This window comes from Candidatus Hydrogenedentota bacterium (assembly GCA_013359265.1).
Taxonomy (GTDB): domain Bacteria; phylum Hydrogenedentota; class Hydrogenedentia; order Hydrogenedentales; family SLHB01; genus JABWCD01.
The window spans coordinates 57672-115342 of sequence record JABWCD010000004.1 but is presented as its reverse complement, the minus strand read 5'-3'; the positions used below and the strand labels follow the sequence as shown (position 1 = coordinate 115342).

The following is a 57671-nucleotide window of genomic DNA, read 5'->3' as shown; positions in this document are numbered from 1 at the left end:
AGTAAGATGAACAAATTACCTCTATTACCCGAACAGGCATCCACCATCGCTCCGCGGATGGATGTGCTTTTCTATGGCTGGCTGGGGCTGTCGATATTCTTTTTCGTGGCCGTCGTCGCGACGATCGTTTACTTCAGCATCAAGTACCGCAAAGGGTCCAAGGCCAACCGCGTCATCACGGGCGAATCGAGCACGGCGCTGGAACTCACCTGGACCATCATTCCGCTGATCATGGCCATCGTCGTGTTCTTCTGGTCGGCCTTTCTCTACGTGGACTTCACGCAGATGCCCGAAGGCGCGATGGAGATTCTCGTCACGGGCAAGCAGTGGATGTGGAAAATTCAGCATCCGAACGGCAAGCGCGAGATTAACGCACTTCACGTTCCCACCGGCGTTCCGATCAAACTGACGATGACGTCCGAGGACACGATCCACAGCTTTTTCATTCCCGCGTTCCGCGTGAAGAAGGACGTGCTTCCGAACCGGTTTTCGCAGCTCTGGTTTAACGCAACAAAAGAGGGCGAGTATCACCTGTTCTGCACCGAATACTGCGGTACGGACCACTCGCGCATGATTGGAACGGTAACGGTCATGTCCCCCGAGCGTTACCAGGCGTGGCTCGCCGGCGCGGAGACAGGGGTCGCAGTCGCCAGTTCGGGGCAGAAGCTCTTCACGAAACTGGGCTGCGCAACCTGCCACACCGGCACAAGCCCGCGCGGACCGTCGCTTGCCGGGGTCTACGGGAAGGAAGTGAAGCTGCAGGACGGTTCGACGGTAATAGCGGACGACGAGTACATCCGCGAGTCGATTATGAACTCCTCGGCGAAACTCGTCCAAGGCTACCCACCGTTGATGCCGTTGTTTAAGAACCAAATCAAAGAGCAAGACTTGATGACGCTGGTGAACTACATCAAGTCGCTGAAAGACGAAAAGAGTGGTGCCAAGTCATGAGCAGCATAACGCTTACACCCGATATCGCGCCGAGCGTGCCGAAGACGCATTACGCGAACATACGCACGACGCTGATGTCGTGGTTGTTTACCGTCGACCATAAACGCATTGCAATCCTGTATCTGATTTCAATCACCGTGTTTTTCGCCGTAGGCGGCCTGTTCGCGAGTTTGATTCGAATCGAATTGCTCACGCCCAAGGGCGATTTCATGACCGGCGATACCTACAACAAGATGTTTACGCTGCACGGCGTAATCATGATCTTCTTTTTCTTGATTCCGTCCGTTCCGGCGACGCTCGGCAACTTCGCGCTGCCCATCATGATTGGCGCGAAGGACCTGGCGTTCCCGAAGATCAACTTGCTGAGTTGGTGGCTATATATACTCGGTGGCGTGCTGGCGGTGGTCGTGCTGCTGCGCGGCGGCCTCGAAACGGGCTGGACCTTCTATCCCCCATACTCGACGACCTATGCTACATCTCAAGTGACGATCGCAATCTTGGCCGCATTCTTGGCCGGCTTTTCCTCGATCTTTACCGGTCTAAACTTCATCGTCACGGTTCACAAGATGCGCGCCCCCGGCATGACGTGGTTTCGGTTGCCGTTGTTCGTTTGGGCGCACTATGCCACGAGCATTATTCAGATTCTGGGTACGCCCGTTGTCGCCATCACCCTCGTGCTCGTCGCGGTCGAACGCGTGTGGGGAATTGGAATCTTCAATCCGCAGATTGGCGGCGATCCGGTCCTCTTCCAACACCTGTTTTGGTTCTATTCGCACCCCGCCGTGTACGTCATGATTCTTCCGGGAATGGGCGTTGTCTCGGAAGTCATCCCGTGTTTCTCGCGCAAGCGCATCTTTGGATACGAGTTCATCGCGTTCTCGAGTCTTGCAATCGCGATCATCGGGTTCCTCGTGTGGGGCCACCACCTGTATGTGAGCACGCAGTCCACTTACGCGGGCATGGTTTTCTCGCTCCTGACGTTCCTTGTGGCGGTGCCGTCCGCGATCAAAGTGTTCAACTGGACCGCGACGATGTACAAGGGCGAGATCACGTTTGAAGCTCCGATGATTTATGCGCTGGGGTTCATCGGTCTATTTCTCGTCGGCGGCTTGACCGGCCTGGTTTTGGCGTCGATGGCAAACGATATCCACTTCCACGATACGTATTTCGTCGTCGCCCACTTCCACTACGTCATGGTGGGCGGCATGGTGATGGCCTACATGTGCGGCCTCCATTTTTGGTGGCCGAAAATGACCGGGCGCATGTACCCCGCGACGCTCGCGACGATTGCCGCGATTCTTGTGTTTGTCGGCTTCAACTTCACCTTTTTCCCGCAGTTCATTCTCGGTTACCTTGGTATGCCGCGCCGCTATCACTCATACGTTGACGAGTTCCAGGTCCTGAACATCATGTCCACTATGGGCGCGAGCGTGCTCGGCCTCGGCTACGGATTGCAGCCCTTCTACCTGCTCTGGTCACTTTTCAAAGGCGAACCCGCGGGGGACAACCCGTGGGGCGCGAAGGGCCTCGAGTGGCAGGTGCCGTCTCCGCCGCCGACCTTCAACTTCCCTGACGGACGTCCCGTCGTCGTCGAGGACCCGTATTCGTACACGATAGAGGAATCGCACAGTGTCGCACAGCAGTAACGAGTTCGTCGCCCACCATTTCGAGGACTACGAACAGCAGACCGAATCGGCCATGCTGGGGATGTGGCTATTCCTCGGGCAAGAAATCATGTTCTTCGGGGGACTGTTCGCCTCGTACATGGTTTATCGGATGAAGTATCCCGACGCCTGGGCGACCGGCAGCGAGCAGTTGGACCTGTGGCTCGGCGGCTTCAACACCGTCGTGCTCCTGCTCAGCAGCGTGACCATGGCCAGTTCGGTCTGGTGCGTACAGAAGGGGAAAAACCGCGAATTGGTTTGGGGACTTCTCGCAACCCTGTTCCTCGGCTGCGTATTCCTCTTCGTGAAGTACTTCGAATACAAGGCAAAATTCGAGCACCACCTTGTCCCGGGCGCCAGCTTCAATTTCACCGGCGAACGGGTCATCGGCAGCCCGACACAGGGTCAGCTCGAGTTGTTCTTCTGCCTGTACTTCATCATGACCGGCATGCACGCGCTCCACATGATAGTCGGCGCCGGCATCCTCGTCTGGCTGATCGTGCTGGCCATGCGCGGTTACTTTAATCCGAAGCGCTACATGAAGATCGAGTTGTTCGGTTTCTATTGGCACTTCGTCGATATCGTCTGGGTGTTCCTGTTCCCCTTGCTCTATTTGTTGCACCGGCACGCATAGGGCACGCATCTTCAGGAGAATTTGAAAGCAATGTCCACTGACGCACATTCCACCGGCAGCCACCACGAGCACTACGTTGTGCCACTCAAGAATTACGTGATAAATGCGTGCGCACTCGCCGTATTGATGGCGCTAACAGTCGCCGCATCGGAAATCAATCTCGGTCCCTTCAACGCCGCCGTCGCAATCGGAATCGCTATCACCAAAGCGGTCCTCATCGTACTGTTCTTCATGAACACGTGGTACAACACTCGATTGACATGGGTGTTCGTCGTCATGAGCTTCTTCTGGCTGTTTATCCTGATCGGGATGTTCCTTCCCGATTACTTCGCCCGCGACTTCGCTACCCAACCGAATGCGTGGGCCAGTGCACCCGCGGCACAATTGGAAGTTCTACCCGAGCGTCAGCTCCCCATGGACAAGCGTGTCATCGTCCCAGGCGAGGGCCACGGCGGCGGGCACTAAGTTCTTCCGCGCCATTGCCGCATGGCGTGAATGCTCGTTCTCCAAAATCCTTCGTTCTGCCCTGATCTTGCCGGCTGTGCTATACTGAACCACAGGTCTTGGCAGGAACTGCAGCGACATGGGCCCCATTCGAGAAGCCGAATTGTTGATGACGCGGCGCCACTTCTTTGGCCGGTGCAGTTGCGGCATTGGCGTGGCTGCGCTTTCCTCGCTGCTTAGCCCGCGCGCGCTCGCGGCTCTGGTGGACTCGAACGCCCACACCGGGCCCCACTTCGCGCCCAAAGCCAAGCGCATCATCTACTTGTTCATGTCCGGCGGGCCATCGCAACTCGATTTGTTCGACTGGAAACCCAAGCTCCAGTCCGTCCAAGGTACGGACCTGCCCGAAAGCGTTCGCATGGGGCAGCGTCTCACGACTATGACCTCGAACCAGGCCAAGTTCCCGATGGCCTCGTCAATCTTTAAGTTCGGCCAGCGCGGCCAATCCGGCGCGTGGGTAAGCGATCTCCTCCCCCACGTCGCAACGATTGCGGACGATTTGTGTTTCATCAAGTCGGTGAACACCGAGGCGATCAATCACGACCCTGCGATAACCTACATTCAAACCGGCAGTCAGCAGCCCGGACGGCCCAGTCTTGGCGCTTGGCTCAGCTACGGCCTCGGCAGTGAGAACAAGGACCTGCCCGGTTTCATCGTCATGACTTCCCGGTCGGACATGAACCGTCCCGCGCAAGCCCTCTTCGACCGTTTGTGGGGATCGGGGTTTCTGCCTTCCGAATATCAGGGCGTGAAATTCCGCTCGAGCGGCGACCCGGTGTTGTATCTCTCGAACCCGCCCGGCATCGATGCCGACACGCGCCGACGCATGCTCGATGGCATCGCGCATCTCAACGGCGTCCAGGCGGCAACGTACCAAGACCCGGAAATCGATGCACGTATCGCGCAGTACGAAATGGCGTTTCGCATGCAGACCTCCGTGCCCGAACTTACCGACGTATCCGGCGAGTCCGAATCTACGTTTGCACTGTACGGACCGCAGTCGCGCAGGCCGGGCACTTACGCCTACAACTGCCTCATGGCGCGGCGCCTCGCCGAGCGCGGCGTCCGATTCATTCAACTGTTCCACCGCGACTGGGACCAGCACGGCAACTTGCCCAAAGACCTTACCCTAAACTGCGGCGATGTCGATCAGCCCACCGCCGGCCTCATCACCGATCTCAAGCAGCGCGGCATGCTCGACGATACGCTCATCATCTGGGGCGGCGAGTTCGGCCGCACCGTGTATTGCCAAGGCGAACTCACGGAGAAGAACTATGGCCGCGACCACCACGGGCGCTGCTTCACCGTCTTTCTCGCCGGCGGTGGAATCAAACCGGGCGTCAGCTACGGTGAAACTGACGAGTTCGGCTACAACGTTGTGAAGGACCCCGTCCACATACACGACCTCAACGCCACGATCCTCCATTGCCTCGGCATGAACCACGAACGCCTCACGTTCAACTTCCAGGGCCGCGATTTCCGGCTTACGGACGTATTCGGGAACGTGGTGAAGGACGTGCTGGCATAAACTGCTATCGCATCCATTCCGCGCGAATCCCCGCGCTCGATGGATCAACCGCAGCGATCCGGAGCGCTTGAGCGGCCGGCGATTCCCCCAACGTATCTCCGTTCTTCGATGGGTCTCCATTCCATCGATCGATGATACTCGAGTTTGCATCGAAGCCGGATTCCTTCCACAGATTAAGCGGCATCTTCACAAACTCCGCGCCGCCGAGTTGCTTGATTTCAGCTATATGGGTCGCGGGTCGATACGAATACAGATTCGCGTCGATCTCGGAAAACACGGCATTGCTCCAGTGCGAAAACTTGTATGCAAGAGCGTCAGGGCGATCCATGCGAACAACGTTCCTGACGAACCGGTTCTCACCGAGCGGTGGCATCACTGAGTCAAACGGACTTGCAGCCTGGAAATACATCGCGATGGCGTTGCTCACGAACACGTTGTTTTCGAATACGTTCTTCTCGCCCGGATTGATAATCGCGCCGACGCCGGAATTGCGCACGACGTTCCCAAATACCGCGCAATTGCTCGTCCCTTCGTCCAGATAGATGCCAAACGTCGGCCATGGATAGGGTGTCACAATCGCGCCGCCCGACACGCCGCAGCCTAGCGTGTCCGAGATGACGTTGTGCCGAATGATATGGCCCTTCATTGGTGGCAGGTTCGCTACGCCTTGAATATGCGAGACGACCCGGTGCGATCGGATAGCGCCCCCGTCAATTGTCTCGAGTGCAGTACGCTCAATGCGGTTGTACTCGACAATGTTGCGGCCGTACGGGTTCGCTCCAAGTTGGATACCGTCGCGCGGAAGTTCGTGAAGCCAGTTGTGTGCGACGAGTACGCCGTCGGAATACGAATCGGCACTGACTTCGTATGCCGTCGCCCCGTAAAATGGGAACTCGATTCCGGCGGCGTATTTGTCAAACACTGCGCAGTGGTGCACGTCATTGTCCATGATTCGATTCTCGCGCACGCGGCCACCGATGTAGATGGCGCACCCGCCCGTATATTCGAACTCATTACCCTGAACCAGGAGGTCCGAACTCGTCCCCCCTTCGCCAACAACCGCCAGCGCGCGCGAACCAATGCCGGTAAATCGATTGCCTAAGAACTGGATATGGCTGCTGTTCTCACAGCGGACAGCATCGCCGCCCCCGGGGGGCGTCTCGGTAAACGCTATCCCCTCGACTGAAATCCACGACGCGCCCGAAAACTGCAACAAGGTGGATAAAGCAGGAATTACCACGCCGACGTCTTGTTCGATTGGTGAGGGAGGCCAGAAATATACCTTCCTTTTTTCAAGATCGACGCACCATTCCCCGGGCTGGTCAAGGACCTCGATCACATTCTCGATGACGTACCGGCAGTTGCCATTGAACCCGAGAAGGGGGTGCTCGCCGTCTGTGTATGCCGTGTGGATTACGCGTCCACCGAAATCGATTGAAGTGACTGGCAGCACCTGGCTGCCCCATCCACCGTTCGGACCGACAAAGTGCCGCACAAACGCTTGGGCCGGTTGTGAAAAGGGTCTGGCAATCAACTCCGCGCTATACGAAAACGCACCCGGACCGAATGGGCCTTTCATATACGCCCAGCCACCGTAGAGCGGGTTGGCGGGATCGAAGTTGGGAACGCGCGCGCGGACTTGGCGAACGCCGTTGAAGAACAGGTCCTTGGGATTCGCGCCGCTTCCGATCTCATCGAGGTCCGCTTCGAGTATGGCGTCCCTGAACGGCCTCCATCGCGTCAGTCGAGCGCCGCCACTGACAACAGGCTGCTCGCCCGGGTACGCTTTCCATATCACCGGCGCAGCGGTGACGCCACTGTCGCGCGAATCGAATTGAAGCGTCTCAGAGAAAAAGTACTTCCCTCCGCGCACGAGGATTTCGGCTGACAGGCCGCGCTCACGAAGGCTTCGCGCCTCGTCGCGTGCACGACCGAACGTCGCGAAGGGCCCGTCCTTGCCGCTGCTGTCGGGCGCGCCCAAACGTCCAGACCACGCATCGTTACCGATTGTCGCAACATAGACGGTGATAATGTTGCCGTCCGGCTGGTTCGAGGCCGCCTCCGCCGCAATGCAGGGAGACGGCACTAACGCAGCAATGACTAACCACAAGTGTCTCATGAGGCTACCCCTTGCTTAAGGTCGGACCCAACGCACCGTCGCCGCCGTCCGTCCAGGACTACCACGTAATTGACCAAACCGCTGCGCCAACGTGCGCCGGCTTAAGGTTGTACGACCGAAATCTCCGCGGAAACGCCCCCATTCTACTGCTAACCCGGCGCGTGAACATCCCCCGTGATTTGGGTAAGCGATCGTGGAATCTGTGCTATACTCGGATTAGAAGCTGGAGGTCTAGCCATGCGCACTTCACTTGCAGTCGGGCTTGCCGCAGTATTGCCGGTACTTTTGACCGGCTGCCTCGCCGATGTGATGGTATCGACGGCCATCCAGGGTGAACTTCAGGCGAAGCAGCTTCAGACCGCGACCCGGGCGCTGAACACCGCCAAGGAGACGCGCTCCGATATCGAGATCAACAGCGCACTCCAGACCTTTGCCGCCGAGCATGGGCGTAATCCGTCGTCCCTCGAGGAACTGGTGCCGGAGTATTTGCCTGCCGTGCCCACGCATCCCGATGGTTCTCCGTACGGCTACGACCCTGCAACGGGTAAGGTGCTGGATGCGCCGCTGGTGGCGGCGCCTGCCCCGCGCACGTCGAGCCTGACCAATGATCAGAAGATGGCGGAGATTACCGCCGCCATAAACAAGTACGGGATGGCGACAGGATATTATCCGCCAAGCCTGGATGCGCTCGTACCCTCCTATCTGCCCACAATGCCGCTCACGGCAAGTGGGTCGCGGTTTATCTACGACCCACAAACCGGGAAACTTTACGACCCGACTGGGACGATGGCTGACAAACCGGCGCCCGCAGGCGGCGGGGGCGCGCTCGCACAGACGCCGCCTCAGCAGCAGGCGGGATTCCAACAGCCGCGCCGGGCTCCGTCGGGTGTTGGAGGGGGAAGTCCGGTGCTTGGGGAAACGTTGACGGGCATAGGCATCAGCAACCAACTCGACAACATGAGCTCCGCGGGTACCTCCGCGGCGGGCAGCTCGGCGCGGGCCAACGCGCGCGGCATCGGCGCGGGCCACGACGCCAAGCAGCAACAGGCGATGGACGAGTTGGGTCTGTAAATCGCGCGCGATGCTGTGGTAAAGTCGCGCCAGGGTGCCGGTTAGGGGAGTTCTCGCGGTGGAATGCCATATCTGCGAAGTCCGCAGCAGCGTGGGTTTTTGCGTCGAGTGCCACGAACTTTTGTGCGAAACCTGCGGCGTGCCGTGCGACCAATGCCGAAAGATTTCGTGTCCGACGCACATCCACGAGACCAAGAGCGGTAAGGCGCTTTGCGCTGGGTGCTATGCGGAACGCCGTGCGAAGAAAGAAGCCGTTAAGGCCGAGATCGTCCAGCGCCACACGAAGGGACACCGCGAGGCGGTCGACACCAGTTTCCAAACCCTCGACGCTGCACCAGGCGAGGAGGGTGAGATTCGCGACGAGGCGCTGGTCGCGAGCGCCCGGCGCGCTATCCAACCGTGGAAGGTCAGTCTGTACATTGGGATCGCGGGCATCGCGCTGGGAATCCTGTTGTTGATAGCTCCCAACCTGCGGCACATCGCTTTCGGCGCGACGACCTATCCCACCGGTTTACTTCTGCTCATGTTCATTGCGTTTTCCGGTTTCTGGGCGTGGATCGGCCTGCGCAACGAAGAGTTCTTCATGGACCGTCCAAAATGCTTCTATGGCATCGGGGCGAGTGTTGTTTGTGCAATTCTCGCATTCGTCACCATATCGAGCGCGCCGACCGTTGAAAGGCTCCCGGCCGACATCAGCTTGCCGACGCGCACGGGTGACGAGAGTCCGGAACAGCTCCAACAGTGGCGCGATAACGCGCTGAACAAATACCAGCGATAGGCAACCGCCCGATGATAACCATCGCGGACATCTACGTGTGGTTTAGCGAGAATAAGTGGTGGCTGATCATGTTGGTGCCGATTATTGGGGTCATTTGGATCGTACGCGCGAGCCGATAGGAATTGTGCAGTACATGCGTAAAATCACAGCCGTTACCGTCCTCGCGGTGACCGTCCTGTTCCAAGACTGCGCGGGCCGCAGTCTGCATTCCGATCACGAGCGCAACATGACCGTCGGCGTCGTGCAAAAGGAAATCCGCGTGGGCATGCCGTCCACCGACGTGCTCGCGGCGTTGGGATCGCCTAACATGGTCCGCAAGGGTGGTGACACCCCGGGCGAAACGTGGGTGTACGACAAGATAGCCACCGAGGCGTCGTACAAGAACAGCAACTCGAATGTCGGAGGTAGCGTCAGCGGCGCGGGCGTTCCCGGCGACGTGCTGCTGCTCGGCAATGTCGGCGCGAACCGGAGCGGATCAAAAGGTTCCTCTGCCACAACCCAAAAGACCCTCACCGTCATCATCCGGTTCGACGCCAACGACAAAGTCGAATCGTTCTCCTACCACACGAGCACGTTCTGAGAATGCCGCTCTTCCGACAAGGGAATCGGGCAGGGCGAGGCTCCGTCCGAGCCACACTTCCCGCAGCCGCACTTTCTTTTCTCACAATACTGTCGCCCGGCTGCCTCTCCGATTCCCCGCCCCCGCCGCAGCCGTCTCAAATGGAGATGCGAAGTTTTCAGACGCGCGAGTATGACACCGCCGACGCCAAGCTGGTCCTGAAAGCGGTGCTGAACACCCTGCAAGATATGGGCTTCATCGTGAACACTGCGGACCCCGCGATCGGCTTGCTCACGGCCAGCAAATGGACCAACATCGAGCACACGAAGAAAGAGATTAAGGAAGCAAAAAAGAAAGAAGCCGCGCTATCAAAGAGCATCGTGCTCGACTGCACGACGAATATCAGCGAGTTCGGCAAGAAGCAATGCCGGGTCCGTGTGAACTTCCAACAGCGCGTACTCGACGCCACGGGCGCGACCATGCAGGCAAATCCCATCACCGACGCGAAGTTCTACCAGACCTTTTTCTCTCAGGTGGACAAGGGAATTTTTCTACAGCAGGAAGGCGTCTGACTCAGCGCGCAATCCGAACACCACGTAGTCACTTGACCCGTCGGCGCACGAACAAGATGCGCAACACGGCCAGCGGAGACATTATGAGCGAGGCCACAAGAGCACACATCGCGCAGGCAGCTATGAAGCCCGCCAGCATAAGAGTGACAAGTTCCCATTCGCCGGTTCGCATGCTGACGTATCCACCCACTGCGATCGGAATTGACACGATCGCCCAGGAAATCCATCGCAGCATACGCTCGCCGTGACTACCAATCACCATCTGCATGCCTTTGAATCTGCGCGCGATACTGACTACAGTGTCGATTCGCGTCGCCGACACCGATTCGCAGGGCCGTCGCGCTCGAATCCGGTGTCTGGGGCTACGTCAAGTCAAAGCGGTATTGCGTTACCGCCAAAGCGTTTCGCGCGAATCCGCGATTGCGGCCAGCGCCTTGGAGTGCGGCGAGGCATCGCCGCCATTCCTCGTCTCGACACAGCCGGCCCTGGATTCGTACGCGACTGCTATGTACCGATTCAAAACCTTCAAAGGGAGCATCGCTGATGTCCGTATCTCGATTCTTTGCCACGCTCATTTCGACCACATTGATCGCAAGCAGCAGTTTCGCGGAATCCCTGCCCATCGAGGATACTCCCTTCATTCAAGAATACCACGAAGCATTTCCGCTCGCCTCCGAAGGCGAGAACGACGTGCGCGCCATCGATGTTGACAAGCTTGGGGGCGTTTGGGCGGCAACGCGCGATGGCGTGCGCGTGCTCGAATCTGGAGTCTGGTCCACGCCACCGAGCGCGGGCAAGGGTCCGGCATTCAATGTGTTCTGCGACTCCAATGGCGCATCGTGGGTAGGCGCATGGGACGGTCTTTATGTGTTCGACAACGGTGGCGGATCTAAGATCGATTTCATCTCCGAACCCATCAGCGCAGTGTGCGAAACCCCAGACAGCATCCTTGCGGCGGGGCCAGAGAACCTTTGGCGTTTCTCCGGCGGGGCCTGGCACAAGGATGCGACCAAGTGGCCGCGCTCGGTTAGCGAAATCGCGTACCGCGCGGACAGCGGTCTCTGGATGGCAACAGGCTTAGGTCTATACAACAAATCGGATAAAGGTGATCACCTCTACTACAAGCAACCGGACGAACTGGTCTCTGGCGCGGTGCGCGGGGTCGCCCTCGGCAACGACGGGCGCGTCTGGGCCGGGTGCCTAGGCGGGCTCACAGTCCTGACCAATGGGGCCCGCACCGCAGGCTACACGCCCGCCGAAGGACTTCCCAATTACGATGTCCGTTGTGTTGCGATCGGGCCGGATGGACGCATTTGGGTGGGTACTGCGCTGGGCGTAGCTCGTTTGGATGAATCAACGAAACAGTGGTCCCTGCGCCATTCGCGGCGATGGCTGTTGGACGACGAGGTGCGCGACATCGCGTTTGACCGGGACGGCAACGCATGGATCGCAACGAAGGCCGGCGTCAGCGCCATCAAGCGGAAGACGATGACGCTCGAAGAGAAGGCGGCGCACTTTCTCGATATCCAACACAAGCGGCACGTGCGCGCGCCGTGGATCGTAGAACGCTGCAAACTGCGTACGCCGGGCGACGTGACCACCTTCGCGCCGGAAGACGACGACAACGACGGCTCCTACACGGCGTACTACATGATCCAGGAGTTGTACCGTTACGCCGTAACCAAAGACGCCGCAGCGAAGGAACACGCCAAGAAAGCATTCGAACTCATCGAGTTTCTGCAATCCGTCACGGGGACCAGCGGGTTCATCGCGCGCACCATCGTCCCATCCGATTGGGACAAGATGCACGACGGCAACGAAACGGTCTCGCCGGAGCGCCGCGCGGAGTCGCGCGTAAACGATCCCCGCTGGAAACCCGTCGAAAAACGCTGGCGTCCGTCCGCCGACGGCAAATGGCTATGGAAAGGTGACACCAGTTCGGACGAAATCATCGGCCATTTCAACGGGTTCTTCGCCTACTACACCCTGATGGACGAGGAAAGCGAGAAGGAGCTTGTCCGCAACCTCACGCGGCGTATCATGGACTACATCATCGAAGGCGGATACAACCTGAATGACATCGACGGCACGCATACGCGTTGGGGCGTGTGGTCGCCGGATAAACTGCTCGGCGATCCCGATTGGCGCGCGGAACGCGGCATCAACGCCACGGAACTGCTCATGTTCCTCAAGACCTCCTATTTCATCACCGGTGACAAGAAGTATCAGGAACACTACGAGAAATTAATCAAGGATGACGGGTACGCGGAACTCGCCCGCCACGCAAAGACATATCACCCCTCCGAGCGCACGCACATTGACGACGAACTGCTGTCGTTCGCTTATCCCGCGCTGCTGTCATGCGAAAACGACCCGGCGCTGCTTTCCATCTACCGCGAGAGTTTCGACTGGTGGTACAAGGGCCTATCAAGAGACGAGAGCCCATATTTCAACTTTGTCTATGGCGCATACGGCGGCAAAGAGTTCAATCCAGAGGATGCCGTCGAATACTTGCGCGACGCGCCGCTCGACCTCATAGACTGGCGTGTAGACAACTCGACGCGGGAAGACGTCACGCTCGTGCGCGCCCCCGAAATCGAACCGCTGCAAACAGACCGCATGCTGCCGCCCAGCGAGCGTGCCGTGATGCGGTGGGACAAGAATCCCTGGATGGCTGTGAACGGCTCGAACGGCGACAACGAACAAAGCGGCGCGGGCTGGCTGATGCCGTACTGGTTCGGGCGCTACCACGGATACATTGGCCAGCCAAAGAAGTAGCGTCTTCTGTATGGGCAATACGCAACTGAGAATTTTTTGGTATCGCCTTGGGCGCATGCTCCTCCGTTTGTTCGACGCATCCGTCGCGCTCGCCGCCGTAGGTATGGCCGCGTTCACCGTTGGACTCCTTTTCGCGCGCTTGCACTGGATGGTGGATAACGCGGCGAGTTTCGAGCTGGTCTATTTTCCGGCGAGCGTGGTGGTACTGCTCCTGGTTATCGTCCGCCGTAAGCGCGCTCTAATCGCAATGGCCGGTGTGCTTACCGTCTACCATGCCTTCCTCGTGTTGCCCTATTACGTATCGATGCCACAGGCCCGGGCAGGCGATTCCACGTTTCGCATCATGTCCGCAAACCTGCAGTGGGACAGCGGAAACCCGCGGCGCGTATACGAGGTCATCGAGCAGGAGAACCCGGACATACTCGCACTTCAGGAAGTGACCCCCTCGCGACTGCAAGAATTGGAGCGGCTTCGCAAAACTTATCCATATTGGGCGCACTGTGTGGGCGAGAATATGTTGGGAATTGCGCTTTTGAGCAGGACGTCCTTGACGAACGGGGACCGCCAGTGGGTCACGCATGGCGTCTATCCCACCCTCATCGCAGACTTGGAACTTCACAAAAGGAAGGTAAGTATCCTCCTCACGCATACGGTTCCACCCTTCAGTGCCGAATGGGCCGCTCTGCGTGACAAGCAACTGGCCGATATCGGCGCGCGGATTTTCGCGTTGAATGGAACATCAATCATCGTCGGCGATCTGAACGCAACGATGTGGACGCCGTCGTTCGGCGACCTGCTTCGTAAAGCCGCGCTGTCAAACGCGCGCAACGGATTTGGCGTATTGCCCACCTACTCGTCTGGAATGAAACGGCTCGTGCCGATCGACCACGTTCTGTTTCGGGGCGAACTTACCGTAACAGCGTGCCGCGTTGGCCCGGAGATGGGAAGCGATCACCGCGCACTTATCGTAGACTTGGCCTTGACAAGTCCATAATTACGACGCCGTTCCGCATGGCCTAATGTTCTTGCCCGTGACGCCAGTACGCAGATCGCCCAGATCTTGGCGCGCCTGTTCCATCAAGCCCCTTAACCGTTCGACGATGTCGGGGTGGTGTTTTGCGACGTCCTTCTGTTCACCGATATCGATGGAGAGATCATAGAGGTTCTCGCGCGCCGGCGCGTCGTCCTTTGGCGCCGGGCCTTGCACCGGAGCTACATCGAGGTGCAGCTTCCACGCTCCGCTTCGCACGCCGCATAAGTTTGCGCCGTGGTAGTAATAGAGTTGCTCGTGCGGCGTTGTAGCTCCCTGCTGTCCCGAAAGCAATGGCCAGATGTCCTTGCTGTCCACAATACGGTCCTTCGGAAGCTCCACGCCCGCAAGGTTGGCAAATGTCGCGTAGAGATCGAAGTTCGCCGCCATCTCGCGGCACACCGATCCCGCCGGTATTCTCTTCGGCCACCGCGCGATGCACGGCACGCGAACGCCGCCCTCGTACGTGGTCCCTTTACCATTGCGCAATGGCGTGGCATATCCCCCGTCTTCCCCGCGCGGCAACCAAGGGCCGTTGTCCGTCGTGAACACGACGAGCGTGTTGTCGTCCACGCCCGCCTCTTTCAGCGCATCGAGGATTCGGCCAACGCCCCAATCGATGCACTCTATTACATCGCCGTAGAGTCCGCCTGCCGACTTTCCGCGCCATCTTTCCGATGTGTGCAGCGGCACGTGCGGCATGTTGTGCGGCACGTACAAGAAGAACGGCTTGTCTTTGTTCGCATGAATGAATTCTACGGCCTCTTCTGTATAGCGTTCCGTCAGCGTCTCCTGGACCGCCGGCTCCTCGATGACGTTTTCATTGCGCATCAGCGGTGTCGGGACCATATCGTTGCTGTATGGAATACCGTAGTAGTAGTCGAACCCGTGGCGCGTGGGAAGGAACGGCGGCAAATGGCCCAGATGCCATTTCCCGATGCACGCCGTTGCATAGCCCGCTTGCTTCAGCAGTTCGGCGAGCGTGATTTCGTCCTTGTGAATCCCGCACTTGGAATCGGGAAACAGGACGATACCCGTGTTTTCGCCGTTCTCGCCGCGCGGGGTCAATGCGAGACCGACGCGCTGCGGGTAACAGCCGGTCAGCAACGCCGCGCGTGACGGCGTACAGACCGGCTGCGCGTAGAAGTCCGTGAACCGCATGCCTTCGGCCGCCATTTGGTCGATGCGCGGCGTCTTGATGCGCACGGCACCGTAGCAGCCGACGTCGGCATACCCCTGGTCGTCCGTGAAGATGACGACGAAGTTGGGGCGCCGCGGCGTATCGGTGGGGCGTTTCTCTTCGTCCTTATCGCGGCGGCGTCGTGCCGCCGCACCCAATAGGAGCGCGCTCGTTCCGATAAATGCGCGCCGCGTGGTCCGCCCGGAAGTTCCGTTCATGGCGCCCCCTCATGTCGAATTGACATCGCCGATTATGAAGGGGCGCGAATTGTATGGCAACCTTGGGTACGCCTACCGCAAGCCATCGGCCTTTGCTACCAGCGCGATGAATTCGCCGCGGTACCCGTCGCTATCCGTACCTTGCCCCTGCCGGCCAAGGCGCTCCACGTCACGGAACGAATACCCGTCAATATGCTGCGAATTGCGCAAGAGCATGCCAAACCCCGCAACCGCGGAAGCGAATTTGAACTCATTCGTGGCACGATCCAGCTTCGTTCCTCCATCAACCACGGCGATTTCGCGTTTCACGCTTTCCTCGCCATCCGGATGCTTGAACCGCCACTTCACCGTCATCAGTTCATTCGACGTGCGCCGCGACAGCGTCGGCCCACCCTCCGAAACGGTTTGATACTTCAGCGCGTCGATGCTGCCCTCTGGCGCCTTCTCACCCGCCGGCACGATTTCGTACAGTGCGATGACACTCTGGCCGGGGCCCATTTCGCCCGCGTCTTTCCTATCGTCGTTGAAGTCCCGCGCGGCCAGCGCGCGGTTCTCGTATCCAATCAGCCGGTATGCCACGACCTTCGCGGGATTGAACTCGACCTGAATCTTCACGTCCTTCGCCAACGTAACTAGGGCCCCGCTCATTTGGGAAACCAGCACGCGATGTGCTTCGTTGAACGAGTCGATGTACGCGTAGATGCCGTTTCCTTTGTCGGCAATAGCTTCGAGGTTACTGTCCTTCAGGTTGCCCGTGCCCATTCCCAGCACCGTCAAGAATACGCCGCTCTTCGCTTCGCGCTGAATCAATTCAACGAGATCGCCGCGATCCGTCGTGCCGACGTTAAAGTCGCCGTCGGTTGCAAGAATGACGCGGTTGAGTTCATCTGCGTCGAAATGACGCCGCGCTTCGTCATAGGCCATGCGCAAGCCGTCCGCGCCGTTGGTGGACCCTCCGGCTTCGAGTTCGTCGATTGCCGCGAGAATGCCGCCCTTGTCGTCACAGCGCGTCGACCGCAGGTGCCTGCGGGCTTCGTCCTTGTATGTCACGACGGCGACACTGTCGCGCGCGTCAAGATTGCGCACAAGCAGCTTCATAGCCTCCTTGAGCAGCGGCAACTTGTCCACGTCAGCCATCGAGCCGGAACAATCGAGAAGGAAGACGATGTTTGCGGGTTTGCGTTCGCGCATGTCGACATCGCGCGCATGGAGGGCCACCAGGGCAAGGCGATGGCGCGACTGCCACGGACACTCAGACACTTCGACATATGCGGCAATGGGGTCCTCGCCGGTGATCGGTGGCAACGCATACGTGAAGTAGTTGATCAACTCCTCGACGCGCACAGCATCGATTGGAGGCAGCGCGCCGCCGGTCAGGAACCGGCGCACGTTCGCGTATGACGCCCGGTCAACGTCGACGGCGAACGTGGACAACGGCCGCGTATCCGCGGGCTGAAAGCCGCTTTCCTCGATGCGCTCGTACGATTCCTGTGAAACTGGATACACCGTCTTCATGCGCGCGGGCGCAGGTGGTGGCGCGGGCGCTACCGGGCTGTTCATTTCTACTCGACTGGGATCGCGGCTGGCACTGTATGAGGGCGCGTTCACCGGGGATGGTTCGGACTTCGCGTACTTCGCGGTTGAACATCCATACATCAGCAAGGCAATTGATACCAGCGCCAGCCACTCGTGCTTCGACATGACCTAACCCTCGCGGTTGCGCAGTCGGCTCGACACACTGCTACACGCAAGAATACTTCTCGCCCCAACAAAGTTTCGCGAAGCTTCGCGGAATGGTGTCTCGCCGGGCCTCTACTGCGCGCTGACGAGGATGACGAGCTGGCCTTCGTCAAGGGGAAGGCGGCCGCCAATGACGAGATACTTGTTTGGCGCGATGGCGGAGGTGGTTTCGACCGCGGTCATGGTCTTACTATCGCCGTTGCGAAGGCTTATTTCGTCGACGGCGACGCGCACGCGCAGCCGGCCATGACTGTCTTTGTCGAGCGGCGTCATGCGAAGCGTGTAGCGGTCGGTAATCCGCATGGCCGTTTCGCTGCCAAAGGCCGCAGTGGCTGTTTCAGACTTGACCTTCTTGTATGTGTCGAAGTTCAGCGAGGCGACCGCATCGCGGATGCCGTCGAGGCCGGGTTCAAAGTAGCGTGCGTCGCCGTTGTTCGCGTGCTTCGGTTTCGGAGCGTTGCGCAGGCCCGGCGCGAACCCCTGGCGAAGCAGCGAATTCGTGTCCGACCGTTTCGGCTTGTTTTCCGCGGGCGGCGCGTTGTCCCGCGCGGCGCGGCCCTCGTTCGTGGCCTGGACGGCCAAGACGGAGACGGTGACTTTCTGTGTATCGGGCTGGCCGCCCGCGGCAGCGAGCGCGACAAGTATGACTATTGCGCCAACCTTGGTTACCACACTTCCACCTGACTCGGGGTCATCCACACGACGGCGTTGCCGTCATCCGACGTTTTCGATTCGACATGCACGTCGCGAATCTCGGTATTGACAGACTCAACCTCAATCCCGTCCGCGTTTATGGGCGGCGGCTGCACGACGTTTTTCGACTCCAAGATTACAAACAGTCCCATCGCCACCACAAGCGCGGCGGCGACGAGCGAAACCTTCGCCCAAAGCCAGTGCCCGCGCGCCGGCGTCTCGATGCCTTCGCGAATTCCATTCATGAACGACGCGAACTGCGCGTCGGAAATCTGCGGCGCCGCCGAGACGGCGCGCGCACCATCGCGAAGATACTGCAGATCGGCGAGATACGCGTTGGACTCCGGAGAGGCCGGCGCAGCCGCGCCTTCCGGGAGTTGCCCGTCGAAGTACTCGGCGAATTTCTTTTCGTTCGTGTTCATGTGCCTATCCTCTCGCGAAGCCCATTCGCTTTAAGCTCGCCTGCAATTTCCTGCGCGCGTGGTGCAGCCGGCTCATCACGGTGCCGATGTTGCAGTTCATCACGTGCGCCATTTCCTCGTACGACAGCCCGTCGAACTCACGCAGCACAAACGCCGTACGGTGCTTGAACGGCAGCGCCTCGAGCGCCTTCGTTATCGCGGCGCCCAATTCCTTCGCCTCGACCGAGGCGTCCGGACCGGGCACGACCGATGGCGCGTCGTGCGTTTCTATCGCGTCATTGAATGGGACGGCATCGAGCCGTCGCTTCTTCAAATAATCCTTGCACTGGTTCGCGGTGATTCGCATGAGCCAGGTCTTGAAGCTCGAGTCGCCCCGGAAGCGCGCCAGGGAACGGTGGGTCTTGATGAAGACCTCTTGGGAGATGTCCCACGCCTCCTCTCGGTTTCGGAGGAAGTGGTAGGCCAGCCCGTAGACGTCATTGCGGTACGTCCGAACCAATTCCTCGAACGCCGCGAAATCGCCCGTCTGCGCCTGCGCGACCAGGCGGGCGTCCACATCCGTAACGTCTTGTCCCTTAGCCGGTTCCATCGTGGGTTGGCCGGTCAAGTCCTCGTAGCATACAGCGAGGTCCAAGGCTGCGCTCATGGAGATAGACTCCTCTACTTACCCTTTTAGACGACGCCATTGCCTTTGTATTTAATCTGATGATAGTGCGGTGGAATGTTTAGCATAGATTTGGGTGGGGGGCAAGGAAAAAGGGATTGCGAATTTGCGAGACGAGGGGTAAACTATTGACTATCGAGCAGCGTACTGGGTGACCAGGATGTCGTTAACGTCGCTTCAAGAGAGGTTTATGGAACTCTTTGAAGAGATTGAATATTCAATTCGTCAACTGATTACAATCGCCAACCCAACCGCAAAAGTAAACTATAGATTACATATGAACTCGCCTGCCAAAAGTACCCGGTTCGTCGGAATTCCTGTACGGATCCTGGCGGGCGTTGCGTTAGTGTCGATGCCGCTGGGCTGCGCGACGACACGGTCCGCGCAGATGCCGGCCGCTGACTTCGTCAAGCCGATGGAAGTTACGGCGTACTGTCCGTGCAAGAAATGCTGCGGGTGGCACCGGAACTGGCGGGGTAAGGCGGTGACGACGGCGGGCTACCCCAAGAAGGTCGGGGTAACGGCGAGTGGGGTCAAGGCAAGGGCGGGGACAATTGCCGCCGACACATCCAAGTACCCCTTCGGTACCCAGATGTACGTGCCCGGGTACGGCTATGGGACCGTACAGGACCGGGGCGGGGCCATCAAGGGCGACCACATTGACGTGTTCTTCAAGAGCCACAAAGAGGCCTTGAACTGGGGCCGCGTTCAGCGGGAGGTGTACGTGTGGCTTGTGGGGACCGAGACGGCTATGCGGCGATAACACCATAAAAGAACATATGCGTTCTATGCGGTCGCCGCTGGCGCCGCCTGGCGCTTTAGGCGGGCCTCTCTCCATCCGAAGAATCGAATCAAGGGGGCTGCAACGATAAGCAATCCAAAGGGGATGTACCACGGCTCGTCCACGGCTCGGGGGACATAACTGAGGGCGAAGAGGAGCCAGATGTAGTAAGACCCGGTTGTGTGGAGCACACGCCATGTTTTTGGGCCGATTAGTGCCGCAGTTCGATCTAAGGACGTTAGGGCCATCAGAGCAATGAATCCGTACGCAATTCCCCCGCCAACCAATGTTCCGCCGCCGGGGTACTGATCAGTAACCCTTGGAAATGCGCTAAACAGAGTGACGATTGCCAGCAAGTGGGCGCCGTGGGCCACTGCGAAGGAAACCCCGATGTATCGCCGGTTGTGCAGCAGCCAGCCGGTCCATGGGCGGCCAGCGAGTAGGTGCAGGCTGGAAGCTGTAAACGCCAGTGTGAACAGGGTCACCGAAACGCGCGCCGTATCGCGGATAAGTAGGCCAACCGAGGGTTCATTGAACCCATTTGCTAGAATGACCCAGACACACATGCAGAGCAGGCAAATTGCGACAATCCCCGTCACCCTCCAGCCAGAAATATGCATTGCCCGGTCTCCCGTTCGGCGGCGTTACTTTAGCACGCATCATGCGCACGGGTACGCGGAACAATCGGGACGCTATTGTTTCGGGCTTTGCCCGGCGATCCATGAGAAGATTCGATCCCAATGATCGCTTGGAAAAGAAAACCCATTGGTGGTGAGATTGTGCCCTACATTCGGGTAGATGTGAACAGTAAAGCTCTTTTTTTCCGTGTCGACAAGTTCGCGTATGACATTCGACGAGCGCTTGGCATCCACGACAGGGTCCGCGGCGCCGTAGAGCATTAGCGCTGGAATCTCGAGACTTTTCAGCGCAGGTACAGGGTCATAATCCATGACGCGCGCGTACCATTGCGATCGACGATTGGCCGGGTCGAGCCTTTCAGGTCGCCCGGCAAGTTCATACCATGACGTCGTCCGCGCGGCGGCGATCGCCTGATCTAACTCATCCCATCCCTCGTCCGATTTCAGGACATTCCAGCGCTTGTGGTACAACGCGACTGCTTCGGATATAGCATCCGGCGACGCCCCCCTCCCTCGCAGTTCGACTTCAAGTTCAAATGCGCCCTGTTCTCGCGGGGACATCGGAGGACCGGAAACCGTTATGAGCAGCGCTGCGTGTTCCGAGAGAGTCGCCGCGAGCGGGCCGGTCCAGCCACCTTCGCTGAACCCGATGATACCTATTGCCTGTGAATCTATGTCGTCACGGCGCGCAAGCAATGCGATGCCGGCGGCTGCATCGCGCGCCAGATCGTAGTAGTCCGAGGCCATCCAGTCACCGGACGATTTTCCGGCCCCGCGTTTATCGTAGTGAAGTACGCTAATGCCGTGGGCCACAAAACGGCGGACGTACCGCTTGGCGGTAAACGCGCTTCGCGTTTCCGGCCCTGATCCATGGAGAAGTATAAACGCAGGGAATGGGCCTTCACCTTTGGGCAAGAGAAGCGTTCCGCTCAAACGGACATCGCCGTTTGACCACGACACGTCTTCCTGTCGACCAGCCCAAACGACTTGATAAATCGCGACTGAAAACAACGACGTGCCAAGTAAAGTAATTACCCACCTGCGTTTCGGTGGCCACCATGGCCATGCCAATCTCAGTTTCGCTCGCCCGTTCATGGGTACGTATTCAACTCCGATGTTGTCGCCCTGAACAGAGTTCGAACTTCTCACCATCTCGTTGGATAGCAGTCCGGCAAAAAAGGTTTAGACGAAGGCGGGCGACGCGGGCATGTCGTGTTATTTGAACGCGACGCTCCATTCGACCGGGACAGCTTCGGCACAGGTGAACTCGATGGCGAGGACACGGCCTTCCATTGCGGTCGTTGCCTCGCCGCAGGACACTTTCACGGTAGGCTCGTCGAATCCCTCCGGCACGAATACGCGAAGCTTGTAGACGGTGTTCGCGACGCCATTGAACGCAGCGTCGAGGCGTCGTTCGTCGTCGTGCCAATGTAGCGCAGTAAAGTCGGTAGCTCCTCCGGAGAAATGGCGGCTAGTCGCGAGAAGCATCGGGCGGCCTTCGTATTGCCGGAACGAGAGCAGGCGCACGCCACGCGGCGGCACGGCGACCTGCACCTGTTTCTCCGCGGTGCCGTAGTATTTGTCTTCCCAGAATCCGTAGACGGTGTAGTACGCGTTTGACGCGAGGCCGAGTTCGCGAAAGTCGAGCGTATTGACCTGTTCTTGATCGCTCCAGTTGAACACGCCGACGATCGTCCACTCGCCGAACGCGGCCTTCACCGGCAGGACCCAGATACGCGGATTTTCTTCGCGAAACAGATCGACCGGGCGCGCGGGCCGGTCGAGGACGGGCAACACCTTTTGCAGCGCGGCGATTTCGTTTGGCGCGAGCGCGCTGAAGCGGTCGCCGATTTTCACGATACCGCCGGTAAGCGCCGCGCCGGTGAGCCATGCGATCGATTCGTCGTGCGTCAGCGCGGGCTGCTCGGCAACCTCCCACCGATTGCGCGTTTCTTCGTGCGCAAAGAAGACGCAATCCTGGTCTGCACGCCACACCCACGGCGCGTAGTAATACTTGCGCGCGGCGTTGCTCAGCGACTCGACGGCGCCCCACGGCCATTTATCGGGCGTCTTTCGCCAAATGGGCGCGCAATCGTTGCCGAGGCGCATGCCCTGGGCGTACATACCGGTGATGGGGTGTGGCGCGAGGCCCATGAGGAACTTGTCATTGCCCATCCCCTCGCGAAGCGCCTGCATGCCTTTTCGATAGACCTCGACGCGCGTGAGCGTGGAGTCGTGATACGACTCCGCGAGCGGCAGGTAATACGCGAAGTCCGCTTCCATGATCGCGTCGAACCCCCAATCCTGCGTTACTTTCTTTGCGAGATCGCGCACCCACTCGTATGCGCCGGGCGCTGTGACATCGAGAATGCGGTCCTTCTCCCCCACTACCTGCTTGCCGAGTTCATTGGGCGCACGCAACCATTCCGGGTGCGCCTTCGCCAATGCGCTTTCAACATTCACGCGAAACGGCGCGACCCACAGGCTGGCGGTCATCTGTTTCGCGTGAATCGCGTCGGCAACCGGCTTCATACCGTTCGGAAAACGTTCGGGACTCGGGTCCCAATCGCCGAGCGCGACTTGCCATCCGTCGTCTATGGCCATCGTGTTCCAGCCGTACCGTGCGAGGTTTGTCGAGAGGAACTCGAGGTTTTCGATTACTTTCGCTTCGCTAATGTCGTTACGGTACTCCGTGCTCCATGAGTCCCACCCGTGCGGCAGGAACGACATTTGTTCGCGATTGATATTGTTCGCCGATGCAAGCGCCCACCCGTAGCGTTCGAGACCTTCGAGGACGTTTTCTTCCGATACGCCAAGGTAGAGCGGTTCGGAAACGAGTTGTTGCCCCGGCTGAACGGTGACGGGCGGATCGTAGACACATTCCGCGGCGAACTCGGAGAACCAGTGATCGCGTCCTTTTCCCGACGGCGGCGTAATCCGCAGTTTTCCGTAGCCGGTGGTGTATGCCAGAAAACCGGCCACGAGATTGCGGTCTGTTTTCGAGTTCAGCGCGGCAAGGTTCCACAGGCATTCGCCCGGGCCGGTACGCAGACCGGCGATGCCCGTGTCACCCGGAAACGTCTTGCCGCCTTCGAGCACGGTACACGTTGCGGTGCCGTCGCCGAGCGTGAAGCCGCCGCGCTTACCGTCACCGGCCGTCCATGGCGACAACATCCGGACTCGTACCGGCTCCTTCGTTTGGTTTGTATACGCGACCTGCGCGCAAAAGAACGGTTCGGCGGGATAGATGCGCAACGACCACACGCACTCGCCGCGTTCAATGGTCAAGCCTTGGCCTTTGCCAAGTGCGTCGCTGATGTCATTACGCTTGCTGACATTTCCGGAAACGGGCAATGGCGCCGGCGCTACTTCCCCGTCGAACCAAATCATCGGCCGCGCATTCTCGAAGATCGGATTCCGAGACGAATGCTGCACGTTCGCCTGACCGCTGTTAAGGAGTGTGACCTCGTAGGAACCCGCGCTGGTGCCGCGCGCATCCTTGTTTCGGAAGAAGAATTGCGCGTCGGACGTGACGGCGATGAACATCGCGGCGAGCACAAGGGTCGACCGCGACGCAATGCCACATCGAAGGAAGCACCGTATCGCGCACTTCAATGAAATGGATCTGCACGCCGGATGGGGACGTGAAGGACTGCCATGCAAAGGCGGGACTAAGCCGTGCGGCGGGACCCGATTGCGCATATACTCCCCCTCCCTCCGCGGCACACAACAAAACACCCCTTTTGTTTATCCACGCGATTGGGAGAAAGTTCCCAGCGAACCGGACCCGCCGAACTCCAACGTTACCCGATTGTTATGCGCTTGCCGGTGCGGCTGGATTTGTAGGCGGCGAGCGCGACCTCGAGCGCGGCGCGGCCTGCTGCTCCGTCCATGGTCAGTTTTTCCTGGCCCATCACGACGTCCATCCAGTAGTCGATTTCGACAGGCCAACCGCCAGTGGCCGGCTTGTCGTCAAGCAGTTCCCATTCGCGGACGCTGTCTGTGCCGGCCGACGCCTTACCGCTGCACAATTGGAGTCCGCGGACGTAATCGCAGATCAGCGAACCCTCCGTACCGTACAGCTCGATACCCGTAAAACCGGGCTTGCTCGTCCACCCCACTTCAATGTATCCGAGTGCGCCGCTCGCAAATTCGAGCAGCACGACGGCGTTGTCGTCTACCGGAATGCGCTTGACCAAGGTCGCGACTTTTGCGGAGACGGCGCGAATGGGACCGTAGAGCCACAGCGCAAGATCGATGGCGTGGATGCCCATGTCGAGCATCGCGCCGCCGGCGGAAATGTCCGGCTCGTAAAACCACTTGTCCTTCGCCCAACCAGGATATGGGCCGCCATGCGCGAAGCGGACGCGGAACATGAACGGTTTCCCGATCGCCTTGCGTTGCAGCATCTGCTTGCACGCGAGCGGGCCGCGATAAAGACGGTTGGTAAACCCGATCATGAGTTTCTTGCGTGCCTGCTTCGCGGCGGCGATCATGCGATCCGCTTCCTGCAACGACACGGCGATCGGTTTTTCGCAGAGGACGTGGCATCCGGCTCTTAGTGCCGCAATCGTATTTGCGGCGTGATACTTGTTCGGCGTGCAGACGCTGATAATATCGAGTTTTTCCTTCGCGAGCATTTCCTCTGTCGACGTGTAGCCGCGCACACCCGGAAACTTGTCGGCTAACTCCTTGTGACGTGCCGAAGACGGATCGGCAAACGCAACAAGTTCACAGTGTTTGTTCCGGATGTAGCCCGGCATGTGACAGGCCTGCGCAATCGCGCCCGCGCCAACGATCCCCGCGCGGAAGTGGACGGCACGCGGCATATTTGGGACTCCTTCCCCTCGATGAAACCTTGAGGATAGTACGCGTCGCGAATACGATCAAGGCCGTCACCGGCTTTTACTCGTGCTCGTACTCGTCGTCGCAATCGGCATCTCGAACATCGAACTACGAGTACGATGCCTCGCAGGAGCACGAACCTTCGGAATCCGTAGCGAACGTCCCGTATCGCGCAACGAATTTGCTCATGAATCTTCCGATTTCCTATAGTCTCGCCGGGTCGTGGGGACGAAAGGGTCAAGTCAATGCTCGTACACGCGGTGTACTTTTGGTTGAAAGACGGCTTAACACTGGAACAGACGGCGCGGTTTCGTGGCGGCCTTGAATCGTTGCGCGGGTGCGAGTCCGTGCGGGAAATGTTCGTCGGCGTCCCCGCGGCGACCGACCGGCCAGTGATCGACCGCAGCTATACTTTTGCCTTGGTCGTCATGTTCGACGATCTCGCCGGCCACGACGCGTACCAGGTCCACCCCATCCACAAAGCGTTCGTGGAAACGTTCAGCCCCCTCTGGACAAAGGTGCAGATCTACGACTCGAACTAACTTGCTTCTTTCGCCGCGCTCGCGCCTTGGTCTAGGCCGAGTTGATCCATCTTGTACTTAAGAATTCGGCGCGTGGTACCGAGGGCTTCGGCGGCGCGGGACTGGACGTAGCTGGCTTCTTCAAGGGCGCGGGTGATGAGGTGGCGTTCGACGCGGCGGGTGGCTTCCTCGAGGGTGAGGCCTTCAAATTCGCTGAGCGACGAGACCGCGGCCGGAGCAGACGCTTCCGACGGCTGCGACGGAGTCAAAATACCGGCGAGGTGTTCGGCGCGGATTTCTTCGACCGTCATATTCATGACGAGGATGCGCTCGACCATATTCTGCAATTCTCGGACATTGCCAGGCCACTCATAACGGGTCATGACGTTCATCGCGTCGGGCGCGAATCGCTTCACCTTTGCATTGACGCGCAGGCGCTGCTTCGCGATGAAGAAGTTTACGAGACTTGGAATGTCTTCTTTGCGGCGGCGCAAGGGGGGCGTCTCAATGTTTAGCACGTTGACGCGGTAATAAAGGTCTTCGCGGAAGATGCCCTGCGTGATGGCATCGCGCAGGTTGCGGTTTGTCGCGCAGACGAAGCGCACGTCGACCTCGATTACCTTCGTGCTACCGACGGGATAGAAGCGTCCGTCCTGCAAGACTCGCAATAGTTTCGACTGCGCCTCGAGAGGCATCTCCCCTATTTCATCGAGGAACAGCGTACCGCGGTCCGCGACCTGCATCTTGCCGATGCGCTTTTCGGTCGCGCCGGTGAAGGACCCCTTCTCGTGGCCGAACAATTCGCTTTCGACAAGCTGATGCGGAATAGCGCAGCACGCGACTGCGACAAAGGCCTTGTTCGCGCGCGCGCCACCGGTGTGAATGGCCCGGGCGATGAGGTCCTTGCCCGTGCCGCTCTCGCCGGTGATGAGGACAGTCGAATCGACCTGCATGGCCCGCTTCGCCATCGTGAGGGCCTGAGTGAGGGCAGGGCTGTTGCCAACAATCGACTCGAAGCCCTGAAGTTCCGCTTCGCGCAGCAGCGTGAGCTCGCAGTCCTTCTGGTGATCGGCGAGCGTCTGGTCGACTTTCAGTGCGAGTTCGTCAACGTCGAACGGTTTAATTACGTACTCGCGCGCGCCGCGCTTGATGGCATCGACCGCGGACGAGACCGATTTTACGGCGGTAACGACGATGACCGGGATGTCACGATCGATTCTTGCGATGGCGTCGAGCACTTCCATGCCGGACATCGAGGGCATGACCATGTCGAGCAACACGAGATCGACATGGGTTTCGTTCAGAATCTTGAGCGCGGCGGGTCCATCCTCTGCCTGGAGCACGCGATACCTGTCCGAGAGAATAAGCCGGTACGCTTCCCGGACACTGAGTTCGTCGTCAACGGCCAGGACTGTCTTCATTCATCACCCCCGCTGGTGCGCCGTCCGTTACATGCGCGCCGGATTTCGGCGACCCGCCTATTGGTACCAGAAACACAAAAGTCGAACCGGACTTCGACGACACGAGCCGGAGGTCGCCCTGGTGTTGGCGCATGATGCGGTGCGCCACGCTCAAGCCCAACCCCATCCCGGTTTCGCGCGTGCTGAAAAACGGTAGAAAGACCAGCGGAGCGTTTTCCGCGTCGATGCCGGGACCGGAATCCGACACGGTAACCTCGCAGGCGCCTCCCCGCGCGCGCGTGTCGACTTTTAGTTTACCACCTTCGGGCATCATTTCATACGCATTTTGAATGACATTGTGCAGGGCCTGCGCGAAATACAGCGGGTCCAGTTCGGCGATGGGATTTGACATATCGTAGTCGGTCGTCAGCGAGATGTTTGCCGCGCGGAGCTTGTCCTCGAAAGTACTCAGTACGTTGGTGACGATTTCGTTGACGCTCGACCGCTGGCGGGCGAGTCGAGGCGGGCGCGCGAAGTCGTAGAGCGTCTCGACCACGCGGTTAATGCGCGTAACTTCCTTCTGCACGACGTCGCTGAATTGCGTGCGGAAGTCGGGCGACTCGTACTTCCGCGGGAGCAGTTGCGCAAACGTGTTGATCGCGACGAGCGGGTTTTTCACTTCCTGCGCGACGCGCGCGGACAGGAATTCCCAATACGGACTGCCCAGCACGTCCTCGCCCGCCCGATCGGCGTCGCGCTGCGGGACCTTCGCAAAGATCAACGCCACACCGTGATCGCCCGCGGGCGCCGCGCTGATGCCAAGTGTCGAGCCGGTTGCGGGATCGCGCACTTCCTGCCGCACTAACGGACGGCCTTCGGTCATTGCGCGTAGCGCCACATCCGCAAATGCGGAGCCAAGGCGCTGCACGCTGTAGCCGACGATGTCGTGGCTTCGCATCGCCAGCAACTTCTCCGCGCTTTCGTTCATCATCGACACGGTCTTGTCGGGCGCAACGACCACCACACCGGACGTAAGCCGCGCGATGATCGTGTGAAGCTGGCCGTGCAGATGGCTGACCGTGCTGTAACGGCGCGCATTTTCCAGCGCGACGCCCGCGGTCCGCGCGAGCAGCGCGAGCAGCTCACAATCGTCGCGCGAAAATGCACCGCCGGACGGCGAGTCGCCAATCGCGAATGCACCGACGACGTTTCCGTCCGATAGGAGCGGCACTGCGAGCCGCGCACCGAGCAGCGACATGTCGCGGGCCGCATTCGGATCGGCGACGGTTGCGCGGTCGGTGAGCGCCGGTGACGCTTCCAGCGTTCGCATAAGACCCGCCGTGAACGAGAGGCGCAGCGAATCTGCGACGACAGGCGACAGTCCTTGCGACGCCGCGACGCGAACGGCCCCGTCATTCTCCAAGAGTACTGCGCATCGCGCCACACCAAAGATATCGGCCATGGCCTCGACAAACAATTCGGCGAGGCGCGCCGGATTGTCGAGCATCGCGTTTGCGCGGCTTATCCAACGCAGCGCGGTCTGGTGGCGGTCGACGGTCGCAGGCGCGCTCATTACCGCCGGCAGGAGCATTTGTGTGTGCGGCCGTGGGGCGGGGCTGGCGAGCACTTCATCGATGACGCGATTCAGGTCATCGCACGAGAACGGTTTGGTGACGCAGGCGCTCGCGCCGGCGACGACGTAGCTTGCGCGCGTTTCGGTGTCCCCACGGCCCAATACCGCGATAATCGGCACACCCGGGAGTTCGGCCTGCAACCGACCAAGCGCCTCGATACCCAACTTCGGCGTATCGTCCAAAAAGACCAAATCGGCGGGAACGGTGACCATTCGCCGCAACGCGTCATCCACGCTTCGCTCGATGAATACAACGGACGTTTCGCGCAAGGCCGCACCCAACGCCTCGCGGACCCCCAGTTCCTCGGCCACGACGACTACTGCTCGCATGCTACGCGCCTTTTTGTTCGGAGAGTCGGTGCGCGATGGGGAGCGTGATGACGAATGTCGTCTCTTGACCGGGAGCGCTCTCGACGTAAATGGTCCCGCCGTGCTCCTGCACGATCCCATGCACGACCGACAACCCCAGCCCGGTCCCTTCATCCTTTGTCGTGTAGAACGGCGTGAAGATTCGCTCGAGACTCTCGCTGCTCATCCCGCATCCCGTGTCGGTGACGCGGATTTTGACGCAGTCGATTTCCGGAGCCGAACCCTTGGCGCCACGCCGAACCTGCATGCGTTCGTAGTCCACCCGCACCCGAAGCATGCCGCGCCTTTTTTCGCGCATCGCATCCACGGCGTTCAGCACCAGGTTCAAAAAAACCTGGTGCAACTGCTGCTCGTCGCCGTAGATGTTGACGCGCGGTCCGGGGAAATCCGTCTCAACGGTGATGTTCCCCTTGCGCAACTGGTTCTCAACCAGCACCAGCACCTCTTCTATAATAGCACGGAGGTCTTGCGGTGCGAAAGTGGCAGGCTTGGGCCGCGCGAAATGGAGCAAACGCGTTACGATGGAGTCTATTCGCTCGACCTCGTGCGGCACGATGTCGGTGAAGGTAGCGCGGAAATCGGGGTCATCGTAGCGAAGCGGGAGCAGTTGCGAGAACGTTTTTATTGAAACTAGTGGATTCTTAATTTCATGCGCCATGCCTGCGGCTAACGTGCCTACCGATGATAGCCGGTGCGCCCGCTGAACGTTCTGTTCCAGGCGCTTGACCTGCGTCAGGTCGTAGATCACCACCATCGCGCCCGACAATTCGTCTTCGCCGGTCGTGAGGATTGAAGACGACATCACGACTGGTACACGCTCTTCATCGGGCCGGACGATCAAGGTTTCGTAATCCAGCACCGGCCGCCGGGTCGTCAGCGTCTGTTCGAGTATGTTGGCCACCTGCGGGTTGAGCTGTGAAATGTGGGCGCCCAGTTCGACGGGTCCCAGAATTTCGGACACGCCGTAGTTCACGGTCGTGATCTTCCCGTCGGTGTCGACCGCGATCACGCCGCCGCGCATGCTGCCGAGGATGCGCGCGCGATGCTGGTTGGCTTCATCGAGCTTGCGGTACAGGCGCGCGTTTTCGACGGCGGTCGCGAGCGGGCTGCTCAAGGCCGTGAACGCAGTGACGTCTTCGTTGGTATAGATGTCGCGTGAGTACTTTTGTCCGCAGTTGACGATGCCGACCAGTCCGCTGGTGCGAACCAGCGGGACGCACAGATACGCGTCGAGTTCGGCGAGCATTTCGGCAACCTGCGCCATTTGCTCGGAGGCCCGATCGTGGACGAGCTTCTCGAGCAGAAGCGCTTCGCCCGAGGCGCGAATGTGTTCGATTAACGCGCTGTACTCGTGCGTAACCGTTCCCTTCTCTTCGGGTTTGGTCGAGTGCTCGGTGACGAGCGAATTGGGGTCCTTCTCGTCGACGAGCATTACCCGCACGACGGAAGCGCCGATCGTGGATTGAATGTCGCGTGACACGCGGTCGAGTAATTCGTCGAGTTTTACGCATTCCGCGGCCGTTTTTCCGACGCGTGCGAGGAACTGGTTGAGGTCGTAGCGCCTCCGCATAACGACGCGGTTCAGGATGAGTTGGGCGCGTTCGCGTATCGGTTCGAGGATGAGCACGATTACCAGTGCCGCGATGACGGTGGGCAGGACGGTGCGCAGGTCTTCGCTGACCACGGGGAACACGCTGAGGGCCCACTGTACGAAGGTCACGGAACTGATGAACACCAGCGCCACCGTACCGCTCGATATGGCGAAGACGGCGGTACGCGACAGGATGGTGAGTATGTCGAGCAGATGGTACCGCACCATCGCGTACGCGAAGAAGCCCATCATCGCGACGATGAACACGGGGCCGTACGGTTCCATGTCGTACACGCCGACGAGCGGTCCGACGACATTCGTGAGAACGCCGGTCAACGTTGCGGTAAGAATGCCCAGAAAGACGTGCTGAATCTGGCGCCGTTCTATACCGGCGGAGCGGCGCAGTTTTCGATACAGGTTGAAGTGCATCGAAATGAACACAAGCGCGCACAACGCGGAGAACCCGCTGAGAAGCGGGCCGTAGCGCACTTTCGGCGCCGACCCGGGCGTTAGCGTAATTTCGCGCACGTACTGCGACTCCAGCGTCAGCGAGAGCAGCAATAGCAGCGTCCCCGATACAGCGAGAATACCCAGGAGAACGATCGACCCGTCGAACTTGCCGCGCGGGAAGAGGCTGATGAAGGTGTAATACGCGGCGGGCATGAAGCATGCGAACCAGAAGCACGCATTCACGTAGGTGTGCGCGGCTTCAACGCTGTCCGCGCGCACGACGAGGAGAATTGCGGTGGTCCACAATCCAAGGTCGGCGCACAACGCGATAAACGCCCAATGAACGGCGGTGCGGCGCGATCGGATCAATACGATCGCGGCAAGCAATACGCACGAGACTGCCGAGGCCGCGAGGAACCCCGACGTGATGGCCAGTTCCATTACGCGCACTTCCGCAGAACGACGCCGCTGTGCGTGCCTCCGAAACTCATGGCCGTAACGAGAGCGGAGCGGACATCATTCAGCCGCGATGTGTGCGGGACGTAGTCGAGATCGCATTCGGGGTCGGGTTCATCAAGGTTGATCGTGGGCGGCATGACACCGTGTTCCAGCGCGAGAATCGCCGCGGCGATTCCCAGCAATCCGCCGGCGGCGTAGGGTTGGCCCGTCATGGATTTGGGCGCGCTGATGGGGATGTGGTATGCATGCCTGCCGAGCGCGCGTTTGTATGCGGCGGATTCGCTGCGGTCGTACATGGGCAGCGACACGCCGTGGCAGATTGCCGCGTCCAACTCTTCGTTTCGCATGCCCGCGGCGCGCAGCGCATTCTCGATCGCGCGGGCAAGGGCCTTGCCTTCCTTATCGATGACGAGCGGGTTATTGCCTTCCGCGGCCGCGGCGTAGCCCGCGAGTTCGGCATAGATTCTCGCGCCGCGCGCGCGCGCGTTCGATTCGCGTTCGAGGATCACCGCGCCGGCGCCTTCGCTGAGCACAATGCCGTCGCTATGTTTGTCGAACGGCCGCATCGCCTTCGCCGGATCGTCGTTGCGCTTCGAGACGATGTTCAGCGAACAACTCACCGCCATGGTTAGCGGCGTCAACGGCGATTCGGACGCGCCGACGATGGCCGCGTCGGCGTGACCGTAGCGCAATTGCTCGACGCCCCACTGCAGAACGTCGAGACCTGTGGCGCAACCGCTCGCAATCGTGGTGGCGGGCCCGCGGAACTTGAAGGTCGAACTGACGTTTGCCGTCGCCGCGTGACCCGACGAGGCCGACGACGCAAACTTGTCGATCTTGTCCCACCCGTGTGATTCGAAGGTCTCGCGGTAACGAAGGTAGTGTTCGTCCGGCGCGCCGACGCTGGTTCCGAAACCAACGGCCACGCGCTCGGGCGCGTAGCGCGCGGTGTCGAACGCCGCGTCCGCGTGCGCGAGTTTTGCGCAGGCGACGGACTGGTGTACGTGGCTGTGCCAGCGCTTGACGTCGGCCTTGCTTAGAAAATCCTCGGGATTGAAGTCCCAGAGTTGTCCGCCGATGTGGCAAGGAAAGGGTGACGTATCGAATCGCGTAATGTGGCCGATACCGGACCTTCCGTTTCGCAGCGCGTCCCAAAACGCGGGCATGCCGATGCCGTTGCAGGCGAGAATCCCGGCCCCCGTAATGACAATGCGATCAACCGGCACAATTTAGTTCCCTACCGCGATACGTTCGGCGTCGGGCGCTTTGAGCGCCATGCGCTTGGCCGAAACGCATGCGACTTCATTGACCAAATCCACAAGCGTGGCGATGCCCATCGCGTCGCCCCGCGTAAAATCGCGCTGCACGCGGGCGGCAAACTCCTGTTCGCGTCCCGCGTCCCCCATGATACAGGCAAGACGGACATAATCATCCGGCAAAGAAGCGGGCACGCCGCGGTGCTCGATCTCGCGAACGAGATCGTGGTGTAATGAGGAAACCTCATAATCGCTCATTCCGAGGTTGGTGCGGGTCTGCCGGAAATTGCCGGGCAACGCGGGAAAGCGCCGTCCGGTCGCGAGAGCGTCTCTGTGATTCCGCAACGATTCAATCTCGAATCCGAGCAGCCGCGCATCCGAATACCAGCGCGTGCCGGGCAGCACCGCGGGCAGCGCAACCGGAGCCGCGTGCGGCGTTGTCCGTTCGATCAACCGCATTGTCTCCGCGCGGGTGTGGTAATCGTCCGCGGGCGTGGGGTACGTGAACCGCGCAATCGCGAGCATGCCGATCGACTTCACGCACCGCAGGACACGCTCGACGTCGGTGATCGTGAAATCGCGCCCGTAAAACGTGTCCAGAAGGCGCTGGCTGCCCGTATCGATCGGGAACGACATCGCAACGCAACCAGACGAATACAACGCCGGGAATGTTGCCGGCACCGCGTGCGCAATACTCGAAGCGCGCGTGTATATGGTGGACATGCCACGCCGCATCAACTCGTGCGCAACGGCGCTGACGTGCGACGCAGGCGCCGACTCGCCGGAGAAGTGGAAGGCACGTGCGCCAAACAACGTGCCGATGCGCCACATCTCGTTGCACACCGACGCCACCGAACGTACGCGCGGCGGCTCTGCCGCTTCTAGCGGCGCGGCGTGGCAGTAGCTTGCAGAAGGCCTGCATTCGTCAATGGTGAAGACGCGAATTTTTTGTTCGGCCTTCAGCGCGGGATAGACGTCGGGTTCGTACGCGGGCGCCGGCAAACCCGAAAGACTTGCCGCCACTTCTCGGCGCGAAACGCGGACCCGCGTCCCGTCTTTATATGCAAGATTCGGAATGTGCGCCCAACCCTGCGGCGTGTCAATTCGCTCGGCCAGCGCGGCGAGCGTGGACTCTGGTTCGTCGACGCAGAGGCAATCGAACGCGTTCGGTTCGGCGGAAAGAGTTTCGCCGAACAAATGCGCCATTTCTCCGAAGCCGACAAGCTTCAGCCGCGGCGCCAGCTCGCGCAGGGGAGCGACAATCGCCAACGTGCTCGTGAGGTCTTCCACGGTATTCATCATGAACGCAGCAAAGTGAAGACCGCGCTGCGCGCCGAGCTGGTTCGCTATTTCACGGGCGAACCGCATACGCCGGTCGCGGAACGCGCGGTCGGCGCCTCGCGCGTGCCAGAGCACGTGCAGGGTTTGAAGCGGATTCGCTGCAGCCTGGTCAAGACAGTGCCCGGCAATCCGCTCCATGTGGGCAGACGCCTTGCCCGCGACAAGCCGCGCGACGGTCTCCGCGGTGCCGAAGTCTAGAATGCGCGTTTCGTGGCCTTGGTCGAGCAGGCTTCCCGCAACGGATGCGAGCGGTCTATTCGGCGTAAGTATTGTTGGATCAAAGGGATACCCTGGAAAATAGAGGAGGACGCTGCGTGTCTTCATAATGGCTCCCTGCCGCCGGCAAAACCCCACCGCTGCCGCGTGCGTACGAGCGCCAGATACCACAATTGACCGTCGTCGAGGGTCATCCTTGGCCCTGGTACACCCAACATATCGTGGGGATTATATCAGGTCTACTATATGTACGCAATAGCAAATTAACGGCCACAAGATGTGGTAATCCGCGCATCGGGCGACCGTTGCTAAAGCTATAAGAGGCTGTCACTTAACGATTTACATTCTTCTGGATGCGTGTAAACGATTCTCGTCACAGCAGAGTCTAACCGCGAAAGAGGACTATCGTGTCTAAGCGGAGCGGATCGATTGCTTGCCGCGACTGGAACTACACCGTTTCGGAGGAGATTATAATTACGGTCATCTGTACGATGAGGCCTGTCCAGCGGAGTTAACCCATGTCGGACTCGAGCGAAAGAACCGAGGAGACTGCTTCGTCTGTCGTGGCAGTACAAGCGGAAGCGACGCTCCCCGCCCCCGTCGACGATGCGCCCGCAGTTCCCAGTGCGGAGCGGCCGCCGGAAGAGCCGGTTACAACGCGGGTGGTCATACGGCGCGCGCCAACCGCAGCGTGGGCGGTGGCGGCGGTGTTTCTTGGCGCGATAGCCGCCGCGACTTTTCTAATCTACACCGTAATGTATTCCGTCCCCGCGAAAGTGATCGAGACGGGTGGCGCCGCCGCGACAACGGCGATTGAAGAAATGGCGCGCGTACCGGATCGGTTGGCGGCGGCGTTCAAGCCCGAGGTTAATGTAAGCACAATTGTATCCAGCGGCATCGAGAATGTTAAACACGAATCGAAGCTGGTCGTGTTGACGACGGACGTGGACGTCGAGATCGACAAGTCGAGCGAGAAACGCGTGCTCTGGGAGTCGTTCAAACTGGGCGACACAACGGTGCGGCTGCGCGTACGCGACAACAGGGTCCAGTATGTCATCCCTCTCCAGGCCTTCGATCAGGACGATGTCACCTTCGATCCGGAGGACAAATCGTTGTGCGTGACGCTTCCGGCGCCACGCGTGGATCCGGATGTCGTCGAAGTGCAGAGCAACCCGGATTCGATAGACACGCAGACAGAAGTGGGCTGGGGCAGACTGCAGATGTTTTCCGGCGACTTCTTGTTGGAGGAAGCGAAGCGGGAGTTGCGCGACGCTGTGCTGCGGGAAGGCGCGAACCCGATATTGCAGGACAAGGCGAGAGCAGCGGCCGAGAGGACCGTTCGCGAATTGCTCAAAGGCTGGATGCCGAACCTGCGCGAGGACGTCGAACTGAACATCGCATTCATTGACGACGAGCCTGAAAAGAGCGCGTAAAGGGTAAATCACACATTGCCGCAGGAAAAGATCGTTGTCGTGGAAGAGCGAGGGCCGGGCTGCTTCGGTCAGGGTGTCGCAATGCTCGGCGTACTCATTTCCACTGTGTACCTGCTGAACTTTACAGTTGGGGTTTTCGAGTTGCCGGACGCGCTCCCTATAGTGGGCAATCTTGACGAAGCGGCGGCCGCAGCTCTCTTGTTCTCGAGTTTGCGGTATCTCGGCATCGATATCCTGCCCTTTGGCCGCCGGAAGCAGATCGAGACGCGCGAGGTGATCGACGTTACGCCGCCGAAGGAAACCAAATAACCCTACGCCTTCGAATTGCCTGTGCCCGATCCCCCCTGCTCGGATTCGAGACGCGCAACGTCCGCCTCGAGCGCCTCGATGACGTTCTTGAACATGAGCTTGTTGGACTCGTTCATGTTCGACAAGGTTTGATGCGCTTCGAGCAGCATGCGCGCGACGCTCAGTTCGGAATCCGACACCTCGCGCAGCGGTTCGAGATCGCCACGGATGGGCGTGTCCACATCGAGGATCGTGAACAAGGCATCGAAGCCAGTGACCTTCAGGTTGCGCATCATGCGGCCGCCTTCAGGCACGAGGATCGACGCCTTGCGGTTGAAGCGGTCCATCGATAGCCTGCCAACTTCGGCGAGCAAGCCGAGGTTGGTGCTGTCCATACCATCGCATTCAGTCAGGTCGACAACGATGTTTTCGTAGTCGTCTTGCCCGAGCAGGCGATCGATGAACAGTCGCGCGGACTTGCTCAATGGGAATGTCCAATCGTCTGTAAATCCAATTGATCCAACGAATTTGAGGACATAGACGTCCTCGAACCGCGCGTACAGAACCTGGCCGCTGGCCATTGCCCAGCTCCCTTCCGAAGTGTTGCCCCCGCTATCCCCTCATTCTGCTTGGAAATACGAACGAGTTCAAGGCGAAGTTGAAAGTGGCGCTGTGCGCAACCGACAATCCGTCGCGGCGTTGAGGCAGCCGAGAACCATTTTTAACGGGAGCGTTTGATCCATGCGGGAGTGGAAGCGATTGGCGTGTACGGCCGTCCTAATCGGCATTGCAGGCGTACATGCCCAAGCAGATGCGGACAATCACCGAATGTGGTCGTGGTATCTGGGTGATCTCGAACGCACGCATTATTCGAGCCTCGATCAGATTGACGCAGCGAACGTCGCACAACTCGAACAGGCCTGGGTGTACCGAAGCGGCGGCGAGGCACAGATTCAGTGCAATCCCATCGTCGTGGGCAGTTTGCTCTACGGGGTGTCGGCGGAACGCCACATATTTGCATTGGACGCGGCAACGGGAAAGGAGCGCTGGAAATTCGTGGCTCCGGACAAGCAGGCGGGGGCGTCCGTGTTGCGCGGCGTGCAGTATTGGGAATCGGGCCGCGACAAGCGAATCATGGCGGCCATCGGTCATCACGTGTATGCGTTGAACGCGCGCACGGGAAAGCACGTCACGAGTTTCGGCAAGGACGGCGCAATCAACTTGAAAGACTACTACCAGCGCGACGTGTCGAATCTGTCGCTTGGCGTGACGACGCCGGGCGCGATCTACAAAGACATCATGATCATGTCTGTGCGCGTGCACGAAGGGAATCCCGCCGCGCCGGGCGACATCATGGCGTTCAACGTGCGAACCGGCGAAAAAGCCTGGGAGTTCCACACCATTCCACGCCCGGGCGAATTTGGGTACGAGACGTGGCCGCCGGACGCGTGGCAGCGCGTCGGCGGCGCGAATTGCTGGGGAGGCATGAGCCTCGACGAAAAGCGCGGCGTGGTGTACGTCCCAACGGGTTCGGCGACGTATGACTTCTACGGCGCCGATCGCCACGGCGAGAACTTGTTTGCCAATTGCCTGCTCGCGCTGAAAGCGGACACGGGCGAGCGCATATGGCACTATCAGATTGTACGGCACGATCTGTGGGACCGCGACCTCCCTGCACCACCGAATCTCGTGACCCTTGTTCACGATGGCAGGAAGCGTGACGCCGTCGCGCAGATCACGAAGTCGGGCTACGTGTTCGTCTTCGACCGCGACACGGGCGAACCGCTGTTTCCGATCGAAGAAGTGGCCGCGCCACCGTCCGACCTTCCGGGCGAACAGGCGTGGCCAACGCAGCCTTTGCCGTTGAAGCCGCCACCGTTTGCGCGTCAGGGATTTCGCGAAAATGAAGTAACGAAGCGCACGCAGCCGGCGCACGACGATGTGCTGGAGCGGCTCAAACGGTTACGATGGAACGGCCCATTCACACCGCCGAGTCTGGAAGGTACTCTAATCGTTCCGAGCTTCGACGGCGGCGGCGAATGGGGCGGCGCGGCGATAAACCCGACAACGGGCGTCATGTACGTGAACGCCAACGAAATCCCGTGCATCGTGTCAATGTTTGACGCCTCGGAAGGGGCGTCGAAACTCGACTCGCACGGCAAGCGCATCTACTCACAAAACTGCGTGTTCTGCCACGGCGTCGATATGAAAGGCGATCCTATTCGCGTGTTTCCGCCGTTGAAGGACCTGCAAAAGAAATACTCGAAGGAGCAAATGGCGCTGCACATAAAGAGTGGGAAAGAGCGCATGCCCGCGTTCGCATTCCTCGGCGACGCGGACCTGAACGCGGTGATCAATTACATCTGCGGACTCGAGGACGCGGCGGCGACGCGCGAGGGCCCGGCGACTCCCCCACCCCCCGCGTCACAAGAGCGTGGGAAGACGTGGTTCAATCACAGCGGCTACACGCGCTTCGTCGATAGGGACGGATACCCGGCATGGCAGCCGCCGTGGGGCACTCTTACGGCAATCGATCTGAACAAGGGAGAACACCTCTGGCAGATTCCGCTGGGATATGAGCCTGCGCTCGCCGACGCCGGATTGACGAACACGGGAAGCGAGAATTACGGGGGCCCAATTGTCACGGGAAGCGGTCTCATCTTTATCGCGGCGAGCAAAGACGCGCACCTCCGCGCTATCGACGAGCGCACCGGCAAGACGCTGTGGATGGGCGAACTCCCCGCAGCCGGCTATGCGACTCCATCCACGTATATGATCAAAGGAAGGCAGTACGTCGTCATCGCTGCGGGCGGCGGCAAGCTGGGAACGCCGGCAAGCGACGCGTACGTCGCGTTCGCGTTGCCCAAATCAAAGAACCGGTAAGGAGCGAGTCATGTTGGGCGCACAGTTTCTGTTGGCGCTACTATCGGGGATCGGGAGCCTGGTGTTCAGCCCGCTGCAAACGATCTACGCGGTCATCTTCGAGCCGATCGCGTTGCTACAGTTCTTGCCCTTATTCTTGTCGTACCTGGGGATTTACCCGTAACCTACGACAAGGGATGACGCCAACGCAGCGATTTGAATCGCGCAAAATCCCGATCGGTAGTAATCCACTCTGCGCCGTTTTCGATGGCGAGCGCCGCGAAGTATGCGTCCGTCACCAGGTTTCCGCGGACGCGCGCTTCCCGGGCCATGCCAGCGAAGATTGACCAATGCCGGTCTCCAGGCGAGACGCGCGCCACGTTAGGCTGCCGCAGCAGATGATCACAGAAGCCAAGCACTTCATCGAACGTACTGAGTTTCGCGAAGATTCCGGGATGGGTCGCGATTCTAATAACGCTGCTTAACACCAGTTCCGATAGGCCAATAGCCGGTTCGTTCAGGAGTGAGGACTTCGGCCAGTCTCGAAACTCGCGATGTTGGTTTGCGTCCTTCCGGAACGCAAAGACCAAAACGTTCGCGTCGAGAAGGATCACCGCGTTCCATTCATACGATCGATGAGCGCGGAGGTGTCGTCCAAGTCAACGCCGGGCTGAACGCCTCCGGAACCCGACGTGGGGAAGTTCGCGTCGCGTTCTGCAGGTGTCCGGGCGTCGTGCAGTACTCGCCTTAGCCCGTCCTCAATCATGGACGTCAACGTGCGGTTGGACTTGGCGGCGCGCAGCTTGGCCTTCCGCAAGAGGTCGTCATTGATGTTGATGGTCGTTCTCATGCATTGAAGCATATCGCTTATGCATGGAGATGCCAACGGAATCTAAGCCAGCACTTCCTGAACCACGCGCCCGTGCACGTCCGTCAACCTGCGGTCAATTCCATTCTGGCGCACGGTGAGCCTTTCGTGATCGATGCCTAAGAGATGCAGGATAGTGGCGTGCAGGTCGTAGCAGTAAGTCTTACCGTCTTCCGCCTGATATCCCCAATCGTCGCTTTGGCCATAGGCGATACCAGGCTTAATGCCTGCGCCCCAAAGCCAGGTGACGAAACTGCCGCCGTTGTGGTCGCGGCCGAGGCTTCCCTGCGCGAACGGGGTGCGGCCAAATTCGGTCGACCAGATGACCAGCGTATCGTCGTCGAGCCCGCGCGCCTTCAAGTCGCGCAGCAATGCCGCGATGGGTTTATCCACGCCCGCCGCCATGGGCGGCAGCTCGGTTTGAATGTTGGCGTGGTTGTCCCAGTTACCCGTCGCGCCTTGCGGACCGCTCCACACCTGCACGAACCGCACGCCGCGTTCGATCAATCGCGTAGCGAGCAGGCAGCGCCTTCCGAAATCCTCTGTCACCTCCTCGTCGAGCCCATACGCCTTGCGCACCGATTCCGGCTCGCGCATCACGTCGAACGCGTCCGGCGCGGACACCTGCATCTTCGCAGCGAGTTCGTAGCTCGCGATGCGCGCCTCCAAACGCGAATCGCCGGGACGGGACTCCGCATGGGCGCGATTGACTCGATCGAGAAGTGCAAGGCCCGCGGCGTCCGCATCCGAATTAGGGAACGCGTGTTTCTCGTTCGGAAACAAATCAGGTACCGGCTGCGGCATCGCCGCGTTGATGACGGTCCCCTGGTGCACCGCCGGTAGGAACCCCGACGAGAAACAGCCGCGCTGGTTGTACGGCAGCCCTTTCGCATCGGGCAGCACAACGAAGGTAGGCAAATTATCGCGCAAGCTGCCGAGGGCGTACGAAATCCACGCCCCCATGCACGGAAACCCCGGCAAGAGAAATCCCGAGTTCATCATGTACGTGCCCGGACCGTGCACGTTGGTCTTCGTGGTCATCGCCATGAGGAAGGCCATCTCGTCCACAAGCTTTGCCTGTTCCGGAAACACGCTGCTGACCCAACGCCCGCTATGTCCGTACTGCTTAAACGCAAACGGACTTTTCATCATCGCGCCGGCGGGTGCAGTGAAGCCTTCCGGTTTTTCTTTCGGGCCGAGCATCTGCCCGTGAAGTTTTTCCAGCGCTGGTTTGTAATCGAACGTGTCCATTGGGCTTGCGCCCCCGGTCATGAACAGTTGAATGATGCGGTTCACGCGGGCCGGACGATGGCCCACGACAGACGCCGCGGCATCACGCGCAAACATCTGCGCGAGAGCAAGCCCCGCGAAGCCGCCGCCAATGTTGAACAGAAACTCGCGCCGCGAGGGAAAGAACTCTGGATTCCGAGTCTTGGATTTGGGGTTGAATTCGAGGTCCATTATTCCTTTCCTAATCCGTTCCGAATCCATTCAGTCTACAAAAAGAAATTCATCGCTATTGAGCAATACGCGGCAGAGCGCCGGAAGCCCGTACGAATCCGCGAACGCCGCGAACGCTTCTCGCTCGTCGTCGCTCGGTGCGCGCAGCCACACGCTTCGAACCGCCACATCAACCAGCGCGCTTCCGTCCGGCGCCGTCTGCGTCACGCTCTCTGCGAGCGCCGCACTGTGGTGCAGCACAAACTCGTTGTTATACATCGCTAACGCCTGCAACGCGGAAGCCGAGAACCCGCGCGTCGGCGACAGCAACCCCAGATCGGGAAAGTCGAGTGCTTCCATGAACGGATCGGGTATGCCGCGCCAAACAAACCGGTAAATGCTGCGTCGCCGCGCACCGTCGCCCTTCCAGTCGTAAGCACTATAGTCGAGCGCGGGCGTCAGTTGTGGGCCGGGCGCCTTCGCAAACTGCTGTACGCCGGGGCCACCCATCGTCAGGTCGAGACGGCCGGATACCGTCAGCACAAAGTCTCGGTACGCATCGGCGTCGAGGCGCTGGCGATTTTGACGCCACAACATTCGATTCTCGCCATCGACTCGCGCCGCCTCCGCGCGATACTGCGATGATTGCCTATAGGTCTCGCTCGTGACGATGAGCCGGTGGAGTTGCTTCAACGAGCCTTTCGCGTCGTCGCGAAACCATACCGCAAGCCAGTCAATTAATTCGGGGTGCGACGGCGTCCCGCCCATCTCGCCAAAATCGCTCGGTGTGTCGCAGAGACCACGTCCGAAATGATAGTGCCATACGCGATTCACTACGCTCCGCCAGGTGAGCACATTGTCGGGGTGCGCAATCCAGTCGGCCAATGCGGCGCGGCGTTCACCCTCGTTGTTTGGGTCGTTCAATGCAAATCGGGCAGGAAGATGCGCCAACGCGGAGAGCGCACCGGGTGGAATCTCGTCGCGCGGCTTATCGAATTCGCCGCGCTCCATAAGGTGGACCGTCTTAGGCGTGTCCAGCGACTCGGGTTTTGGTTTGGGTTCTCCCACGGGCATTGCCACACGTTTCGCCGCGGCATACACGCTTGTCTGTGGCGGCAATCTATCGAGCGCGTCCAATGCGAGAAACCGCGAGGCGGTTGACGCAATGGCGGTTCGTTGCGCTTCCGTGCGCTCCGATTCCGGCAGTGCGAGCGCGGACTCGACTGCTGCCGGTATCGCGACAGCGCGATCGGCGGGGTCGCCGGTCGCCGCCAGATTGAACGCGCCGATAATATGGCCCGAGCCGTGCAATTGATCGAGCGATATTGCGAGTCGAGCTCCTGCCTTCAACTTCAGCGGCTCCGCCAACTCGAACACCGCGTAGTGCGATACACCTTCGGCGGGGTGAATCCCCCACGCCGTGCCCGCAGCACCGTCATTCGCGTGCTCAATCCCCCACCCGTCCTGATTGAAATCCGCCGTCGCGCGGCGCAGCGCGATGTCCACCGGCTCAGGCCCGCCGCGTTCGAATAGGCGCACCTTAATCTCGGAAAGGTGGAAGTTCCCGTTCTCCGACTGACGTCCCGGCCCTTTGGCCGGCAGCGATTCGTGCGCAAATACGTTCAAGCGAATCGCAGAGATCGTCTGCAGAACAGTTGACGCGGTAATCGTGTATGTGTCCTTCTCGGGTAACTTGCCCATCGAAACGAGGACACCGTTTCCATCCAACATTAGCCGCGCTCCACCCTCCGAAAGGAACGTTTCGACGGTGAGCGGAGTCCAGGCCGCGCCGTCTCCGCGTTTCTCCAGCCACGCGCGCACAAGCGACTCGTTTTCCGCCGTGAGGAGCGCCGCAGCGTCGTTCGCATCGGCGGCGCGCACCAAATCGTCCCATCGTCTGCGTTCGCGCGCGACTACCGCGTCTTCGTCATAAGCCACATCTCCCTTCAGAATCCCTGAAAAGTTCGCCTGAAGGGCGTAGTAGTCTTCCTGCGAAATGGGATCGAACTTATGCGCATGGCATCGCGCGCAGTTCGCCGTCGTGCTGACGAATGCCGCCATCGTTTGCGTCACAAGATCATCGCGATCGAGATAGTCGAACGTCACCGGTGCGGTCGAATACGTGCTCAGGTCAAACGTACCAGCGCCGAGAAACCCCAGGGCCGGCGTCAATTGCGGTTCGTCCGGATAGAACACATCCGAGGCGAGTTGTTCACGCACGAATCGGTCCCACGAAGTGTCGTTATTGAACGCGGCGATGACGTAGTCGCGATACCGCCACGCGTTCTCGCGCGCGACGTCGTGCTCGTACCCGTGCGAGTCCGCAAAGTGGATCGTATCGAGCCAATGACGCGCCCACCGCTCGCCGTAACGCGGCGACGCCAGCAGTTCATCGACTAGGTTTTCGTACGCATTCGGTTCCGTGGCGGCGACGAATGCTTCCACCTTTTCCGGTGATGGCGGTAAACCGATCAGATCGTAGTATATCCGGCGGATCAACGTGCGTCGATCGGCCTCCGGCGACGGAGCCAGGCCGCTCGCAGTCAATTTCGAGCGGACAAACGCGTCGATCGGATTGGCGGATTTCTCCGGCATGTTCGGTCGGACAAGATGCCGTAACGACCAGTGGACCGAATCCGGTTCAACACGCCCTGCGAACTCGTCCGGCCAGCTCGGGCCGGCATCGATCCACGCACGCAACGTGGCAACCTCATCGGCAGACAACGCGGGAAGAGCGGAGGACGGCGGCGGCATGCGCATGTCCGGATCGTCGCCACTCACGTACCGAATCAGAGGGCTCGTCGTAGAGTCGTGGGGCCGAATCGCGGCCGCGCCGCTCACGCCCCCTTTGAATGCAATATCCCGCACATCGAGGCGATATCCACTCTTCTGCTTCTCGGGACCATGGCAGCCGTAACAGGAACGCTCGAGGATTGGCCGAACATCGACGACGTAGTCGGGCGCGGCTGACGCAGCCGCCGCGCAAAGCACCGCAGCACTCGCGACCCTGTATGCGGTCCCGCGGCTCATACGGCAACGACTTGCCTGGACCGCATCGCTGCCCGACCGGAAACAGCGCACTTACCCGGTATTTCGATACGCCTCCACATGTGCGTATTATACAGAACACCCGGCGAGCGGGGCCGCGTGCTAAGAATCAGTCAACTCGGATGGAGGAAAACCATGTGTCAAGCTTTGATGTTGATTTGTCTGCTCGCACCACCGCTCGTGGAAGCGCAGACGTTCGATGTCGTGGTTGTCGGCGCAACGCCGGGGGGTGTCTCCGCGGCGGTGGCGGCTGCCCGACTGGGCCACAGTGTGGCCCTGGCGGAATACCGCAATCACGTGGGCGGGATGAGCGCCAGCGGACTCGGTAAATCCGATATCACCAAAGCGGACGCCATTGGCGGGCAGTGGGACGAGTTTGTGGGACGCGTATACAAACACTATGTAGACACCTACGGCCCGGAATCCGATCAGGTGCTCAAATGTGAGAAGGGATACTACTACGAGCCGTCCGTGGCAGAAAGAATTTTTCTGGACATGCTCACGGAACAGCGTCGCATCACCGTATTGACTGGACACCGCCTCGATGAAGTCGTCCGGCATGATCGGACCGTCACCGCCGTGCGCGTGACGAATCGCAAAACCGGCAAGGTGCGCGAACTGCGCGGCAAAGTCTTCATTGACGCCACGTATGAGGGTGACCTCGCCGCGTATGCGGGTGCTCGCTATCGCCTCGGCCGTGAATCGCGCGCGGAATTTGACGAGCCGCATGCCGGCGTAATCTACATGGACCACAAAACGCGCTCGCTGTTGCCCGGCACAACGGGCGAGGGTGACGACCGGCTCGTCGCGTATACGTATCGGTTGTGCCTTACCACCGATCCGGCGAAGCGCGTGATGCCGTCGCAGCCGCCGGATTACGATCGCGCGCGATATCTGAATTATCTTCTCGATCTGAAACTCGGCCGGATCGATTCCGTCGTTCTGGCGTTCTCCATCGGAGAGATTCCAAACCGGAAATACGACGCGAACATGAAGCCGTGGCCGCTTGGGTTTCCCTTCGCGGAAGAAAACGCAGGGTATGTCGAAGCAAACTGGGAGAAGCGCGAAGAGATAGAGGCGCGTCTGCGCAACATCACCATGGGCCTCTTCTACTTTATGCAAAATGACCCAGAGGTGCCCGAGAAGGACCGGGAACTTGCGCGCACCTACGGCTTTTCTTCGGACGAGTTTAGCGATAACGAGAACTTTCCGTGGGCGTTGTACGTGCGCGAAGCGCGGCGAGTCGTCGGCGAATACACATTGAGCGAAAGGGACCTGACATTCGCGCCGGGTTCGATGCGCGCGCCGGTGCATGCGGACGCGATCAGCGCGGGCGAGTTCCCCATCGATTCGTTTCCCACCCGGAAGTACGAGCCGGGTCACGAGACAGCGCTCGAGGGATACATTCTGATGCTGCGCCAGTACACGCAAGCGTATCAGATTCCCTATCGCGTCATGATTCCAAAAGGCGTCGAAGGTCTAATCGTTCCGGTGCCGTGCAGCGCGACGCACGTTGCATTTTCATCAGTTCGCCTTGAGCCTACGTGGATGAGTCTCGGTCAGGCCGCCGGCGTCGCCGCGCACCTGGCTATCAAAAAGGACGTCACACTGCGTGCAGTTTCCATTGAGAGTTTGCAGCGCATGCTTGTCGAACAGGGACAAGTGCTGACCTACTTTGACGACCTTCCGAAAGACCATCTGGCCTTCAAGGCGTGTCAATTGTTGGGAACAAAAGGCGTGTTTTCCGACTACCGCGCACGCATCGATGAGCCGCTAACCGTGTCCGATGGCAACGCGGCAGTTAGCGCGCTATTTCCCGATTCTGAGCTTGAGGATGTAGCGGGTGACACGAAACAGCCGATAACACGCGCGCAGTGGGCTGAACGATGCATGGCAATCGGAAAGCAATATGGCCTTGCGTACAACGAGGGAAATAACGCAGGGCTGTCGGATAGCGATGGAATATCGCGCGGCGAGGCATTCGCGGACTTGTACGATCAGCTCGTGAGAAAACTGCCGTAGCGAACGCTACACTTCCCCGAGAATGCCGCCGCGCATGTGCGCGAGGGTGATGCCCTGCATCATGAGGTTAAGCTGTGCCGGGTTGTCGGACACTTCCATCGCGCAATCCAGCGTGATCAGTTTGGCCTTGATTAGCGCGAACAGGCTGTCATTGAACGATTGACTCCCGTCTTCACGGCCCTGCTGAATCGCCGTGGGGATTTTGTCCAGCCGGTTTTCTTTGATTAGCTTCTGCACACCCGGACTGACGAACAAGATCTCGCACGCGGGCACGCGTCCTCCACCCGTCGCACGCGGCAACAAGCGCTGGCACACAATCGCCTTCAGGTTCATCGAAAGCTGGGAGCGGACCTGGTCCTGCTGGTTCGTCGGAAACAAATCAACGATGCGGTCGACGGTTTGCATGGCGTTCGTCGTGTGCAGCGTCGTGAACACGAGGTGTCCGGTCTCCGTCGCGCTAATCGCCGCCTGAAACGTATCGAGGTCGCGCATTTCACCCACGAGAATCACATCGGGATCCTGCCGCATCACCGCGCGCAGCGCCGTCGAAAAGCTCGTCGTGTCGATGTGAATCTCGCGCTGGTTCACGACCGAAAGCTTGTCGCGGTGCGTGTATTCGATGGGGTCCTCGATGGTAACGACATGGCACTTTCGCCGTTCGTTGATGTAGTCGATAATCGCCGCGAGCGACGTGGACTTGCCGCTACCCGTCGTGCCCGTAAACAGCACGAGCCCACGGTGCAGGCGCGTCAGGCGCTCGATCGCAGGCGGCAGGTGCAGTTCCTCAAAACTGGGAATGACGCTCTTGATGCGCCGCATCACAATCGAGTTCGTGCCCCGCTGGTGAAATACGTTGACGCGGAACCGTCCGAGCTTGGGATGATCGAGGGCGAGGTCGACCTCGCCCTGCCGCTCGAGCACGTCTTTCTGCGTCGGCGTGAGGATTTGATCGAGGATCGTCTGCACTTCCACCGCGCTCAATTCGCGCTTCCGCGGGATTAGATCGCCATCGATCCGAAAATACGGCGGGCCATCTGACTTTATGTGAACGTCCGAGGCGTCCTTGTCGATGGCCCGCTGCAACAACTGTTCGACGAGGGTCACGTTTTACGAATCCTTTTTCGCATGAATGCCGGGATGCCCATGTCCTCTTCCGGCTCGCGCGGGATAAACGGTAGCACACTGTCGGGCAGGCGTTCCTCCTCGTGGTGCGTGATCGGTTCTTCGAAGGCGAACTGTTCCTGGTGCGCCACAACCGGCGCCGACTTGCGCGGCGGCTCCTCCATCCTGGGCAGCGGGGGCGGCGCCATCGATTCGTCCACTTCAAACGTCAGCGATACCGAGTTGTCGTACTGCTGCGGCCGCGGCTGCACGGCTTCGTACGGGAAGCCCGCCGCAATGACCGTCACCTGAATGTCCGGACGCGGCTCGTCTTCGATGATTGCGCCGAAGATAATGTTCGCATTCGGGTGCGCGGCTTTCTGCACCGTGGTAACGGCCTCGTGCACCTCCCGCATGCTCATGTCGCTACCGCCCTTGATGTTTACGATGACCCCGATCGCGCCGTCAATGCTCGATTTCTCGAGCAATGGGCAAACGATCGCTTCCTGCGCCGCGCGGACTGCGCGCTTATCGTCCTCCGCCGAACCGATGCCCATGAGCGCACGGCCGCTGTTCGACATGATCGTCCGCACGTCCGCGAAGTCCAGGTTAATCAGTCCGGTCGTCGTAATGAGTTCGGAAATCGCGCGCACGCCATTGTGTAGCACTTCGTCGGCCAATCGGAACGCGTTCAGAAACGAGATGTTCTCGTGGCACAGCAGCGACAGGCGGTCATTCGGAACGACGATGAGGGCGTCGACGTGCGGTTCGAGCGCGGTCAGGCCTTTCAACGCGTTGTCGTGGCGGTTCCTTCCTTCAAACTGGAAAGGTAGCGTGACGATCGCGACCGTCAGCGCGCCGGTCTCTTTCGCAACTTCCGCAACGATAGGCGACGCACCGGTACCCGTTCCTCCGCCCATGCCTGCCGTAAGGAAGATCATGTCCGCGCCGCGCAGCACGTCGTGAATCCGTTCGCGGTCTTCCAATGCGGCTTGCTGGCCCATCTCCGGCCTGGCGCCCGCGCCGAGTCCTACGTCGCCGATCTGCAGGCGCGTGCCCGCGGGCGAATGCTTCAACGCTTGCGCGTCAGTGTTGATGGTGATGAACTCCACTTCCTTCAGGCCGGCCTCAATCATGCGGCCAACGGCGTTACCGCCGCCCCCGCCGATGCCGCAGACCTTGATGACCGCCTGCTGGTCAAACGTCCGAAGTTCGTCCGTGATTCCGATTGGCATTGCTGCAACTCCCCACCGTGTTCCGCCGGAATCCCTCCGGCGTTGTGCCGCTGAAACTTCCCTATTTACATGCGAGGTCCTGGCCGAAGCGCAGGTCCAGATATTCGGTACAAGGCAATTCGGGGCCGCGTTGACGCCACAACACATCGAGGTTGCGCGCCTGCTGCCGCACGTCGTCGCGGCCCCAGCGTATCTCGAATGGCAACTCGTTGCAGTACATACGGATTTCGTTTACGCCTGCCGCGGCGATTTCCGATACAGTCACTTCGTTCGCCATAGCTGTCTCCGCGAACGCTTCCCAAACCTGAATCGCGACGCGCAACGGCGCCTGCACCAGTTGCACGCCGGGATCAACCGCGCCCATTTCCGCGACCTGCGAAATGAGCGGGCCCGTGTTCGGCTCCTGCGGCGGCAATCGGCGCAGGACCGTCATCTCACGGTCGATCTCGTATGCGCGGTTGTGCGCCAGCAGCGTCGCGACCGGATAGCGCTCTTCGATTGAAATGCGCACCAGGTCGGGAAGCGTCCGCGTGACCTCGCACGATTTGATGTACGGGTTCGCGTCAACGCGCTCCGCAATCGCGGAAGGACTGATGAACAGGATGTTGTCCTGGTTCGATACGCCCGCTGCCGCGACGATATCCGCCGCTCTCAACAGGTGTGCGCCGTCCACTTGAATCGTCGTCACGCGAAAGTATTCCGAATCGTTTACGTACTGGTACAGGCCAAGCGCCGCTGTGCTGAACAGCGCGAGCATAAACGCCGTAAAAAATGCCGCGCGCACGCTGCGCGCGTTCGTGCGCCGCGCCATCCGTTGTGCGGGATACCGTGCTTTTGCCGCGCGCGCCATCAGCGTTTCCTCACTTCATCCAACAGTGGCGCGGCTATCTTGTTGATATTGCCAGCACCGAGAATGAGGACCACGTCACCCTCCCGCAGCGACGACGCAAGCTGCATCGGGACAGACGCCACGTCGTTCACGAGTTCGACGTGCGTCGCGCCTTCGCGGCGCGCTTCGTCCACAATCAGGCCGGAATCGACGCCGGGCATCGGCGCCTCGCGCGACGCGTAAATCGGAGTAACGATTGCACGGTCGAACTTCGTAAGCACCGATGCAAACTCGCTGGAGAAAAACTTCGTGCGGCTGAACAGGTGAGGTTGAAACACCGCGATGACGCGCTTCGGCTCGACCCAGCGCACCGCTTCAAGCGTACTCGCGATTTCGGTCGGGTGGTGTGCGTAGTCCTCAACGACCGTAATGCCCTTGTACTCGCCGCACACCTGCAGGCGCCGTTGCACACCGTCGTACACCTTTAGCCCATCGGATATCTGGCCAAACTTCATACCAAGGCAAAGGCCAACGGTACACGCCGCGAGAGCGTTGCGCACATTGTGTTCTCCGACGGCGTTGACGGTGAGCGTGCCCAGCTTCCCTTTGCCGTTGATGCGCGTGTCGTCGCTGTATACGTCAATGCGTGTGCGCAATTCGGCAAGTTGCGAAGCCTTCGATTTGGATTTGTCCGGCACGACGAGCGTCGCGTTGCCGCCGCGCACGTTCGCGCCCTCGCCCGTGCCGTACGTCACGCACACGCTGTCGATCGCGCTGTGAAATGCGCGCGTGTTCGCATCGTCCCAGCAGACGATCGAAAACCCGTAAAACGGCACCATGTTGCAGAATCTCGTGAACGCGCGCTGGATTCTGTCCAGCGTGCCATAGTATTCAAGGTGTTCCGCATCCACGCTCGTCACGACGCTAATCGTCGGGTGCAGCCGCAGGAACGATCCGTCGTGTTCGTCCGCCTCCGCCACGAGATAGTCGCCCGTCCCCCACCGCGCGTTCGTGCCGCTGCGGTGCAGAATGCCGCCAACAATGCTCGTTGCGCCTATGTTGGCATGATCGAGAATCGCACTGATCATCGACGTGGTTGTCGTCTTGCCGTGCGTGCCACCGACGGCGATCGCGTGCGGCTTAAGGCGCATGAGATCGGCGAGAAGTTCGCTACGTTGGATTACGGGCGTGCCGCGCTCTCGAGCCGCGGCCACTTCAGGGTTGTCGCTTTTCACCGCCGCGGAGATGACGAGGATCGCTGCGTCGCCGATCTGCGACGCTTCATGGCCTTCCTTAAAAGTGAGGCCGTACTCCTGAAGCCGGTCGGTTATTTCGGAGGCCTGGAGGTCCGAGCCGGAAACGTCGTACCCGAGATTCAGGAGAATCTCGGCCAGCCCGCTCATGCCGATGCCGCCGACGCCGACGAAGTGCACTTTCCGCTTCAGACCTGTCACGACACGCCATCCCCTACAATATCTAGTAGACTTGACAAGTATACACAAACTCCAGCCACAAGAAAAGGGATATTTTCGGGCGTGAACACTACATTTTGTATGGTTAAGCATTTACGCTTGTGCTACTTACCCGGATCGCGGAACCCCGAGCCGGGTTGTCCTGTAAGGGACTCCGGCTATTACATTTGTATCGCTTATGTCAATTAATATCTTGGCCCTGGCAGTAACCAGCCCCACGATACGATTGTACGGCCGCCTCCGTAGTGCTATTCTCTTTCCTGGCTTGGAATCGGGGGATTTCGGGCGCGCAAAGGTCGTATAGGGGGAAATCGCGTGCAAGAGCGGCAATTGCCCATCATCATTCAGGGCGGCATGGGTGCCGCCGTTTCGGATTGGCGCTTAGCTAAAGCAGTATCGAGCTTCGGCCAACTTGGTGTCGTCTCCGGGACGGCGATAGATCTGGTGCTTGCACGCAGGTTACAGCGCGGCGATTACGGAGGACACTGCCGCAGGGCGCTCGAGGCTTTCCCGTTTGGTGAAACCGCCGAGCGGATACTCAACACGTACTACGTGGTCGGGGGCATATCGGAAAACCAGCCCTTCAAGTCCGTGCCAATGCACACCTACGAAGGATCGCGGCGCGCGCAGGAGCTAGCCGTCGCCGCAAATTTCGTCGAGGTCTACCTCGCGCGCGAAGGGCACGGCAACGCGGTCGGAATCAACTACCTCGAAAAAATCCAACTCCCCCATTTGCCGTCGCTCTATGGCGCCATGCTCGCCGGCGTGGATTACGTCATCATGGGCGCAGGCATCCCGCTGGAGATACCCGGCGCGCTCGATGCCCTGTCGGAGAACCGGCCGGCGTCGTACCCCTTGCGCGTCACGGGAGCGAAACACGGGGAAGTATTTCGCCTGCACTTCGATCCGAGCGCGCTGTTCGAGGTACCCCTCCCGCAGCTCAAACGTCCAAACTTCCTGCCCATCATCGCGTCGGACACGCTCGCCGTAATGTTGACGCGCAAGGCGAATGGGCGCATCGACGGCTTCGTCATCGAAGGCCCGACAGCCGGCGGCCACAACGCGCCACCACGCGGCGCGCTTAAACTCACGGACGACGGCCAGCCCATCTATGGCGAACGCGACATCGTCAATTTGGAGACGATGCGCGAATTGGGATTGCCGTTTTGGCTCGCGGGCTCCTATGGCACAGCGCAACGCCTTCAGGAAGCCTTCAATCTCGGCGCGGCGGGCATACAAGTCGGAACGCCATTCGCCTTGTGCGCCGAATCCGGCCTCTGCACCAGCGTGCGACGCGCGCTTATGGCGAAGGCCGTCAAGGGTGCTGCGAGCGTATTCACCGATCCCTGCGCCTCTCCCGCCGGATTTCCGTTCAAGGTCGCCCAGTTGGAAGACACGCTTTCCGACAACGAGGTATATGAATCGCGCGAACGGCTCTGTGATTTGGGATATCTGCGCGAAGCGTACCGCAAGGACGACGGCACCGTTGGCTTCCGCTGCCCCGGCGAACCGGTGCACGCTTACGTCAAGAAAGGTGGCAAGCCCGAGGACGCGATTGGAAAGAAATGCCTGTGCAACGGGCTTTCGGCCGACATCGGACTTGGCCAGTACCGCGGCGATGGCACATACGAGCAACCGCTGGTGACGCTCGGCGACGATTACATAAACGCCGCCCGCTTCTGCCACAATGGCTCCACGGACTTCTCCGCCGCGGACGTCCTCGAAAAACTACTCTGCACTGTGAGGTATTGACGCCCGCCGCGCCGGTCGACACGCGCCCGCGCCGTTGAATATAGTCCTTCCGCGCGGCGCAATGGTGACGCCGCAATCCACCTCAACGACCGGAGTGCGTTCCATGTCCTTCGACGAAATCCAATATGACGTGGCCGATTGTATCGCAACCATCACACTCAACCGGCCAGACAAACTGAACGCATGGACGTTCAAGATGGAGGCAGAGTACAAGCGCGCGATGGCCGACGCTGAGCAGCGGGACGACGTGCGCGCAATCATCGTGACGGGAGCCGGCCGCGGGTTTTGCGCGGGCGCGGACATGAGCCTGCTGAACAGCGTGATGGGCGGCGACGTGGATACGTCCGACGTCGATGCCAACGCTCCATTGCCCGGAACAGGACCGGGCACTCCGGAGGATTTTCAAAAGCAATACTCGTTTCCCCCGGCCATCGGCAAACCGATCATCGCCGCAATCAACGGCCACGCAATGGGCATCGGCCTCGTCCACACCCTCTACTGCGATTTCCGCATCGCCGGCGACAAGGCAAAGTTCGGCACGGCGTTCGCCCAGCGAGGCCTGATCGCCGAGTACGGCATTGCCTGGCTCCTGCCGCGCATCGTCGGCATCGAAAACGCCATGGACCTGCTCTATACGGCGCGCATTATCGATGCGGACGAGGCGTTGCGCATGGGCCTGGTAAGCCGCGTCGTTCCGAACGACGATCTCCTCAACACAGCGCGCGCCTTCGCAGCGCAACTAGCTACACTGTCGTCCCCGCGCTCGCTCCGGGTCATGAAACGCCAAGTCTGGCACGCGCTCTTCAATCGCCTCGGCCCCAGCGTCGACCTCGCCATGACCGAAATGATGGAAAGCTTCGCCTCGGACGACTTCCGCGAGGGCGTCATGGCGTTTATGGAGAAGCGTCCGCCACAGTTCACGGGGAAGTAGAAGAAAAGGGCTGCCTTGACGATGTATATACATTGATATATACTGGCCCGATGAAGAAGCAGCGCGCAAGAGTTTTCCAGACTGGTGGAAGCCAGGCAATTCGATTGCCGAAGGAATACCGCTTCAAAGAATCCGAGGTCCTCATCCATCGCGAAGGGCGAAAAGTGATCATTGAACCCGTCGACGAGTGGCCGGAGGAGTTTCTGAAATGTCTTGGGGCGTGGCACGAGGACATCCCGCGACCAAAACAGCAGAAACTGACTGACGTTCGCAATCCCCTCGAGTGATGTTGGGGTACTTACTGGATACGGACACGGTCAGCTTCGCGCTGCGAATTCGAGGTCTCATCACGGATCGACTCGTCCGCCTTTCTCCGTCTCAAATTCACTTAAGTTCTTTGACGCTTGCCGAACTACGGTATGGGGCCGAAAAGAAAGGCTCGAAGAAACTGGACGGCATCATCGATAGCTTTATCAAAACCGTGACCGTATTACCTTTCGACGCTTCCGCGGCTACTCGTTACGGCGTAATAGCGGCAATTCTCGCCAAACGAGGTGAACCCATCGGAGTAATAGACACGCTGATCGCCGCGCACGCCATCGCTACCGGGTTGACGCTGGTGACCAACAATACAAAGCACTTCGCTCGCGTACCGGGTCTACGGTTGGAGAATTGGCGGTAAAAGTGGTCCGGCTGAAGGCCGGCATACTGTACTGACCCCTGTTCATCCTAGTCTTTTGGAAGGTCGCTCTGCGCAAAGCCCCAGACTTCAACCTCGACGTAGTGGTTGAGTTCATCGGTTGTGTTGCCTTTTGAATAACACCGAACATACCGGCCAACGGTTCCGCCACAATCGATAAGCCGTCCTTCGTAACCTTCGATGTACTCCTTGTCTTTGCCAATTCCGAGGCCGGATGAATTGTCGTAGTCGTTGTTGTAGGCCGTGTGCACATTCGCAGTGAAATCGGCGTCGTCGGCCGTGCGCACGACCACGTCAAAATAGACCCGTTCACCCATATGAAAGTGCCACAAGACGACCGCGCAGATTTTGCAGGGCGTTCCAAGATCAATCTGAATCCACTGTGTGCCCGGGACCAGCTCAACGACGTTCTCCTGTTCCTATCCCTTTTCGCCGTCGGTCAACATCTCAAGCGCACCCAACCTCGGACCCGAATCGCTGCTGGTACGTTGCCTCCTCGATTGCCCATTTCAACAGTGTATACGGCGGACTGCGGAAAAAGTTACGGCAGGGGGACAGAGGTTTTTGCGCGATCTCCCGCCGGAAGTTCGCGGGCAGCGGTGGCCGGCGGGTTCCGCGATCTATTGCGTGTTCGTCACCAAACGCTGTACGTTCGATTCTCGATGTGCCTTGATCGAGGTTTCCGGCATTTGCGTGCTACTTCGGGGCCATCCGCAGCGCACCGTCCAACCGTATCGTCTCGCCGTTCAGCATGGGCAGTTCGATGATCTGCTTCGCCAACTGCGCAAACTCCGCCGGCTGGCCCAAACGGTTCGGGAACGGCACCGACTCTCCCAACGACTTCTTTGCCTCGTCCGGCAACATCGCCATGAGCGGCGTGTCGAACAATCCCGGCGCAATGGTGACGCAACGAATGCCGAGCTTGGACAAGTCACGCGCCGCCGGCAACGTCATGCCCACAATCGCCGCCTTCGACGCGGCGTACGCGATCTGCCCGATCTGTCCGTCGTAGGCCGCGACCGACGCGGTGTTGATGAGCACCCCGCGTTCGCCGCCCTCGTTTGGTTCATTCTGCGCCATGACGGTCGCCGCAAACCGCATCACATTAAACGTGCCGATAAGATTAATATCGATCACAGTCTTGAATACGTCGAGCGGGTGCGGTCCCATCTTGCTCACAATCCGCATCGCCATGCCCACGCCCGCGCAACTGACCGCCCCGTGCAATCCGCCGAACGTTTCCACGGCGGCTGTGATCGCCGCATGGACTTGGTCCTCGTTGGTGACGTCCGTCTGCACGAACTTCGCGCTCGCGCCAAGCTCACCCGCGACTCGACTACCGTGCTCGGCATTCATGTCCGCAATGACGACCTTGCCGCCGCTCTGCGCGATGATCCGCGCGGTCGCCTCGCCCAGTCCCGATGCTCCCCCACTGACTACAAATCCCTTGCCCGCAATTTCCATGACTCTACACTCCACCGCGTTTCGTTTGCGCTACAACTGGACCGGCGCACCACGCCTGTCCCCCTCGCCGCTAATGCTAGTCGTGCCCGTATAGACAGTCAAACGCGATAGGGAATTTGCGCAAAACGAAGCATGCCGGGTACACTTCATCTGCTCATCGAAAAACGGAGACACCTCATCTAACCCAACGCGCTTTCCTTGCTATTGACCAGTTCGCGGGAGAAGTGTGCCCAGTCGGCCACCAGACAATTCCGCGGGCGGGTCGCGCGGCGGCAACACACCGCGCATCAATGCGAGGAAAACCGATGAGCACCCCAGTCCGTCCCCAGCCCAAGTCGAACCGTAAATCAACTTCAAACCCCGCGACGGAAGCGTGGGAACACGCGCTCGACACCTTTCGCGCGTGGGTCGGCCCGGTACGCAACCGCGCACTCGAGACAGCGCGCCAGCGCTACTTCGCGTTCTGCCAGACGCGGCGCGACGCAGCCGACTTTCCGGAAGTCGCGCCGATGATCGCTTTCGGCTTCCTCACCCGCTGCGCGTTCGCGGACGCCGAGCGGAAAACCGACATGTACGGCCGGAGGTAGCGCACGAAGCGGACATAGGGCGGCGGGGAGACGTATTCGCCGAAGCGCTCTAGCGTAGGTGAACCGGCCTCGCCGCCCCGAACAAGCATTCAGGCGCACACAATGGAATGGATCGATTCGCGCGGATCGTCCGAAATGCGAATGCGCTCAACGTGTCCTGCGCGGTCGGGATCGAACATCCACACTTCGTTTTGCACCCCGACCGCCATACGGTCATCGTTCAATCGACACAACCCGCGCGTGTAACCGCCAAACATCTTGATAATCGGTTGCACACATCCACTCTGGGGCTCGATAGCGACGACTTGGCGCCCCCCTGTGTCACAATGAAGCAGCCTGCCGTCCGGCAACGCGACGATGTTATGGGCCGGGACAGGCGCCTCAGCATTACGATGAATCAATTCCACTCCCCCGCTCGCACCCAATTTAACCAGCGCGGATTCGCAATGACCGTTCACGCGAATCTGCCCAAGCGAGATAATCAGATCGCCTGCATCGGTGAACGCAAAACTATTGAGATGCAACCGGTCCGTTTGCGACTTCTCATGCGTCCGCGGATCGCGCAAATCATCTACTGTAACTTCACGCTTTCGCGGCACGCCAAACGCCTCTTCCACAAAACCCATCCCCCACGGGTCGACGATGTCCCGCACATTCCCATCAAGATCAAACTGCACCAAACAATCGTTTCGCGTCGAGGCCACCCACAACCGTCCATCGTGCAACGCAATATCGTGTATGTCCGCGCACCACGGATGCGAAGTAACACCCTTCAGGTTCCACGCCCGGTCGTAGCGAAACACCGAGTCGAAGTTCGCCACGAACGTGGCGCCGTCCCCAACGGCGACTCCCCGCGCACCGCGCATGCCACCTCGGGGATTGGAGTCGAATCTGCGTAGCGCGGCGTCCTGCACGTTCGGCGCAGCGCCGACAGCGTAATTGCAGTCCGACAGCGTGTATACCGAGGACGACGGCTCGCTCGGGTTTGCGCCACGCTTTATTGTCGAAACGAGAAGCTTCACGCTCGATCTCGA

50 protein-coding genes (1 of these 50 only partly in view) are annotated in these 57671 nt (G+C 59.9%); 23 read left to right on the top strand and 27 right to left on the bottom strand.

Annotated elements, in window-relative coordinates; translation table 11 throughout:
* Window positions 1-6 precede the first annotated feature (6 nt).
* The 5 genes from coxB to HUU46_04240 all read left to right on the top strand — a co-directional run bounded on the left by coxB (window position 7) and on the right by HUU46_04240 (window position 5281).
* Window positions 7-951, top strand: coding sequence for a cytochrome c oxidase subunit II (gene coxB / locus HUU46_04260; protein ID NUM52838.1), 945 nt, complete (start codon window positions 7-9; stop codon window positions 949-951).
* A complete protein-coding gene (gene ctaD, locus HUU46_04255) occupies window positions 948-2597 on the top strand; it encodes a cytochrome c oxidase subunit I (protein NUM52837.1) in 1650 nt (549 codons plus the stop codon). Before coxB ends, ctaD begins: the two co-directional genes overlap by 4 nt.
* A gap of 52 nt (window positions 2598-2649) precedes the next feature.
* Window positions 2650-3249, top strand: coding sequence for a cytochrome c oxidase subunit 3 (locus HUU46_04250; GenBank protein NUM52836.1), 600 nt, complete (start codon window positions 2650-2652; stop codon window positions 3247-3249).
* A gap of 30 nt (window positions 3250-3279) precedes the next feature.
* Complete coding sequence (locus HUU46_04245; protein ID NUM52835.1) at window positions 3280-3714, top strand: oxidase; 435 nt, start codon at window positions 3280-3282, stop codon at window positions 3712-3714.
* A 118-nt stretch (window positions 3715-3832) separates the two neighbouring features.
* Window positions 3833-5281: a DUF1501 domain-containing protein gene (locus HUU46_04240; protein ID NUM52834.1), complete on the top strand. Its 1449-nt coding sequence runs from the start codon at window positions 3833-3835 to the stop codon at window positions 5279-5281.
* A 4-nt stretch (window positions 5282-5285) separates the two neighbouring features.
* On the opposite strand, the gene HUU46_04235 is transcribed toward HUU46_04240, so the two are convergent.
* The gene (locus HUU46_04235; protein ID NUM52833.1) at window positions 5286-7400 is read right to left on the bottom strand and encodes a right-handed parallel beta-helix repeat-containing protein; all 2115 of its coding nucleotides are present in this window, start codon (window positions 7398-7400) and stop codon (window positions 5286-5288) included.
* Window positions 7401-7637: 237 nt separating this feature from the next.
* On the opposite strand from HUU46_04235, the gene HUU46_04230 reads away from it, so the two are divergent.
* The 6 genes from HUU46_04230 (at window position 7638) to HUU46_04205 (ending at window position 14152) form a co-directional block, all read left to right on the top strand.
* Window positions 7638-8471, top strand: a complete 834-nt coding sequence (locus HUU46_04230) for a hypothetical protein (protein NUM52832.1) — start codon at window positions 7638-7640, stop codon at window positions 8469-8471.
* Between the two features lie 58 nt (window positions 8472-8529).
* Window positions 8530-9249, top strand: coding sequence for a hypothetical protein (locus HUU46_04225; protein NUM52831.1), 720 nt, complete (start codon window positions 8530-8532; stop codon window positions 9247-9249).
* A 226-nt stretch (window positions 9250-9475) separates the two neighbouring features.
* Window positions 9476-9829, top strand: coding sequence for a hypothetical protein (locus tag HUU46_04220; GenBank protein ID NUM52830.1), 354 nt, complete (start codon window positions 9476-9478; stop codon window positions 9827-9829).
* Window positions 9830-9969: 140 nt separating this feature from the next.
* The gene (locus tag HUU46_04215) at window positions 9970-10380 is read left to right on the top strand and encodes a hypothetical protein (protein ID NUM52829.1); all 411 of its coding nucleotides are present in this window, start codon (window positions 9970-9972) and stop codon (window positions 10378-10380) included.
* A gap of 543 nt (window positions 10381-10923) precedes the next feature.
* Window positions 10924-13158 (top strand): regulator, encoded by a 2235-nt coding sequence (locus HUU46_04210; GenBank protein ID NUM52828.1) that lies wholly within the window; start codon window positions 10924-10926, stop codon window positions 13156-13158.
* A gap of 10 nt (window positions 13159-13168) precedes the next feature.
* On the top strand, window positions 13169-14152 hold the full coding sequence (locus HUU46_04205; protein NUM52827.1) for an endonuclease/exonuclease/phosphatase family protein: 984 nt from the start codon (window positions 13169-13171) through the stop codon (window positions 14150-14152).
* Here the strand turns inward: HUU46_04205 and HUU46_04200 are convergent, their stop codons facing one another.
* From HUU46_04200 to HUU46_04180, 5 genes are all read right to left on the bottom strand, one after another.
* The gene (locus tag HUU46_04200) at window positions 14153-15586 is read right to left on the bottom strand and encodes a sulfatase (protein ID NUM52826.1); all 1434 of its coding nucleotides are present in this window, start codon (window positions 15584-15586) and stop codon (window positions 14153-14155) included.
* Between the two features lie 72 nt (window positions 15587-15658).
* On the bottom strand, window positions 15659-17146 hold the full coding sequence (locus HUU46_04195; GenBank protein ID NUM52825.1) for a VWA domain-containing protein: 1488 nt from the start codon (window positions 17144-17146) through the stop codon (window positions 15659-15661).
* 252 nt (window positions 17147-17398) lie between these two features.
* On the bottom strand, window positions 17399-17998 hold the full coding sequence (locus HUU46_04190) for a hypothetical protein (protein ID NUM52824.1): 600 nt from the start codon (window positions 17996-17998) through the stop codon (window positions 17399-17401).
* Window positions 17992-18441: a hypothetical protein gene (locus tag HUU46_04185; GenBank protein ID NUM52823.1), complete on the bottom strand. Its 450-nt coding sequence runs from the start codon at window positions 18439-18441 to the stop codon at window positions 17992-17994. The genes HUU46_04190 and HUU46_04185 overlap by 7 nt, the downstream gene beginning before the upstream one ends.
* A 4-nt stretch (window positions 18442-18445) precedes the next feature.
* The gene (locus HUU46_04180) at window positions 18446-19087 is read right to left on the bottom strand and encodes a sigma-70 family RNA polymerase sigma factor (protein ID NUM52822.1); all 642 of its coding nucleotides are present in this window, start codon (window positions 19085-19087) and stop codon (window positions 18446-18448) included.
* Window positions 19088-19382: 295 nt separating this feature from the next.
* Between HUU46_04180 and HUU46_04175 the strand changes: the two genes are divergently transcribed.
* Entirely contained in the window at window positions 19383-19868 is a 486-nt protein-coding gene (locus HUU46_04175; protein NUM52821.1) for a 3D domain-containing protein, read from the top strand.
* A gap of 710 nt (window positions 19869-20578) precedes the next feature.
* On the opposite strand, the gene HUU46_04170 is transcribed toward HUU46_04175, so the two are convergent.
* From HUU46_04170 to HUU46_04160, 3 genes are all read right to left on the bottom strand, one after another.
* Window positions 20579-21457 carry an alpha/beta hydrolase gene (locus HUU46_04170; GenBank protein NUM52820.1) on the bottom strand — a complete coding sequence of 293 codons (879 nt, stop codon included), beginning with the start codon at window positions 21455-21457 and terminating at the stop codon, window positions 20579-20581.
* Between the two features lie 282 nt (window positions 21458-21739).
* Complete coding sequence (locus HUU46_04165; protein NUM52819.1) at window positions 21740-24082, bottom strand: alpha-galactosidase; 2343 nt, start codon at window positions 24080-24082, stop codon at window positions 21740-21742.
* A gap of 245 nt (window positions 24083-24327) precedes the next feature.
* On the bottom strand, window positions 24328-25353 hold the full coding sequence (locus tag HUU46_04160) for a Gfo/Idh/MocA family oxidoreductase (GenBank protein NUM52818.1): 1026 nt from the start codon (window positions 25351-25353) through the stop codon (window positions 24328-24330).
* Between the two features lie 261 nt (window positions 25354-25614).
* Here HUU46_04160 and HUU46_04155 point away from each other — a divergent pair, with 261 nt between their 5' ends.
* Entirely contained in the window at window positions 25615-25911 is a 297-nt protein-coding gene (locus HUU46_04155) for a Dabb family protein (protein ID NUM52817.1), read from the top strand.
* Here HUU46_04155 and HUU46_04150 read toward each other — a convergent pair.
* From HUU46_04150 to HUU46_04130, 5 genes are read right to left on the bottom strand one after another with little or no spacing between them, the layout of a single operon-like run.
* A complete protein-coding gene (locus HUU46_04150; GenBank protein ID NUM52816.1) occupies window positions 25908-27311 on the bottom strand; it encodes a sigma-54-dependent Fis family transcriptional regulator in 1404 nt (467 codons plus the stop codon). The two genes, HUU46_04155 and HUU46_04150, sit on opposite strands and share 4 nt — an antisense overlap.
* The gene (locus HUU46_04145; GenBank protein ID NUM52815.1) at window positions 27289-29253 is read right to left on the bottom strand and encodes a GAF domain-containing protein; all 1965 of its coding nucleotides are present in this window, start codon (window positions 29251-29253) and stop codon (window positions 27289-27291) included. The genes HUU46_04150 and HUU46_04145 overlap by 23 nt, the downstream gene beginning before the upstream one ends.
* Window position 29254: 1 nt before the next feature.
* Entirely contained in the window at window positions 29255-31774 is a 2520-nt protein-coding gene (locus HUU46_04140) for a GAF domain-containing protein (protein NUM52814.1), read from the bottom strand.
* Entirely contained in the window at window positions 31774-33018 is a 1245-nt protein-coding gene (locus HUU46_04135) for a beta-ketoacyl-[acyl-carrier-protein] synthase family protein (protein ID NUM52813.1), read from the bottom strand. The genes HUU46_04140 and HUU46_04135 overlap by 1 nt, the downstream gene beginning before the upstream one ends.
* Before the next feature lie 3 nt (window positions 33019-33021).
* Window positions 33022-34713 (bottom strand): hypothetical protein, encoded by a 1692-nt coding sequence (locus HUU46_04130; protein NUM52812.1) that lies wholly within the window; start codon window positions 34711-34713, stop codon window positions 33022-33024.
* Window positions 34714-35168: 455 nt separating this feature from the next.
* On the opposite strand from HUU46_04130, the gene HUU46_04125 reads away from it, so the two are divergent.
* Window positions 35169-36038, top strand: a complete 870-nt coding sequence (locus HUU46_04125) for a DUF4230 domain-containing protein (protein ID NUM52811.1) — start codon at window positions 35169-35171, stop codon at window positions 36036-36038.
* A gap of 81 nt (window positions 36039-36119) precedes the next feature.
* Window positions 36120-36347, top strand: a complete 228-nt coding sequence (locus tag HUU46_04120; GenBank protein ID NUM52810.1) for a DUF1232 domain-containing protein — start codon at window positions 36120-36122, stop codon at window positions 36345-36347.
* A 2-nt stretch (window positions 36348-36349) separates the two neighbouring features.
* Here HUU46_04120 and HUU46_04115 read toward each other — a convergent pair whose 3' ends face one another.
* Complete coding sequence (locus HUU46_04115; protein ID NUM52809.1) at window positions 36350-36907, bottom strand: hypothetical protein; 558 nt, start codon at window positions 36905-36907, stop codon at window positions 36350-36352.
* A 160-nt stretch (window positions 36908-37067) separates the two neighbouring features.
* Here HUU46_04115 and HUU46_04110 point away from each other — a divergent pair, with 160 nt between their 5' ends.
* Both HUU46_04110 and HUU46_04105 read left to right on the top strand, forming a co-directional pair.
* Entirely contained in the window at window positions 37068-39209 is a 2142-nt protein-coding gene (locus tag HUU46_04110) for a PQQ-binding-like beta-propeller repeat protein (protein ID NUM52808.1), read from the top strand.
* Between the two features lie 10 nt (window positions 39210-39219).
* On the top strand, window positions 39220-39372 hold the full coding sequence (locus HUU46_04105) for a hypothetical protein (GenBank protein NUM52807.1): 153 nt from the start codon (window positions 39220-39222) through the stop codon (window positions 39370-39372).
* Between the two features lies 1 nt (window position 39373).
* Here the strand turns inward: HUU46_04105 and HUU46_04100 are convergent, their stop codons facing one another.
* The 4 genes from HUU46_04100 to HUU46_04085 are packed head-to-tail and all read right to left on the bottom strand — an operon-like array spanning window position 39374 to window position 44526.
* Complete coding sequence (locus tag HUU46_04100; protein NUM52806.1) at window positions 39374-39802, bottom strand: type II toxin-antitoxin system VapC family toxin; 429 nt, start codon at window positions 39800-39802, stop codon at window positions 39374-39376.
* Entirely contained in the window at window positions 39799-40050 is a 252-nt protein-coding gene (locus tag HUU46_04095; GenBank protein NUM52805.1) for a DUF2191 domain-containing protein, read from the bottom strand. The genes HUU46_04100 and HUU46_04095 overlap by 4 nt, the downstream gene beginning before the upstream one ends.
* Before the next feature lie 30 nt (window positions 40051-40080).
* Window positions 40081-41517 carry a DUF1501 domain-containing protein gene (locus HUU46_04090; GenBank protein NUM52804.1) on the bottom strand — a complete coding sequence of 479 codons (1437 nt, stop codon included), beginning with the start codon at window positions 41515-41517 and terminating at the stop codon, window positions 40081-40083.
* Between the two features lie 30 nt (window positions 41518-41547).
* Window positions 41548-44526, bottom strand: coding sequence for a DUF1553 domain-containing protein (locus HUU46_04085; protein NUM52803.1), 2979 nt, complete (start codon window positions 44524-44526; stop codon window positions 41548-41550).
* 168 nt (window positions 44527-44694) lie between these two features.
* Between HUU46_04085 and HUU46_04080 the strand changes: the two genes are divergently transcribed.
* Window positions 44695-46566 (top strand): FAD-dependent oxidoreductase, encoded by a 1872-nt coding sequence (locus HUU46_04080; protein NUM52802.1) that lies wholly within the window; start codon window positions 44695-44697, stop codon window positions 46564-46566.
* A gap of 6 nt (window positions 46567-46572) precedes the next feature.
* Here the strand turns inward: HUU46_04080 and HUU46_04075 are convergent, their stop codons facing one another.
* The 4 genes from HUU46_04075 to HUU46_04060 form a co-directional block, all read right to left on the bottom strand.
* A complete protein-coding gene (locus HUU46_04075; protein NUM52801.1) occupies window positions 46573-47670 on the bottom strand; it encodes a PilT/PilU family type 4a pilus ATPase in 1098 nt (365 codons plus the stop codon).
* Entirely contained in the window at window positions 47667-48902 is a 1236-nt protein-coding gene (ftsZ, locus tag HUU46_04070; GenBank protein NUM52800.1) for a cell division protein FtsZ, read from the bottom strand. Before ftsZ ends, HUU46_04075 begins: the two co-directional genes overlap by 4 nt.
* Before the next feature lie 61 nt (window positions 48903-48963).
* On the bottom strand, window positions 48964-49752 hold the full coding sequence (locus HUU46_04065; GenBank protein ID NUM52799.1) for an FtsQ-type POTRA domain-containing protein: 789 nt from the start codon (window positions 49750-49752) through the stop codon (window positions 48964-48966).
* Window positions 49752-51185, bottom strand: a complete 1434-nt coding sequence (locus HUU46_04060) for a UDP-N-acetylmuramate--L-alanine ligase (protein NUM52798.1) — start codon at window positions 51183-51185, stop codon at window positions 49752-49754. Before HUU46_04060 ends, HUU46_04065 begins: the two co-directional genes overlap by 1 nt.
* Window positions 51186-51557: 372 nt before the next feature.
* On the opposite strand from HUU46_04060, the gene HUU46_04055 reads away from it, so the two are divergent.
* The 4 genes from HUU46_04055 (at window position 51558) to HUU46_04040 (ending at window position 54568) form a co-directional block, all read left to right on the top strand.
* A complete protein-coding gene (locus tag HUU46_04055) occupies window positions 51558-52955 on the top strand; it encodes a nitronate monooxygenase (GenBank protein ID NUM52797.1) in 1398 nt (465 codons plus the stop codon).
* Window positions 52956-53058: 103 nt separating this feature from the next.
* Window positions 53059-53886 carry an enoyl-CoA hydratase gene (locus HUU46_04050; protein NUM52796.1) on the top strand — a complete coding sequence of 276 codons (828 nt, stop codon included), beginning with the start codon at window positions 53059-53061 and terminating at the stop codon, window positions 53884-53886.
* 50 nt (window positions 53887-53936) lie between these two features.
* Complete coding sequence (locus tag HUU46_04045; GenBank protein NUM52795.1) at window positions 53937-54173, top strand: AbrB/MazE/SpoVT family DNA-binding domain-containing protein; 237 nt, start codon at window positions 53937-53939, stop codon at window positions 54171-54173.
* Window positions 54173-54568, top strand: coding sequence for a PIN domain-containing protein (locus HUU46_04040; GenBank protein ID NUM52794.1), 396 nt, complete (start codon window positions 54173-54175; stop codon window positions 54566-54568). The genes HUU46_04045 and HUU46_04040 overlap by 1 nt, the downstream gene beginning before the upstream one ends.
* A 47-nt stretch (window positions 54569-54615) precedes the next feature.
* Here HUU46_04040 and HUU46_04035 read toward each other — a convergent pair whose 3' ends face one another.
* Both HUU46_04035 and HUU46_04030 read right to left on the bottom strand, forming a co-directional pair.
* On the bottom strand, window positions 54616-54903 hold the full coding sequence (locus tag HUU46_04035; protein ID NUM52793.1) for a hypothetical protein: 288 nt from the start codon (window positions 54901-54903) through the stop codon (window positions 54616-54618).
* Window positions 54904-55282: 379 nt separating this feature from the next.
* Window positions 55283-56050 (bottom strand): 3-hydroxyacyl-CoA dehydrogenase, encoded by a 768-nt coding sequence (locus HUU46_04030; GenBank protein ID NUM52792.1) that lies wholly within the window; start codon window positions 56048-56050, stop codon window positions 55283-55285.
* Between the two features lie 305 nt (window positions 56051-56355).
* Here HUU46_04030 and HUU46_04025 point away from each other — a divergent pair, with 305 nt between their 5' ends.
* The gene (locus tag HUU46_04025; protein NUM52791.1) at window positions 56356-56637 is read left to right on the top strand and encodes a hypothetical protein; all 282 of its coding nucleotides are present in this window, start codon (window positions 56356-56358) and stop codon (window positions 56635-56637) included.
* Window positions 56638-56726: 89 nt separating this feature from the next.
* On the opposite strand, the gene HUU46_04020 is transcribed toward HUU46_04025, so the two are convergent.
* Both HUU46_04020 and HUU46_04015 read right to left on the bottom strand, forming a co-directional pair.
* Window positions 56727-57659 carry a hypothetical protein gene (locus HUU46_04020; GenBank protein NUM52790.1) on the bottom strand — a complete coding sequence of 311 codons (933 nt, stop codon included), beginning with the start codon at window positions 57657-57659 and terminating at the stop codon, window positions 56727-56729.
* Window positions 57656-57671 carry the 3' end of a VOC family protein gene (locus HUU46_04015; GenBank protein NUM52789.1) on the bottom strand. The gene runs 758 nt beyond the window's last position, so only the last 16 of its 774 coding nucleotides appear in the window; its start codon lies off the right edge, out of view; it ends in the stop codon at window positions 57656-57658. Before HUU46_04015 ends, HUU46_04020 begins: the two co-directional genes overlap by 4 nt.

Coding starts and splice junctions, on each gene's coding strand:
- ftsZ (NUM52800.1), bottom strand. CDS start 48,902: ATGCCAATCGGAATCACGGACGAACTTCGGACGTTTGACCAGCAGGCG.
- HUU46_04050 (NUM52796.1), top strand. CDS start 53,059: ATGTCCTTCGACGAAATCCAATATGACGTGGCCGATTGTATCGCAACC.
- ctaD (NUM52837.1), top strand. CDS start 948: ATGAGCAGCATAACGCTTACACCCGATATCGCGCCGAGCGTGCCGAAG.
- HUU46_04235 (NUM52833.1), bottom strand. CDS start 7,400: ATGAGACACTTGTGGTTAGTCATTGCTGCGTTAGTGCCGTCTCCCTGC.
- HUU46_04130 (NUM52812.1), bottom strand. CDS start 34,713: ATGAAGACACGCAGCGTCCTCCTCTATTTTCCAGGGTATCCCTTTGAT.
- HUU46_04250 (NUM52836.1), top strand. CDS start 2,650: ATGCTGGGGATGTGGCTATTCCTCGGGCAAGAAATCATGTTCTTCGGG.
- HUU46_04120 (NUM52810.1), top strand. CDS start 36,120: ATGCTCGGCGTACTCATTTCCACTGTGTACCTGCTGAACTTTACAGTT.
- HUU46_04160 (NUM52818.1), bottom strand. CDS start 25,353: ATGCCGCGTGCCGTCCACTTCCGCGCGGGGATCGTTGGCGCGGGCGCG.
- HUU46_04090 (NUM52804.1), bottom strand. CDS start 41,517: ATGGACCTCGAATTCAACCCCAAATCCAAGACTCGGAATCCAGAGTTC.
- HUU46_04155 (NUM52817.1), top strand. CDS start 25,615: ATGCTCGTACACGCGGTGTACTTTTGGTTGAAAGACGGCTTAACACTG.
- HUU46_04140 (NUM52814.1), bottom strand. CDS start 31,774: ATGGAACTGGCCATCACGTCGGGGTTCCTCGCGGCCTCGGCAGTCTCG.
- HUU46_04180 (NUM52822.1), bottom strand. CDS start 19,087: ATGAGCGCAGCCTTGGACCTCGCTGTATGCTACGAGGACTTGACCGGC.
- HUU46_04055 (NUM52797.1), top strand. CDS start 51,558: ATGGGTGCCGCCGTTTCGGATTGGCGCTTAGCTAAAGCAGTATCGAGC.
- HUU46_04085 (NUM52803.1), bottom strand. CDS start 44,526: ATGAGCCGCGGGACCGCATACAGGGTCGCGAGTGCTGCGGTGCTTTGC.
- HUU46_04110 (NUM52808.1), top strand. CDS start 37,068: ATGCGGGAGTGGAAGCGATTGGCGTGTACGGCCGTCCTAATCGGCATT.
- HUU46_04065 (NUM52799.1), bottom strand. CDS start 49,752: ATGGCGCGCGCGGCAAAAGCACGGTATCCCGCACAACGGATGGCGCGG.
- HUU46_04040 (NUM52794.1), top strand. CDS start 54,173: ATGTTGGGGTACTTACTGGATACGGACACGGTCAGCTTCGCGCTGCGA.
- HUU46_04045 (NUM52795.1), top strand. CDS start 53,937: ATGAAGAAGCAGCGCGCAAGAGTTTTCCAGACTGGTGGAAGCCAGGCA.
- coxB (NUM52838.1), top strand. CDS start 7: ATGAACAAATTACCTCTATTACCCGAACAGGCATCCACCATCGCTCCG.
- HUU46_04245 (NUM52835.1), top strand. CDS start 3,280: ATGTCCACTGACGCACATTCCACCGGCAGCCACCACGAGCACTACGTT.
- HUU46_04150 (NUM52816.1), bottom strand. CDS start 27,311: ATGAAGACAGTCCTGGCCGTTGACGACGAACTCAGTGTCCGGGAAGCG.
- HUU46_04205 (NUM52827.1), top strand. CDS start 13,169: ATGGGCAATACGCAACTGAGAATTTTTTGGTATCGCCTTGGGCGCATG.
- HUU46_04220 (NUM52830.1), top strand. CDS start 9,476: ATGACCGTCGGCGTCGTGCAAAAGGAAATCCGCGTGGGCATGCCGTCC.
- HUU46_04025 (NUM52791.1), top strand. CDS start 56,356: ATGAGCACCCCAGTCCGTCCCCAGCCCAAGTCGAACCGTAAATCAACT.
- HUU46_04185 (NUM52823.1), bottom strand. CDS start 18,441: ATGAACACGAACGAAAAGAAATTCGCCGAGTACTTCGACGGGCAACTC.
- HUU46_04115 (NUM52809.1), bottom strand. CDS start 36,907: ATGGCCAGCGGCCAGGTTCTGTACGCGCGGTTCGAGGACGTCTATGTC.
- HUU46_04145 (NUM52815.1), bottom strand. CDS start 29,253: ATGCGAGCAGTAGTCGTCGTGGCCGAGGAACTGGGGGTCCGCGAGGCG.
- HUU46_04240 (NUM52834.1), top strand. CDS start 3,833: ATGGGCCCCATTCGAGAAGCCGAATTGTTGATGACGCGGCGCCACTTC.
- HUU46_04035 (NUM52793.1), bottom strand. CDS start 54,903: ATGGGTGAACGGGTCTATTTTGACGTGGTCGTGCGCACGGCCGACGAC.
- HUU46_04095 (NUM52805.1), bottom strand. CDS start 40,050: ATGCTTCAATGCATGAGAACGACCATCAACATCAATGACGACCTCTTG.
- HUU46_04030 (NUM52792.1), bottom strand. CDS start 56,050: ATGGAAATTGCGGGCAAGGGATTTGTAGTCAGTGGGGGAGCATCGGGA.
- HUU46_04105 (NUM52807.1), top strand. CDS start 39,220: ATGTTGGGCGCACAGTTTCTGTTGGCGCTACTATCGGGGATCGGGAGC.
- HUU46_04230 (NUM52832.1), top strand. CDS start 7,638: ATGCGCACTTCACTTGCAGTCGGGCTTGCCGCAGTATTGCCGGTACTT.
- HUU46_04210 (NUM52828.1), top strand. CDS start 10,924: ATGTCCGTATCTCGATTCTTTGCCACGCTCATTTCGACCACATTGATC.
- HUU46_04200 (NUM52826.1), bottom strand. CDS start 15,586: ATGAACGGAACTTCCGGGCGGACCACGCGGCGCGCATTTATCGGAACG.
- HUU46_04080 (NUM52802.1), top strand. CDS start 44,695: ATGTTGATTTGTCTGCTCGCACCACCGCTCGTGGAAGCGCAGACGTTC.
- HUU46_04195 (NUM52825.1), bottom strand. CDS start 17,146: ATGAACAGCCCGGTAGCGCCCGCGCCACCACCTGCGCCCGCGCGCATG.
- HUU46_04215 (NUM52829.1), top strand. CDS start 9,970: ATGGAGATGCGAAGTTTTCAGACGCGCGAGTATGACACCGCCGACGCC.
- HUU46_04175 (NUM52821.1), top strand. CDS start 19,383: ATGAACTCGCCTGCCAAAAGTACCCGGTTCGTCGGAATTCCTGTACGG.